This is a genomic window from Nocardia sp. BSTN01 (assembly GCF_015354405.1).
Taxonomy (GTDB): domain Bacteria; phylum Actinomycetota; class Actinomycetes; order Mycobacteriales; family Mycobacteriaceae; genus Nocardia.
In genome coordinates this window covers 1-57,671 of the sequence record NZ_JADKYP010000032.1, presented here as the reverse complement: position 1 = coordinate 57,671, position 57,671 = coordinate 1, and the positions used below count along the sequence as shown (strand labels likewise).

Sequence of the window (57,671 nt, the reverse complement as noted above, 5' to 3'; positions counted from 1 at the left end):
CCGCCGCTGGATCAGTCCGACACATACACCGAGTTCGGCCGAATCCTCGTCCAGCTCAGCGAAATTCGCGTGCGGCTCCTTGAGCCAGTGCAGGATCTGCAGCCTGGTCCGGTTGGCCAGGGCCTTGCATTCCTCGAGCATCTCGCATTCGGCCTCGTTCAGCTCGGCGAGGTCTTCCACGCGAACCGATCCGCTGTCGCGCACATCCACCATCCTTCGGCATTTCGCTAATTAACGAATTTAGGCGCCGAACAGCGGCACGGCACTGTGGCGCTGGTCACTCGGATCGCCGGTCAGCCCTGCCGCATCGGCTCCGGCGCCGGATGCGGCGATTCCACCGCGGCGTCCACGTCGACATATCCGCCTCGGAACAGCAGCAACGGCGTGGCCAGCAACAGCGCACCCGCGACGCCGAGTGCGGTGCGCGGGCCGGTGAGCTGCGCCAGCACGCCCCAGAGCGCGGTCAGTATCGCGGTGGTGGCCTTTCCGGTGATCGACCAGGCGGTCAGCATGCGTGCCACCACTCCCGGATCCGTGCGCTGCAGGCGGTAGGTCGCCATCACCGGATTGAAGATCCCGATGCTCGCGATGAGACCGGCCTCGACGACGATCACCAGCACCAGACCACCGAGCCCCGCGGTGATCCCCACCAATCCGATCGGCCAGCAGGCCCGCAGCGTGCCGGCGACCAGGACGATCCGACGTTCCCCGTACCGGCGGACCAGTCGCGGCGACAGCCGGGAGCCGAGCAGGCCCGCCAGGCAGGGGATTCCGAATGCCAGCCCGTACTGCCAGGTCGGAAAGCCGAGGCGGCCGAGCATCAGCACGGTCAGCACCGGCGCGGTCGCCATGATGAGCCCGTTCACGGCGACGGAGTTGAGAAACAGCGGCCGCAGACCGGGATGGGCCAGCAGATAGCGCCAGCCCGCGAACAGATCGGCGGCGCGGGTGCGCCCGACCTTCCCGCGATCCGGACGTGGTTCGTCGGCGCGGATCGAGCCGAGCGCCGCGGCGGACAGCAGATAGCTGCACGCGTCCGCGAGGACGGTCGTGACCGGACCGAACAACCCGATCGCTGTACCGCCCAGCGGCGGTCCCAGTGCGGTCGCGGTCCAGGTGGTGGATTCGAATCTGCCGTTGGCGGCGAGTAGATCCTCCTGCGAGACAACGCTTTTCAGGTAGGCGCCGCTCGCCGCGCGGAAGGCGATATCGGCCGCGGCCACCACGACGGAGACGATGAGCAGTTGCGCGTAACCGAGCACGCCGAAGGCGAAGGCGACCGGAATACTCAGCATGGCGGCGAAGCGCAGCAGATCGGTCCCGACCATCACCGGACGTTTCCGCCGGTACTCGACCCAGGGGCCGAGCGGCAGGGCGAGCACCACGCCGACCGCCAGTCCGGCGGCGGCCAGTGCCGAAACCGCGCCCGGTCCGACGTGCAGCACGCGTATCCCGATCAGGGGTAGCGCATCCAGAGCCAGGCAGGTGCCGAAGGTGCTCACCGCGTAGGCGGACCAGAGCCGGGTGAACGGGGTGCCCAGCGAACGATTCATCATCGAGGAGATCGAAGCAATCGGCCCGGGCGGCCCGCAAACAACCGACACGCGGGCGGCCACAACCGCCGGTTGTGTCGCGGTGGCACGGATCGGCGGCTGTGGCCACCGGGTTCCTGCCCATCGGGATCTTCGGTGACGCAGGGGCGCCGAACGCTTACCGTGAGCACAGACGAGTGCTGGGAGTGTGCGGTGACGGACTGGAACGAAGAAGTCGATGTACTGGTCGCGGGTTCGGGTGGCGGCTTGGCCGGCGCCTATACCGCGGCGCGGGAAGGACTTTCGGTGGCCGTGGTGGAGGCGACCGAGAAGTTCGGCGGCACCACCTCGTATTCCGGCGGCGGCGGAGTGTGGTTTCCGTGCAATCCGGTGCTGCAACGGGCCGGGGTGGACGACACCCTCGAGGACGCGCTCACCTATTTCCGCGCGGTCGTGGGCGATCGGACGCCCGCCGACCTGCAGGAGACCTATATCCACAACGGCGCCCGGGTGATCGAATACCTGGAGAGCGACGACAGTTTCGAATTCCAGATGTTCCCGTGGCCGGATTATTTCGGCGCGGCGCCCAAGGCTCGCACCGACGGTAAGCGGCATATCGTTCCCGCACCGCTGCCCGCCGCGACTCTCGGGGACCTCGCCACCGCCGTGCGCGGCCCGCTGGGCACCGACCGGCTGGGCGAGCCGCAGCCGAAGTATCTGATCGGCGGCCGCGCCCTGGTGGGGCGGTTCCTGCTCGCGCTGTCGAAGTTTCCCGACGTCTCGTTGCGGCTGAACACCCCGCTCGTCGACCTGGTCACCGAGGACGGCGCGGTGGTCGGCGCGATCGTGGAACGTGAGGGCACGCGGATCGCGATCCGGGCCCGCAAGGGAGTTCTGCTGGCGGCCGGCGGTTTCGAAGGCAACGACGACCTGCGCCGGCGCTTCGGCGTCCCCGGCGAGGCTCGCGACACCATGGGGCCCTGGGGAAATCAGGGCAAGGCGCACGAGGCCGGGATGGCGGTCGGCGCCGATACCGATCTGATGGATCAGGCGTGGTGGTCGCCGGGAATGATCCATCCCGACGGCCGTGCGGCCTTCGCGCTGTGGTTCACCGGAGGCATCTTCGTCGACGGGGCGGGGCAGCGTTTCGTCAACGAATCCGCACCCTACGACCGGCTGGGCCGCGACATCATCACGCGCCTGGACGAGGGTGCGATGACGCTGCCGTTCTGGATGATCTACGACGACAGCGCCGGCCCGGTGCCACCGGTGCAGGCCAGCAACGTCCCGATGGTCGATCACGAGGAGTACGTGCGCGCGGGGCTGCGGCACAGTGCGGCGACCCTGGACGAACTCGCCGAGCAGATCGGCATTCCGGCGCAGGCGCTGGCCGACACCGTGGACCGGTTCAACGGCTTCGCCGACCGCGGCGTCGACGAGGATTTCGGCCGCGGTGACGAGGCCTACGACCGCGCCTTCTCGGAGGGCAGGTCACCGCTGGTGCCGATTCGGAAGGGACCTTTCCACGCCGCGGCCTTCGGCATCTCCGATCTGGGTACCAAGGGCGGTTTGCGCACCGATACGGCCGCGCGGGTGCTGAACGAATCCGGCACACCGATTCCCGGGTTGTACGCCGCGGGCAACACCATGGCCGCGGTGAGCGGCACCGTCTACCCCGGCGGCGGCAATCCGATCGGAGCGTCGGTGCTGTTCAGCCATCTGGCCGCGCTGGATATGGCCGGACGCTGACCGCTAGTCCCCGCCGGTTCCGGGGCGGGCCCGCACATGGGCGCGCTCGCCCTGTTTGCCGAACAGGCTGAGGAATTCGACGGACCGTTCGTCGGCCGGGCCGAACCAGTGCGGGACGCGGGTATCGAATTCGGCCGCCTCGCCGGGAACCAGCACGAGGTCGTGTTCGCCGAGGATCAGGCGGAGTCGGCCGTTGAGGACGTACAGCCACTCGTAACCCTCGTGGGTCTGCGGATCGGGTTCACCGCGGCGGTTCTCGGGGTGGATCACCATCTTGTAGGCCTGAATGCCACCCGCGCGCCGGGTCAGCGGCAGCATAGTCATACCGTGCCGGGTGATCGGCCGCAGATGGATGCGCGGATCGCCGGTGGGCGGGGCGTCGACGAGTTCGTCGAGGGTGACGCCGTGGGCCCGGGCCAGTGGCAGCAGCAGTTCGAGGGTCGGCTTGCGGGCGCCCGATTCCAGCCGGGACAGGGTGCTCACCGAGATGCCGGTCGTCGCGGACAGGTCGGCGAGCGTGGTCTGGCGTTGGTGTCGCAGCGCGCGCAGCCGGGGGCCCACGGCGTCGAGCGCGCGGTCCAGGTGGTCGTCCATGACCCCAGTTTGCCATTTCAGCAAAGATGTTTGCCAGTTTTCCGGTCTGTGGGGCACGGTGGACACCAGGAGGTGGTCATGGTGACCGATGAGCTGAACAGCAACTACGACGTGGTGATCGTCGGCGGCGGGGCGGCCGGGTTGAACGGCGCGTTGATGCTGGCACGGGCCCGCCGATCGGTGGCGGTGGTCGACGCCGGCGCACCCCGCAACGCCCCGGCCGACGGGGTGCACGGACTGCTCGGCCGGGAGGGGATGCCGCCGGCGGAACTGCTCGCCCGCGGCCGCACCGAGGTGCGCGGCTACGGCGGGCACATCGTGCCGGGTGAGATCACCGGCGCGATCCGCGAGGACGATGAATTCCTGCTCGAACTCGCCGACGGGCGGACCGTGCGAGCGCGCCGGCTGCTGGTGACCACCGGATTGGCCGACGAGATCCCGGATATCGCGGGCCTGCGGGAACGCTGGGGTCGCGATGTCGTGCACTGCCCGTACTGCCACGGCTGGGAGGTGCGCGACCGCAGGATCGGCGTGATCGCCGGCGGTCCGATGTCCGTTCACGGTGCGCTGCTGTTCCGGCAGTGGACCGACGATGTCGTCCTGTTCACCCACACCATGGACGCACCCGGCGCCGACGCGGCGGAAAGGCTTGCCGCGCGCGGCATTCCGGTGATAACCGGGAAAGTGGCGGCGTTGGAGGTCGCCGGGGACAACATCAGCGGCGTGCGGCTCGCCGACGGGACGGTGGTAGCGCGCGAGGTGATCACCGTCGGCCCGCGCATGGTCGCGCGGAGCGACATCCTTCGCAAACTCGGCCTCGAACCTCTCGAACATCCTTCGGGCGCAGGCGAATACATTCCGACGGACGCGATGGGCCGCACCGACGTTCCGGGCGTATGGGCGGCGGGCAATGTCACCGACCTGAGCGCGCAGGTGGGTGCGGCGGCCGCCGCGGGCGCGTTCGCGGCCGCGCAGATCAATGCCGACCTGGTGGAGGAGGAGACACGCCGGGCCGTGGAGCGCCATCGGCACGGATTCTCCGCCGGCGATGAGGCCGCCGTGACCGAGCGCGTCCTCGGCGATCGGCGGCACGGCCTGTGAACTCGCACCCCGAAGGAGTCGATATGAACGGCAGTGATACCGGCGGGCACGCACATCACGAGCACAGCTGCGGCGGACGTGAATTCGACCGGCACTACTGGGAACAGCGCTACCACGGCGCCGGTTCCGCCTCCGCGAGCGAACCCAATCCCCACCTCACCGGCGAACTCGCCGACCTGCCGCCCGGCACGGCCCTGGACGCCGGCTGCGGCGACGGGGCGGAGGCGATCTGGCTGGCCGGACGCGGCTGGCGCGTCACCGCCGTCGACATCGCGGCGGCGGCCGTCGCACGCGGGCGGGAGAAGGCCGACCGGGCCGGTCACGACATCGCCGAGCGGATCGATTGGCACGCAGCGGATCTGACGGAGTGGAACGCGGGCGTGAACCGCTTCGACCTGGTCTGCGCATGCTACGTGCATCCGGTCGATTCGAACGACGCCCTGTTCGAGCGCCTGGCCGCCGCGGTGGCACCGGGCGGAACGCTGTTCATCGTCGGCCACGCTCCCGGTGACCACGAGTCGGCCGCGCACACCTCCGCTGCCCATGTGCACGTCACCGCGACGGAGATCGCCGCCGGACTGGCGCCGGATCGCTGGGATATCCAGTTGGTCGAGGGCCGGACGCGGTCCGTCGTTCGTTCGAGCGGCGAGTCGATCACCCTGCGGGACAGTGTGTTCCGCGCCCGAAAGCGTTGAGTGACGCCGCGTCAGCGGCGCTCGTGGAGCAGGAGCAGGCCGTAGGCGGCGATGGTCTGCGAGTCGGTGATTTCGCCGGTGCGGATCATCCGTTCGACGATGCCGCGGTCGAACCACCGCGAGCGCATGTCCTGTTCCTCGGGTTCACGTTCGGGTTCGCCCGCGGTGAGGCCGGTCGCCAGATAGGCGTGGCCGCGCTGAGCGAGCGTGGCCGGGGCGGCGTCGAGGATGCCGAGGTGGGTCAGGTCGGCGGCACGCAGGCCGGTCTCCTCGCGCAGTTCCCGGCGGGCGATCTCCACCGGGTCGCCGGACTCGCCGCCCGGTAGCGCACCCGCCGGGAACTCCCAGCACCGTTGTCCCAGCGGATATCTGAACTGTTCCACCAAATGCAGCCGATCGCCCTCCAGCGGTACCACCACGGCGAATTCGGCGCGGTGCACCACGCCGTAGATGCCGGTGGAGCCGTCGGCGCGGCGAATACTGTCCTCGCGGACCACGATCCAGGGATTGCGATACACGATGCGGGAGGTGAGCGTCCTCATCCGTCCGCCTCCCGGTGCTGCGTCGAGGTGGCCATGCCGCGACCCTACGCGCCGAAACCACGCGGCGGCCGGGGATGGGCGTCGGTAGGCTGCCGGAGTGAGTGCGAATTCCGATGCGGTGGCGGCGGCGTACGACGAGGTGGCGGAGCTCTATACCGGCCTGTTCCGGGATGCGATGGTGAACGCGCCGGTCGATCGGGCGATGCTGGGATTGTTCGCGGAGTTGGTGCGGGCCGAGGACCGCGGGCCGGTGGCGGATCTGGGATGCGGGCCGGGCCGGATCACCGGACATCTGGATGCGTTGGGACTGAACGCCTTCGGCCTCGACGCATCGGCGGAGATGATCCGGATGGCCCGCGAGGTTCATCCGCACCTGCGCTTCGAGCACAGGTCGATGGAGAAGCTGGACGTCGCCGACGGCGGTCTCGGCGCAATCGTGGCCTGGTACAGCATCATTCACATGCCGCCGGAGCAATTGCCGGAGCTGTTCGCGGAATTCGCGCGGGCGCTGGCAGCGGACGGCTATCTGATGCTGGCGTTTCAGGCCGCCGACGACGGCGCCGACCGGCAACCCTACGACCACAAGGTGGCGCCGGTGGTGCGGTGGTCGCCCGAGGCGCTGGCGGAGATGTTACGGCCGCACGGGTTCGTCCCGCTGACCCGGACGGTGCGGGCGCCGGAACCCGACGAGCGATGTCCGCACGGTTATCTGCTGGTTCGTAAGTCCGCGACACCCGGCGGATCGGACGCGGGTCGCGCGAATTCGTGATATCCAGGGCTGATGCGCGACTCCTATGACGTCGTCATCGTCGGCGGCGGGCACAACGGGCTGGTGGCCGCGGCGTATCTGGCGCGCGCCAGATTGTCGGTGCTGGTTCTCGAGCGGCAGGACCACACCGGTGGCGCGGCGGTATCGGAACGGGTGTTCGCCGGGATCGACGCGCGCCTGTCGCGCTATTCGTATCTGGTGAGCCTGCTTCCCGATCGGATCGTCCGGGATCTGGAACTGCGATTCCGGACCCGCGAGCGGCGGATCTCGTCGTACACGCCGGTCGGCGACACCGGACTGCTCGTCGATACCGCCGATGCCGGGCGAACTCGCGAGAGCTTCCGCCGCGTCACCGGATCCGATGCGGATTACGAAGCGTGGCAACAGTTCTACGCGACGACCACGCGGGCCGCGCAGCGGATCTTCCCCACAATGCTGCGGCCGCTGCCCACCCGCGGCGAACTGCAGCGAGCGCTCGACGATCCGGATAGCTGGGAGATGCTGTTCGAGCGGCCGCTCGGCGAAACCGTCGAGGCGCGATTCCGCGACGACGCCGTGCGCGGGGTGGTCCTCACCGATGCGCTGATCGGCACATTCACCCACGCGCACGATCCGCAGCTGCGGCAGAATCGCTGTTTCCTCTACCACGTGATCGGCAACGGGACCGGCGAGTGGAACGTCCCGGTCGGCGGCATGGGCGCGCTCACCGATGCCCTCGCCGATGCGGCCCGGCGGGCAGGCGCGCACCTGCGCACCTCGTGCACGGTGACCGGTATCGATACCGACGGCGATACAGCACAGGTGCGGTTCGACACACCGGACGAATCCGGTCTGGCGGACGCCCGCCACGTCCTGGTCAACGCCGCGCCGGCCACCCTCGCCCGGCTGATGGGCGAGCCGGTCGACGCGATGCCCGAGGGCAGCCAGTTCAAAGTGAACATGCTGCTGCGCCGGCTGCCCCGCCTGCGCACCGATATCGACCCGCGCGAGGCGTTCGCGGGCACGTTCCATATCGCGGAGGGATACGGCCGGCTGGAACGGGCATATCGCGAGGCGGCCGCCGGGCGATTCCCGAGCGCCCCGCCGTCGGAAATCTACTGCCATACGTTGACGGACCCGTCGATTCTGGGTTCCGAGGCCGCCGAACGGGGCATGCATACACTGACCCTGTTCGGATTGCACACGCCTGCGGCGCTTTTCGAGCACGGCTCACGCGACGAGCTGCTGGCGTCGACACTGCGTGAGCTGGATTCCTTACTGGCCGAGCCGATTTCCGGCTGTCTCGCCGCGGACGCGAACGGCGATCCGTGTATCGAAGCCCGAACGCCGCTGGAACTGGAAGCCGAACTCGGCCTGCCGCGCGGCCATATCTTCCACGGCGACTTGGATTTTCCGTATCGCACCGACGACGATGCCTCACCCGCCGCGCGCTGGGGTGTCCGCACGGGCCATCACAACATTTTCCGGTGCGGCGCCGGCGCGGTCCGCGGCGGTGGAGTGAGCGGAATCGGCGGCCACAATGCGGCCATGGCGGTCCTGGAGATCACGGGCCGCACCACCTCGACAGCGAATTAGTATCACCGCCCGGCGGACAGGAGGACCGCATGCGCACCCATCGCATCATCACCAACCTTCGAGTGGCCGATATCGAGGCCGCCCGCGGCTTCTACACCGATTTCCTCGGTCTGAGCACCGAGGAATTCAATATGGGCTGGGTCGCCCGATACACCTCGCCGGACAGCGGCGCCAACATCCAGCTCGTCACCCGGGACGCGGCCGCGCCCGCCGACTCCGTCGCCTCGGCGCTGGTGGACGATGTCGACGCCGCCTATGCGCAGGCGCGGCGGCTCGGCTACGAGATCGTCCATCCGCTGACCACCGAACCGTGGGGAGTTCGCCGGTTCCTGGTTCGCGCCCCGGACGGCAACGTGCTGAATATCGTCCGCCACCGCGAGTGACCCGCGGACCGGTCAGCCGAAACTCGGTCGCACCACCGAATTGGCGGTGACCCGGTAGGTGGTCAGGACGACCCCGTTGTCGAGCACCTCGGAGTCGGCGAGGGCGAGGGTGGCTTCGGGCTCCACGGCCTCGAACAGCCGCAGCCCGCTGCCCAGCAGGACGGGGTAGACGACCAGGCGGTACTCGTCGACCAGTTCGTGTTCGCGCAGGTACTTCACCAGCGAGGCGCTGCCGAAGACGAGCAGGTTCTGCTCGGTCCGCAGTTTCGCGATGCCGGCGGCGAGATCGCCCTCGATGCGCTGAGCGTTCCAGTCCAGATCGCGCAGCGAATCGGTCGCCACATACTTGGGCATGCTGTTCATCTTGTCCTTGTACGCACCCTCCTCCGGGTGGTCCGGCCAGGACGCGGCGAACATCTGGTAGGTGGTGCGACCCAGCAGCAAGGCGTCGACCGCCTCCAGCTCACCGGATTTGTAGTTCGCGATGCCGTCGCACCAGAACGGTGCGGTCCACAGCGGATCCTGGATGAATCCGTCCAGCGAAACGAATTCGGCGACAACGATCTTCCCCATGATTGACCTGCTCCTCTGCAACCTGTCACCGGCCCGGTCGGCCGATGCGTTCGAACCGAAGACGGGACGGACAACGCTGATTAATCGGTGCGGGCAAAAACCGCGAATCAGCTCACCGTCGGCAAGCGGGTGCGGGGTTCGGTCAGCCATTGCAGCCAGTGCGGGCCGATCATCGCGGCCAGTTGCTCGTAGCCCGGTGCGCCGGGATGGTAGCCGTCACCGTCGCGCAATTCGCGCATCCAGATGTCGTTGTGGCGCAGCGGTTGGTGAACGCGAAGGTACTGAACCTGTTCGCGAGCGCACATGTCGGTGAATCGATCATCCAATTCGATTGTGCGCGTGTTCTGTTCGTCGTCGATACAGGGCGGCGGCGCGACCACCAGGACGGTCCAGCCGAGTTCGGCGCAGCGGCGCAGCATGCGGCGGAGATTGGCCGCGGACTCCTCGGCCGGCACCCGGATCGCCTCGTTCTCCCAGAGCGTGTCGTTGACGCCGAAGGAGAAGACGACTCGCGCGTCGACCTCGCCGGATAATCGCTGCCCGCATTCGGCCTCCCAGCGGGCGGCGATATCGGAGGAGGTCTGGCGTCGCACCCCGAGGTTGTAATAGGTCAGCGGTATTCCGGCCGCTGTCGCACGGCCGGCGAGGCGGCCGGCCCAGCCGAGGCACTGCGGATCTCCCAGCCCCGCAACCAGAGAATCCCCCACGAAACAGACCCGAACGTCGCGCACCACCGGGTGATGGTTGCACAAACCGGGACGAACTCGGCGCGGTACCGGGAAGGCAATAAGATCGGCGGGGTAGTCCGGGAGGGAGTTTGTATGTTGTCCGAGGCGCCGTTGCCGCGCTGGTTCATCGATCTGCTGGCCCATCGGCGATGGATTCGCCGCACCCGCCCCTTCCCCCACGTCTACGTTCGTGACGTCTTCGTCGCCGAGTTCTATCAGCGGCTCGCGGCCGAATTCGATCGGGTGCGCACCGAGCGCCCGGATCTGTTCGGTCCGGTCGCCACGGGATACGGCGCCTCGGGGGCGAGCCTGACCCGGATGCGCAACGGCCCGCTCGAGGTCTTCCTGTCGCGGGCCTGGCACGACCTGATCGAACGGGTCGCGGGCGTCTCGGCCAGCGGCGATGTGGAAGGCTCCCTGCACCATCATCCGCCGGGGAGTCCGCGCGGCTGGCCGCATCACGACCTCACCCCGGCCTGGTTCCCGGGTGCGGAACCGGGCCCGGAGGCGGTCGGTCTGCCGGCGGACGAGATCGATCTGAAGTCCGGCGCGCGGCCCGCCGGGGTGCCGGCCCGCGAGATGGTGCGCGCCGTCGCGGTCCTGTTCTATCTCGGCAACGGCGAATGGCAGCCGGGCGACGGCGGCGAGACGGGACTGTTCGCCGATATCGGCACCGCGGACCCGACGCCGACGGTGGTCGTTCCGCCGCTGGACAATTCGATGGTCGTCTTCGAATGCACGCCGCGGTCCTGGCACACCTTCCTCGGCGCCAACACCGCGGCCCGCAACAGTGTGGTGATGTGGTTGCATCGGCCGAAGGAGCAGGCGGCGAGCCGCTGGGGAGGGGATCGCATTGTCAACTGGTGACGCCCGCCGAGTGTGCCTGCTCACCGGAGCGGGTGGGCGATTGGGTGATGCGTTCTGCCGCGCGTATTACCGCAACTACGACATCGTGGCGGTCTGCCGCAGTCGGGTTCCGGCCGCGCCCTCGCAGGAGGAATGGTTCATCGATCCGCTGGAGCCGTGGCAGCCGGTTCCGGAGAACGAATCCCGCATCTTCGTCGTGCGCGCCGATCTGCGCCGGGAGGGCGAGGCCGAGCGCGTGGTGGATCTGGCACTGGCGAAATTCGGCGCGGTCGATCTGCTGGTCAACAATGCGGCGCAGCTGGATCTACAGCCGAACGGACTGGTCGACGGCGACACCGCCCTGGACGCGCTCGCGCCGCAGTTCGCGATGAACGTCGAGGTGCCGCTGCGATTGGCGACGCGGCTCGCGCAGCGCTGCTGGTTGCATCGTGGTGACGAGAATCGGGCGCGCAATCGCAATATCGTCAACGTCTCGAGCTTGTCCGGATCGCGGGTCTATTCCGGCGGGCAGGCCGTCTACTCCGCGACCAAGGCCGCACTCGACCATCTGACCAGGCATATCGCCGCGGAATTCGCCGAATTCGGGGTCCGCGCGAATGCCGTCGCCCCCAATTCCTTTCCCGCGCTGGTGCCGACCGAGCTGGTCGCGGCCGCGATCGCCGAACTCGACACCGGCACCATGACCGGTGGCATCTTCAGCGTCGGCGACACCGACGCACCCGAACCCGTCACGGTCAGTCCGGGACCGCCCGGGTGACGCTGCGCCCGGCCGGTCCGCGAAGACCCGGGCGCTCGCGCGGTGGCCTCGGCACGAGCGAGCGGAGATCCGGACGCGGAGCATCCGCCCGAGTCCGAGCGGCTCGTGTGGAGTACGCGCACGCCCACCTGCGCGAACCCGGGGAACGGCGTGTTGCCGACGGGCGCTCGGAGCGCCTCCTGCATACTCACACCCGAGCCGACCCTGGGACAGACGCAGCTCCCTCGATCCGAAAGTTTCGATACGACATGCGAGTAGACGGGCGGGAGATCCCCGTCTCCGGCAGTCTGCTGCAGCCGCGGATCAGGCGGACCAGCGACATCATTCGCGTGGTGCTGTCCGCCCTGCTGGTGGCGGTGGTGGTCGCCGGATCGCTCATCACCCGCCCGCGCTGGGAGGCCCTGGAACGGTCGGTCTCCGATATCGTCGGCTTCCTCACGCCCGAACAGTCCAACCTGGTCTATCTGCTCTACGGCATCGCGATTCTGGCGTTGCCCTTCGCGATCCTGGTCCGCCTGATCTTCCGGATGCAGTTCAAACTGCTCAGCGGTTACGTCGCCGCGGGTCTGATCGCGGTGCTGTTGCTGTCGATCACCGAATCCGGGATCTCGGCGCCGCAGTGGCATCTGGCGGTGCCACGTCAGCTCGACACCTTCCTGTCGCAATTTCTCGACGATCCGCGCTGGATCGCGATGCTGGCCGCCGGTTTGACCGTGGCCAGCCCGTGGCTTCCGGCATCCTGGCGGCGGTTGTGGTGGGCGTTGCTGATCGCGTTCGTGCCGCTGCATCTGTTCGTCAGTCTGGTGGTGCCGTCGCGGGCGATGTTCGGGCTGGCCGTGGGCTGGTTCGTCGGCGCGGTGATCGTGCTGGTCGTCGGCACTCCCGCGTTGGAGGTGCCGCTCGAGGCCGCCGTGCGGGTACTGGCCGGACGCGGATACACCGTCACCGGTTTCACCGTGCTGCGTCCGGCCGGTCCGGGACCACTGCTGCTGAGCGCCGACACCGGACCGCATCGCCAGTTGGTCGTGGAGATGTACGGACAGAATCAGCGCAGCTGGGGAATGTTGCGGCAGGTGCGGCGCTGGCTGACCTTCCGCAGCAGCGAACGCACCCCCGCCTTCGCCTCGATGCGCCGCGCGGTCGAACACCGCGCACTGATGGGTATCGCGCTCGGCGACCTGGGCCTGGCCAGCAATAAACCGCTGACGGTGGCCGCCCTGAGCCGCGGCTGGACCCTGTACGCGCACACCGCGCCTCGGGGCCGGCAGCTGGCCGCCACCGACAGCGAGGTGGTGCTGACCAACGTCTGGCGGTCGCTGCAGAACATGCACCGGGCCCAGATCACCCATGGCGATCTGCGGGTCGAGGAAATCCGCATCGCCGAGGGGCGGGTGCTGTTCGGCGGCTTCATGGCCGCGGAATTCGGCGCCTTCGACTCCCGCTTCTCCGCGGATATCGCGCAGTTGCTGCTCACCACGAGCTCGCTGTTCGGGGCGGACACGGTGGTGGCGACCGCCATTCACGTGCTGGGGGAACAGGCGGTGCTCGACGCGTCCCGACGGCTCACCAAGAACGGAATCGGCGCCCAGGTCCGCAAATCGGTGCCCAACAGCGGTGAACTGATGAAAACCGTCCGCGCTCAGGTACTTCAGCAGACCGGTAAGGATCGGATCGAGGCCGCGCGGATCACCCGGTACTCGCGCAACCAGATCGTGCAGCTGGTGCTGCTCATCGCGCTGGTGTACGTGGCCTACCCGTTCATCAGCCAGGTGCCGACCTTCTTCACCGAATTGCGCACCGCGAACTGGTGGTGGGCGCTGCTGGGGCTGACGATTTCGGGCGCCACCTACGTGGGCGCGGCGATGGCGCTGTGGGGGTGCGCGGGAACGTCGGTGGATTTCCGCAAGCTGCTGGGCATGCAGGTCGCCAACACCTTCGCCGCGACCACCACACCCGCCGGGGTCGGCGGGCTGGCGCTGAGTGTGCGGTTTTTGCAGAAGAGCGGCCTGGGCACGGTGAAGGCGACCGCGGCGGTGGCGTTGAACCAGGCGGTGCAGGTGATCACCCACGTGGTGCTGCTGATCATCTTCAGTGTGGCCGCCGGTGTCTCGGCGAACCTGGAACATTTCGTGCCGAGTGCGACCGTGCTGTACCTGCTGGCCGGTGGTCTGCTGGGTGCGGTCGGGGCGGCCATGTTCGTCCCGACGGTGCGGCGCTGGCTGCGCAACGAGGTGCGGCCGCAGCTGGCGGAAGTGGTCGCCGAACTGCGGACGCTGGCACGTGAACCGAAACGCCTGCTGATGATCGTCGGCGGCTGCGCGACCACCACGCTCGGCGCGGCGGGCGCGCTGTGGGCCGCCATCGAAGCCTTCGGCGGCGCGACGACATTCGTGACCGTGACGGTCGTGACGATGATCGGCGGCACACTGGCATCGGCGGCACCCACGCCCGGCGGTGTGGGCGCGGTGGAGGCGGCGCTGATCGGTGGTCTGGCCGCCTTCGGTGTGCCTGCCGCGATCGGCGTGCCGGCGGTGCTGCTGTACCGCGTGCTGACCTGCTGGTTGCCGGTCTTCTGCGGCTGGCCGCTGATGAACTGGCTCACCAGGCACGACATGATCTGAGCCGCAGGCCGTTCCGGCGCGTCGCGCGCCGATACGGCAACGAGCCGCCGAGTGCTCGACTCGGCGGCTCGTTCACGACCGGGTATGCGGGCGGCGCATGCCCATCCTCGGCCGGTGCCGAAGGTCAGCCCGCGTAGTCCTTACGCAGTTGCACCTTCACGACCTTGCCGCTGGCGTTGCGCGGCAGCTCCGGCACGATCACCAGATCCTTCGGATGCTTGTATCGGGCGAGGTTGTCGTTGAGGAACGGGGTCAGCTCCTCGAGGGTCAGCGTTTCGCCGTCGAGCAGCGCCACCACGGCCACCGGCACCTCGCCCCACTTCTCGTGGGCCCGGCCGACCACCGCGGCCTCGTGGATCTTCGGATGCGCGAACAGCACATTCTCGACTTCGGCACAGTAGATGTTCTCGCCGCCGGAGATGATCATGTCCTTCTTGCGGTCGACCACCCAGACGAAGCCCTCCTCGTCCTGGCGAACCAGGTCGCCGGAGTGGAACCAGCCGCCGGCGAAGGCTTCCGCGGTCGCCTCGGGCTTGTTCCAGTAGCCCTGCATCATGGTCGGCCCGCGGTAGACGATCTCACCGATCTCGCCCGGCGCGACGTCGTTCATCTCGTCGTCGACGACGCGGCTCTGGATGGTCGGGATCGGCTTGCCGACCGAGCCGAGTTTGCGCAGCGCGTCCTTGCCCTCGAGCACGCAGGTGATCGGCGACATCTCGGTCTGACCGAAGACGGCGACGTTCTGCGCGTTCGGGAAGCATTCGGCCATCGCCCGCAGCACGGTCTCCGAGGCCGGCGCCGCCCCCCAGCTCAACGTCTCCAACGCGAGCTTGCGCTCCTTGACCGTCGGATCCTCACAGATCAGCTGCCACTGGGCGGGGACACAGAACGCGGTGGTGGCCTGTTCGGCCTCGATGGCGTCGAGGAATTCGGTCGCGTCGAACGCGCCGAGCGGATGCAGCACGGTCGTGGAACCGAGCATGAACGCCGGCGCGAGAGCTCCCAGTCCGGCGATGTGGAACAGCGGCGAGGTGCAGAAGCCGATGCTGTCGGGGGTCGAGTTCATCGCCCGGATGCAGGTCAGGGCCTGGGCATTCAGGTTGGCGTAGGACAGGATCGCGCCCTTGGGGCTGCCGGTGGTGCCCGAGGTGTACATGATCAACGCCGGAGTGTCCTCCGGAATGTCTTGCGGCACATGGGGTTCGCCGGTTTCGGCGAGGAAGTCGTCGTAGCCGATGACGCCCTCGCCGGTGGTGCCGCCGATGACGACGCAGGTGCGCAGCGCCTCGCTCTGCGCCATCACACCGGTGGCCAGCGGCTGCAGCAGCGAGTCGGTGACGATCGCCGCGGCCCCGGAATCGGCCACGATGTAGGCGACCTCGGGCGGGGTGAGCCGGAAGTTCACCGGTACCGCGATCGCGCCCAGCGCGTTGATACCGAACACGGCCTCCAGGTACTCGGTGTAGTTGAGCGCCAGGATCAGCACCCGGTCGCCGAAGCCGACACCGCGCCGAGCCAGGGCATCGGCGAATTTCAGTGACCGCTCGTGCAGCTGTTTCCAGGTGGTGTCCTGCCCGCGGAACCGGATCGCCACCGCGTCCGGGCGCATCAGCGCATGCGTGGCGATCTGGTTGTTCCAGTGGTTGCGACGCGACCGGATCGGTTCGTCGGTCTGGACACCGGTGGTCATGCAGGAACTCCTCTCGGCCCGTCAGAGTTCGCCACCGAATGGCCCGGCGGCGTCGACGGCTGAACCAACAGCGAGAATAGCAACTAACTTTTTGCCGTGACAAGGGTTACATACGAGAATCACGGTTCACAGAAGGTTCGCCATACCGCGCCGCCTCATAGCGATAACCTGGGATTTTGCCTGAGTGCACCGTGCCGTCAGTTCCACGCCCCTCGAGGCTGATGGAGCAAACTGCCGCTCACATCCTGTTGTCTCCGACGCGGTCGCCATGCCAATATCGACCCATCCGGGCAGGCCCGGCTCGCACGCGGCCAGGCACCCGAGGGGCGGCAGTGTGTGCACACACCGGCATCGAAACGTGCCGGAGATGCCGGGCGCGCCGCCCCGAGTCGTACCGCGGCCAGGAGGACAACCAGATGTTGCGCACCAGATTCACCGAGATGTTCGGTATCGAACACCCGATCGTGCAGGGCGGCATGATGCACGTCGGCCGCGCCGAACTCGTGGCGGCGGTCGCCAACGCGGGGGCCCTCGGCTTCATCACCGCGCTCACCCAGCCGACTCCCGACGATCTGCGGCGCGAAATCGAGCGCACCCGCGAGCTCACCGACAAGCCGTTCGGCGTCAACGTCACGATCCTGCCCTCGATCAACCCGCCGCCGTACGAGGAGTACGTCAAGGCGATCATCGAATCGGGCGTGAAGATCGTGGAGACCGCCGGCAGCAACCCGGAACCGTTCCTGCCGTATTACAAGGAAGCCGGAATCAAGGTGCTGCACAAGTGCACCAGCGTGCGGCACGCGCTCAAGGCGCAGAAGATCGGTGTCGACGGCGTGAGCATCGACGGTTTCGAATGCGCCGGCCACCCGGGTGAGGACGACGTGCCCGGCCTGATCCTGATCCCGGCCGCCACCAAGACGCTCGACATCCCGGTCATCGCGTCGGGTGGTTTCGCCGATGCGCGCGGCCTGGTCGCCGCGCTGGCGCTGGGCGCCGACGGCATCAACATGGGCACCCGCTTCCTGTGCACCGAGGAGTCCCCGGTGCATCGAAAGGTCAAGGAGCAGATCGTCGCCCACACCGAGCGCGACACGCAGCTCATCTTCCGCACCATGAACAACACCGCCCGGGTGGCCGACAACGAGATCAGCCGCAAGGTGGTCGAAATCGAGGCCGCCGGAGGCAAATTCGAGGATGTGCGCGATCTGGTCGCCGGCGCGCGCGGCCGCCGCGTCTTCGACGAGGGCGACCTGGACGCCGGCATCTGGTCGGCCGGACAGGTGCAGGGCCTGATCGACGACATCCCGACCTGCGCCGAACTGATCTCGCGCATCGTGGACGAGGCCGAGACGCTGATCAACTCCCGGCTGGGTTCGCTGGTCGTCTGATTCCGGCATGCGGCGCGAGCCGCGACCGCCACGGTCGCGGCTCGTTTCCGTCACTCTCGTCCCTGTGGCCTCAGCTGTCTCGACCTCTTCACCGGGCCCCGACTTGTCGGCATAATCGATCGGGCACGTGGCCTCGAGACCGTCGTGCGACGGCGCCGGATATGGGGAGGAAGTGGCGGTGGGGCAGCGGGAGCGGATCGACACCATGGCGGACGCGGCGATCGCGGCGATCGCGCACATGCTGGGCGCCGAACCCGAATCCGTCTCGACCACACTGCCTTTCACCGATCTGGGTTTGACCTCCGCGCAGCTCGCCCGCCTCACCGGTGTGCTGGAAGACGCGCTGGGCGTGGAGATCTCGCTCACCGATCTCTACGACAACCCGGATATCGAGCGGCTCGTCGACCATCTCGAGGGCCGATGACACCCGCCACGCCACCGATATCGATCATCGGTATCGGCTGCCGAGTGCCGGGGGCGTCCAGCGCGAACGACCTGTGGCGCTTGCTGATCGAGAGCCGCAGCGGGGTCGGCGATCCGCCGCCGGATCGCGACGGCGCGGGCCGCGGCGGCTATCTGGATTCGATCGCGGAATTCGACAACGAGCGCTTCGCGATCTCCGAACGTGAAGCCGCACTGATGGATCCGCAACAGCGACTGGCGCTGGAGGTCGCGGTCGAGGCGATCGACGATGCCGGGATCGGCTATCGGCTGGGCGGATCGAATACCGCGGTGCTGTTCGGCGCGTGCGGTTTCGACCACGGAGCGGTCGTCCTCGGCGACGGCGGGCAGGACGCGCCCTACGCGGTGACGGGATCCGCGCTCAGCATCATCGCCAATCGGATCTCCTATGCGCTGGATCTGCACGGACCGAGTGTGGTGCTCGACAGCGCGTGTTCGTCCTCGCTCGCCGCCGTGGACCTCGCGCTGCGGCTGCTGACCGACGACGCGGTGCCGTACGCCATCGTCGGCGGCGTGAATCTCGCACTGCTGCCACATACTTCGCGGTATCTGGAACAGGGCGGCTTCCTGGCGCCGGACGGGCGGTGCAAACCGTTCGACGCGGCCGCCGACGGATACGTGCGCGGTGACGGCGCCATGGTGCTGGTGTTGCAGCGCACGGCCGACGCCCAGCGTGAGGGTAATCGTCGCTATGCCGAGATCGCCGGTGCCGCAGTGGGTTCGGACGGACGCTCGAACGGTCTGTACGCGCCGAACGGACGCGCGCAACAACAGGTGATCCGGACGGCGTGGGCACGCGCCGGCCTGGACGTGCGCTCGGCCGGGTATTTCGAATGTCACGGTACCGGAACACCGGTCGGCGATGCGGTGGAAATCGAGGCGCTGGCCGCCGTCCTCGACGCGCCGCGCGGTGCGGCGAAACCGTATGTCGGATCGATCAAATCGAATATCGGCCATCTCGAGGCGGCTGCCGGGGTGACCGGGCTGGCCAAGGTGGCGCTGTGCCTGCACCACGGAACCATCGTGCCCACCATCAACTTCCAGCGCGAGAATCCGCTGTTGCGGTTGGCCGAACGCGGGCTCCGGGTGCCGGGCGAAGTGGTCGGCTGGGCCGCGGACTCCGGCGATCGGCGTTGCGCGGGAGTCAGCTCGTTCGGATTCGGCGGGACCAATGCGCATGTGGTCGTGCGGGAGGCGGAGCCGGAACCGGTACGTGAGGTGCGGGCTCCGGTGCTCATCGGACTCACCGGCCGCGACGAGGACGAACTGCGCGAGACCGCGGCCCGGCTGGCGGGTGCCGGAGAGCTGTCACTGTCGGGCTTGGCCGCGGCCGGACGCGCACTGCCCCAGTCGATTCGGGCCGCGATCGTCGCGGACGAGGCCGACGATGCCGCCGACGCACTGCGCGCCCTGGCGAGCGGCTCTCACTCGCCGGCCCTGCTCGGAGCCGGTGGCCGCCGGCGCGGGCGCGTGCTGTTCCTGTTCTCCGGACAGGGCGGTCAGCATCCGCGAATGGGGCGCGAACTGGCGGCCCGGTATCCCGAATTCGCCCACGCCGTGGCCGAAGCGGCCGACGCCGTGGCGGATGCGGGCGGGCCCCGAGTGTGGACGTCCCGCCACGGCTTCGCCGACAGCGTCGGCTCCACCGAGACGGTGCAACCGGCGCTGTTCGTCTACCAGGTGGCGCTGGCCCGATTGCTCGCGACATGGGGAATCGAGCCGGATGCGGTGGCGGGGCACAGCCTGGGGGAAATCGCGGCCGCCGTGGTCGCGGGGGCGTTGTCCCTCGAGGATGCCGCACATCTGGTCACCGTGCGCTCCCGGGCGCTGGGCCGGCTGGCCGGACAGGGCATGATGGCGATGCTCGAGGCGACACCGGACCAGGCGCGGCGGCTGGTCGAACCGCTGCGCGCGGAGGTCGCCGTCGCGGCGGTGAACGGCCCCCGGACGGTGGTGGTGTCCGGCACCACGCGGTACATGGAGACGCTGCTGCGGCGAGCGCGGCGGCGCCGGTACTACGTACGGCCGGTGCCGGTGGACTTCGCGGCGCACAGCCCGCAGGTTCGCGGGCTGGCCGGCGAACTCAGCACCGCGCTCCGGGCGCCGGTGCCGCGCGCCCCCCGGGTGCCGGTGTTCTCCACGGCACGGTCGGGCCGGGTCATCGATTCCGCCGCGATGGATACCGGGTACTGGATCGACAACCTCTGTGGCACTGTCGATCTGGACGCTGCTATCGAATCGGCCGTGGGCCGGGGATACACCTCGATCGTGGAGATCTCGCCGCATCCGGTGCTGGCGCCGGCCGTCCGGGATCATCCCGAACTGGCCGACTCCGTCTTCGCGGCCGCGCAGCGCGACGGCGAGGTCGCCGCACTGCTGCGGACCGTCGGGGCGATGTTTGTGCGGGGGCGTCACGTCGACTGGTCGATCCAGGGCCCGGCTGCCGGTCCGGTGATCGAACGGCGGTGGCGGCGAAGGACTTTCCCACTGCTCACCCGCAGCGCGACCGATCCCGGGCGCGAGCGGCTGGACGATCACGTGGTGGACGGCGTGCCGACCGTGCCCGCCGCGTATTGGATTCGGCGCCTGCTGGATTCGGCGCCCGGCCCGATTCGGCTGGCCGACTTCACGGTGCACGAGCGCACGGATATCGCGGATCTCGCGACGGTCGGCTATCGCAGCGGTTCGGATCTGCGCGTACTGCTGGGGCCGGTGTTGCTCGCCTCGGCACGTGCCGAAAGCGCCGCCGCGCCAGTCGACATTCTCGGCTGGATGCGCACGGTGGACGACCATAGAACTTCCGTTGCGGCAGCGGACGAACTCGATATCGACGAGTTCTACGCGTCCCTTCGCCACCGCGGACTCCGGTACGGTCCGCGCTTTCGCCCGCTGGCGGCCGTTCATGCCGGAAGCCGTACCGCGGTCGGCGTCTTCGATTCGATTCCGCTGTCCACCGCCGCGCTCGACGGCTGTCTGCAGCTGATCGCCGCCGCCGGCCGGGAGGTGCTGCCCGCGACCGGACTCGCGGTGCCCGTGGCCATCGCGTCGGTGTGGCTTTCCGACGCGCACCGCGTGCTGCTGACCGAGGCGCATGCGTTCGTGCGCGAGCACGGGCCGGATGGCCTACTGTGCGATGTCATCGCGCTGGACCAGGACGACGCCCCGGCAGTTGCGTTGATCGGTGTGCGGATCGCATTCTCGGGCACGGGCTTCGCCTCGGAGCCAGCGCCGGGCTTCCCGTCCGGACACACCGTTGCCTACCGCCCTTCCGGAGACGCCGAGTTCGGCGGCGACCGTTCCGGCGCTGCCGATGACGACAGCCCCGACACACAGCCGGAGAGAACTCGCACGCCGGTCCTGGATCCGCCGCGCGAATCACGCGGTGCCGGTGCCGATGTCGGCATCGCGAGTGCGGGGATGCACGTGCTACGCGGGCGCACCGCCGTGCGCGGACGAGCCGAGTACGACGCGACGGTCGCCACTGCACCCGAGTGGGCGAACTCCGTACTGCGCGAGGAACAGTGGATCGTCTCGCCGTTGTCCGCCGGAGGTGCGGAGGCGGTGAATTCGGCCATCGAGCGGGTTGCGGTCGTCGGAGAATCCCGCCTCGCGAAGGCGATCACCCGCGCCGTGGACCGGCATATCCCCGCCGAGCGGATCGCCCGGGATCCCTGTGAGTCGACGGCCTTGTCGGCGGCGGCTGGACGATCGGCCCCCACGGCTGTCGTCCTGGTCTGGCCGGAAGGAGCCGACACGAGTCCGCTCGTCCCCGGCCTCGGCCAAGCCTTGCGCGTCCTGCAGCGGGTGATCGCCGCGGAAACGACGGCGAGCCTCACCGTGGTGCTGCGTCATCCGGCGTCCGTCGCACACAACGCCGTCGCCGCACTGGTACGGACCCTGCAGTTGGAATCCGGCCGACCGGTGCGCCTGATCTGGTCCGACGAATCGGGCGCCGATGCCGTACGCGACCTCGTGCTCCGTTCGGGTGGGCCCGCGGAAGTGCGTGTCGAAGGTGCGCGAACGCTGGTGCGGCGGTTCCGACGGCTCGGCGGAACCGGCTCCGCGGTTCCGCTCTGCGCCGACGGGACCTACGTGGTCACCGGCGGGCTCGGCGCGCTGGGGGCCGCCGCGGTTCGGTGGCTGCTCGAACAGGGAGCGCGCGATGTCGTCGTCCTGACCAGACGTCCCAGGCCGCTGCCGCCGCTACTCGACGGCGCCGAGGACCGGGTGGTGGTCGTGCGCTGTGATGCCGCCGATCGCGCGGACCTGGCCAACGCGCTCGACGACATCCGGGCATGCGGATCGACGATTCGCGGCCTGGTGCACGCCGCGGGCATGTTGCGCGACGCCGAATTCGACCGGGTGACAGGCGAATCGCTGGCCTTGCACTTCGAGCCCAAAGTGACCGCCGCCATCTCACTGATCGAACTGACGGCGAACGATCCAGTCGACTTCACGGTCCTGTTCTCCTCCGCCACCGGGCTTTTCGGCGCCCCCGGACAGGCCGCGTACGCCGCGGCCAATGCGGCTCTGGACGCGCTGGCGCTCGGCGCCACCGGCCGATCGGTGACCAGCATCGCCTGGGGCAGCTGGGACACCGGACTCGCCCGCTCGGCCGGGGGCGCCGCGCATCTGCGAACGGCCGGCATCACGCCCTTCGATGTCGCCCGCGGCATGTCCGTGCTCTCCGCGGTCCTCGGCCGCCCGCAAGCGGTGGTGCTCGCGCTGGATTACACGCCCACCGACGACTCCGGTCCGGTCGCAGCCCGGCTCCGCGACGCGCTGATTCCTGCCGCGCCGCACCATGTTTCTCCGCCGCCGCCGGACCGGCAGGTTCTCGCCGTGCCTGGACGACCACCGCAGAGGACCGGATCACTGCCAGTCGGTCCGGCACGCGAAGCGGCACCGGCCGATACCGTCACGAACGCGGAGGAGGTTCGACGCATCGTTCGCGCCGCAGTCGCCGGCGCGCTGTCGCGCCCGGTCGAATCCATCGATTCCGACGCCGACTTCGCGACGCTGAACCTCTCCTCACTTCTGGCGATCGATCTGCGACGCCGTTTGGAGGCCGGGCTGGGAATTCGTATCGCAACGGCCGAGCTGTTCGACAACCCCTCCGTCACAGCCTTGTCGGCGGCATTGGCGGCGCGGTTGCCGCGGCAGGAGTGAGCACGATATGACCGACCGATTGGCGGCGGCCGTTGCGGCGCGGGCAGCGGAAGCACCGGACGATCCGGCCTTCACCGCCCTGTCTCATCCCGGTGGCCGACAGGTGGCGGACACCGTGACGACCTCGGAATTGCACCGCGCGGCGGGCGCACTGGCAGCCGCCATCCGCGAACGGACGGCGCCCGGTGATCGCGTCGCGATTCAGTGCGAACACGGCCTGGACTATGTCGTCGCCTTCCTCGGCTGTCTCTACAGCGCACGCACCGCCGTGCCGCTGTTCCCGGACACGGTGCGCCCCAATGCCGGCCGGTTGCGAACGATCCTCGGCGATGCCGAGCCGAGGCTGCGTCTCGTCTCGCCTGGTTCAGCGCAGCCGGTGCCCGGCGCCCGAGGTCCGGATGCCGATCGCCGGCCGCACGGTGAACTCCTCACCGTCGACGCGCACGCTCGCACGGACGATGTCCGAGTGGATACGGTCAGGGCGCATCCCGCCTACCTCCAGTACACCTCGGGGTCCACCACTTCGCCTGCGGGAGTGTGTGTTTCCCATGCGAACCTCGCGGCGGCACTGGATCAGCTGCATGGCGCCCTGGCACCGGCCGACGATGGCCCGATGGTGAACTGGTTGCCGTTCTTCCACGATATGGGCCTGGTGTTCGCCCTGGCGCTGCCGCTGTATCTCGGCGTTCATGCGATCACGCTGCCACCGGCCGACTTCGCCAAACGCCCGATCCGATGGTTGCGCGCGTGTAGCGACTTTCGCGCAGTCGCGACCGCGAGCCCGAATTTCGGTCTGACGCTGGCGGTTTCGGGCACCGACGTGCGGGAACGTGACGGTCTCGACCTGTCGCCACTGGATCTGCTGCTCAACGGGGCCGAACCGATCCGCGCCACCGCGCTGGGCGCCTTCACTCGTACCTTCGCGCCGCACGGATTTCGCCACCGTGCCCACACCGCGGGTTACGGCTTGGCGGAGGCGACCCTTCCGGTCACCATCTCGCGCCCGGATGCGGAACCGGTATGCGTCGAATTCGACCGCGCCGCCCTCAGCTCGGGCCGGGCGACTGTCGCGTCCGCGCGCCGTGCGCTCGGCGGCCGGGCGGATGGTCTCGCCCTGGTCGACTGTGGCCGTCCCGCCGGGCAAACCGTGCGCATCGTCGACCCGATCACTCTCATCCCCCGCGACGACGGTGCCGTCGGCGAGATCTGGGTGCAGGGACCGAATGTCGGCGCCGGATATGCGGGACTGCTCGACCGCACCGCGGCCACCTTCGGCGCGGTGCTGCCCGGTGAGCCCGGAACGTGGTTGCGCACCGGTGATCTCGGCTTCGTCCACGACGGGGGTCTCTACATAGCGGGCCGCTTGCGCGACACCATCGTCATCGACGGCCGCAACCATTTTCCCGCCGATATCGAAGCCACCGCCGCCGACTCCGCACCCGAACTGCGCCCCGGACATATCGTCGCGTTCGGGCTCGACACCGGTGAACGCGAGGACCTGGTTGTAGTTGCGGAAGCGAGGAAACCCCCGGCGGACGCGAGCGATATCGCCCGGCGGGTCCGGGTCGCGGTAACGATGGTGCACGGCATTTCGCCGACCGAGGTTCTGCTGGTGCCACGCGGCGCGATTCCGAAGACCTCGAGCGGAAAGGTCCGCCGCGGCGAATGCCGCACTCTCTATCGGGCAGGAGAGTTCGGCAGGGGTTTCGGCACCGAAGCGGCCACCCTCCGCGCGACTTCAGGACGAATCGCGGCCGAGTAGCCGATCGGTGTCGCGGCGTTCGCGTTTGGTGGGCCGTCCGGCACCGCGGTCGCGCTTGGGCAGCGCGGCGACGATTTCGGGTGCGGGCGGCGGAGGGCTCTTGTCGATATAGCACTGCGTGGCGATCGAAGCGCCGACGCGTTTGACGACAAGCCGGACCACGACGACGATGCGTTCGACTCCGGCATTGCGGACCCGCACCTCATCACCGGACTTGATCTGATGAGCGGGTTTGACGGCCGTCCCGTTGACACGCACGTGACCGCCGCGGCACGCGGTGGCCGCAGCGGATCGTGTTTTGAACAGCCGGACAGCCCAGATCCAGGAGTCGACCCGTGCTGTAGCTGGTTGTGCCCGTTCCAGTTTCGCTCCTCACAGTAGGCCCGGCGGATCACCGCCGGGCCGTGCTGTCGAGCGGAACGACTAGGCGACGCGGCGTGCGGTGACGATCGAGTCGGGGTCCAGATGCGCGTAGCTGACGGTCTCACCCGACTGCGGCGCCTGAAGGATCTTGCCATCCCCGGCGTACATGGACACGTGGCCGCCACCGTTCTGAATCACCAGGTCGCCCGGCTTCAGGTCCTGGAAGGCGACCGGCTTGCCGACATGCGACTGTTCGAAGCTGGTACGCGGCAGTTGAATTCCGGCTTGCTTGTACGCCCACTGCACCAGACCGGAGCAGTCGAAGTTCGAAGGACCGGAGGCGCCCCACACGTAGTCGGCGCCGATCTTGCTGCGCGCAGCGTCGAGGGCGACGTCGCCGACGCCGTGCTGCTGCTGCGGCTGGCCGAACATGCTACCCATCGGGTTCTGCGCGGCGTTGGGGATGCTGGGCGCGATCGCCTGCGAGCTCAGCGCCTGCTGAACTCCCTTGATCTGATCCGCGTGATCGGCGAGCACCTGGTTCGCCTGGCTGACCTGCTGGTCGAATTCCGAACCCAGCGGAACGTCGAAGTTGCCGACGCCGGGAACGTTGATCGTGGCCGCCATGGCCGGAATCGCCGGAATCGCACCGGTTGTGGCCGCTACTGCGCCGCAGACCAGCGCACCCTTGACGGAATTCGGCAGCCGAGATTCCCGTTGCAGACTGTGTTTACCCACCGAGCTGAGTCTCCTGTTTCTTCCTTGCCCACGCGCCGACCGGGTTAGCTGACGGGTTCGGACCGGGAAGATTCGGCCCTACCCCATCGACCTTGCGACCGAAGAGGATTCACCCCAGTAACCTGGGTCCCCGGTTCAGCGATCGAGCTGCCCACTCGACTGCTGATTAGGCGGTGACTAGGCGGGCCGCCCCTCTAATGAAGCGACATACTCCGCGAAGTCACGAAGAGATTACGACGGCTCGGTGTTGTTGTCCACCCCACACGACGGCGTGTCTGCCCGCGTGTCGCCAAATCGCCAGGACCACCCCCGATTACAGCCCGGCGAATCGATCTGCTATGGAGATCACGACACGGTATCCACGGCCCTGTGCTCGTTATCGAATCGAGTTGCCCGCGCGTTACACCGGCGACCGAGTCACTCGACCTCTCCGCGCGGACGGACCGCGCGCTCCAGTTCCGCGATGCGATCTCGCGCGTCCGCCAGTTCGGTTTCCAGCCGGCCCAGAGCGATCACGAGCGGACCGACCGCGAGATCGGCCACCAGTTGCGGATCGTCGTACCCCTGCGCGATCGCGTGCAGGATGTTGTCGCGAATCTGGCGCGCCACGCCCGCCCCGGCGGGCACGTCCCAGGATCCGACCACCTCGGCCACCGTAGGGTTCGGCCGATCGCCGGACTGCTGATCTTCCGAATCGGTGGACATGACCCCTCCTGCGGACATTTCGGACCTCGATCAGCCCCCAGCGTAGAGAGCGCACCGCGCCCGGTCACCCCGCGCGGCGGCCGCCATTCGGTTGGATAGCGCAATCTAGGACATCCCGTATATATCCCGAGATTTCGGTACGAACGCGCTACGGTGTCGGGGCATGGACCCCGTGCGGAATCCGTATGCCCCGGGCGCCGGCCAGCGCCCGCCCGAACTCGCCGGGCGCGACAAACAGCTCGACGCGTTCGACATCGTGCTCGAACGCATCTCGCGCGGCCGTCCCGAACGCAGTGTGATGCTCACCGGCCTGCGCGGCGTGGGAAAGACCGTGCTGCTCAATCAACTTCGGTCCACGGCCCGCTCGCGCGGATGGGGGACCGGCAAACTGGAGGCCCGCCCGGATCAGGAATTGCGGCGGCCGCTGGCCTCGGCGCTGCATATGGCGGTGCGCCAGATCGCGGTCGCCCACCGCAATCCCGAGATGGTCGACGATTTCCTGGGCATCCTCAAGGCCTTCGCCCTGCGCGCGACCGCCGACAAGGGGATGCGCGAACGCTGGCAACCCGGTATCGACGTCCCGGCCGTCACCGGGCGCGCGGATTCCGGTGACATCGAGATCGATCTGGTGGAGTTGCTCCTCGAAGCGGCTCACCTGGCCCGCGATATCGGTGTCGGCATCGCCGTGTTCATCGACGAGATGCAGGATCTGGGACCGGCCGACATCTCCGCCATCTGCGGCGCCTGCCACGAACTCAGCCAGGAGACAGCGCCGTTGATCGTGGTGGGCGCGGGTCTGCCACATCTGCCGGCCGTGCTCTCGGCCTCCAAGAGTTACTCGGAGCGACTTTTCGGCTACCACCGCATAGACCGGCTCGATCGCGATTCCGCGGATCGCGCGCTGATCGCGCCCGCTGAGCGCGAGGCGGTGGAGTTCACCGAGGAGGCGCTGAAAGCCTTGTACGACAAGGCTGATGGATATCCCTATTTCGTTCAGGCCTACGGCAAGGCCACCTGGGATGTGGCCGCCCGCAGCCCGATCGGCGCCGAGGATGTGGAACTGGCGGCCCCGGCGGCGGAGGAAGAACTGGCGGTCGGCTTCTTCGGCTCCCGCTATGAACGGGCAACGCCCGCCGAGCGCGAGTACATGCGGGCGATGGCCGATCTGGCCGGCGACGACGGGCCGGTACCGACCGCGGCGGTCGCCAAGGAACTGGGCCGCAAACCCGCATCCCTGTCTCCGGCCCGGGACGGACTCATCAAGAAGGGGCTGATCTATTCCGCCGAGCGAGGCACCATCGGCTTCACGGTGCCGCATTTCGGACGGTATCTGCGCGGCGTGCAGTAATTCTTCGACCCCGATTTCGCCGGAGGCCTACCGGCGAGTAACCAACCCTCCTACACTCGAATGTGATCCTGATCACGTTTCGAGGGAGGATCCCATGGCGACAGCCGCGAAAGTTCACGCCACCGAAGAACAGGCCCGCGCACTGGTCGAGGAATCGCGCGAAAGCACCTGGGCCAAACCATCGTTCGCCAAGCAGATGTTCCTCGGCCGGTTCCGGCTCGACCTGATCCATCCGTATCCACAGCCCGCTCCCGACGACGCGGCGCGGACCGAGGCCTTCCTGGAACGGCTGCGGGCCTTCTGCGAGACCTTGGACGGATCGGTCATCGAGGCCGAATCGAAGATCCCCGACGACTACGTCCGCGGCCTGGCCGAACTCGGCTGCTTCGGGCTCAAGATCCCGCCGGAATACGGCGGGCAGGGCCTGTCGCAGGTCGGCTACAACCGGGCGCTGATGATGGTCGGCTCGGTGCACGCGAGTTTGGGCGTGCTGCTGTCGGCGCATCAGTCGATCGGCGTGCCGGAACCGCTGAAGCTGGCCGGCACCGAGGAGCAGAAGCGCGAATTCCTGCCCCGGTGCGCGCGGGGCGCGGTCAGCGCCTTCCTGCTGACCGAACCGGATGTCGGATCGGATCCCGCCCGGATGGCGAGTACCGCGACCCCGACCGCCGACGGCGAGGCCTACGAACTCGACGGCGTGAAGTTGTGGACGACCAACGGCGTGGTCGCGGAACTGCTGGTGGTGATGGCGCGAGTGCCGAAGGGACCCGGCCATCGCGGCGGGATATCCGCCTTCGTGGTGGAGGCCGATACCCCCGGCATCACCGTCGAGCGCCGCAACGCCTTCATGGGTTTGCGCGGGATCGAGAACGGCGTCACCCGCATGCACAAGGTCCGGGTGCCGGCGCGCAATCTGATCGGACGCGAGGGCGACGGCCTGAAGATCGCGCTCACCACGCTCAACGCGGGACGGCTGGCCATCCCCGCACTGTGCACCGCGGCGGCGAAGTGGTCGCTGAGGATCAGCCGCGGCTGGTCGGCGGCGCGCGTGCAGTGGGGCCGCCCGGTCGGTGAACACGCGGCGGTCGCGTCGAAGATATCCTTCGTCGCCGCAACGGCTTTCGCGCTGGAGGCGGTGCTCGAACTGTCCGGGACCATGTGTGACGAGGCGCGCAACGACATCCGCATCGAAGCCGCGCTGGCCAAACTGTGGGCCTCCGAGATGAGCTGTCGCATCGCCGACGAACTGGTGCAGATCCGCGGCGGCCGCGGCTACGAGACCGCCGCCTCCCTGCGCGATCGGGGTGAGCGCGCGGTACCGGCCGAACAGCTGGTGCGCGATCTGCGGATCAATCGGATCTTCGAAGGCTCCAGCGAGATCATGCGGCTGCTGATCGCCCGGGAGATGGCCGATGCGCATATGGCCGCCGCGGGCGCGCTCGTGGACCGTCATGCGGCGCTGAAGGACAAGGCCACCGCGGCGGTCGGGGCGAGCGGCTTCTACGCGAAATGGTTCCCGCAGTTGGCGGTCGGCCGGGGCACGCTCCCCGCCGGCTATACCGAATTCGGGCCGCTGGCAACGCATCTGCGCTTCGTCGAGCGGATGTCACGCAAGCAGGCGCGCGAACTGATGTACGCGATGGCGCGCTGGCAGGCGAAACTCGAATACCGGCAGGGGTTCCTGGGCCGCCTCGTCGATATCGGCGCGGAACTGTTCGCCATGTCGGCGGCGTGCGTGCGGGCCCAGGCCATGCGCGCCGAGGACCACCGGGACGCGGCCGCGGCGACGGAACTGGCCGACACCTTCTGCCGCCAGTCCCGGTTGCGGGTCGAGGCCGCCTTCGCCGCGCTGTGGGACAACACCGACGACGCCGACACCGCGCTGACCCGGCAGGTGCTCGAGGGCCGCTACGAATGGCTGGAGTCGGGCGTGCTCGACCAGAGCGAGGGCACCGGCCCGTGGATCGCGGAGTGGGAATTCGGGCCGTCCACCGAGCAGAATCTGCTCACCCCGTTCCTGCCGTCCACGCGCACGGCGGCCGACGTGTAGCGATCCATCGGGAAATCTAGCGCTATCTAGGATTTCCGGTAGGGAGTCTCAGATTTCCCGATGGCGCGTCACTCAGCCGAGATCGCCGAAGAATCTGCGCAGGTCGGCCGCATATGCCTGGGGCTGATCCATCGCGATGAAATGGTGTCCCGCCGGGTTGTCCTCCGGCCAGTGCACGATCTTCGCGGTGCGCTCGGCGAGCCGGCGGATGCCTGGTGCACCGCTGTACACCCCGGTCGGGACCTGCGCCGAACCGGTCGGCCAGGCGAAGCCGGTGCTGTCGTAGTACGACCACGCCGAGGTCCCGAAGCTCTGGGTGAACCAGTAGATGCCGACGGTGGTCAGCAGCGCGTCGCGGTCGATCGCCGCATCGAGCGCGCCGGCGGCGCTGAAGTCGGTGTACTTCTGCACCATCCAGGCCAGCGCGGCGGCGGGTGAATCGTTCCATCCGATCGAGAAGGTCTGCGGCGCCGCACGCAGCAGACCGTGATGATCCACGCCGTTGACCCAGTCCGCCGACATCATCGCCTCGTAGCCGGCTCGTTCGGCATCGGTCAGGATCGGCACATCGGCCTCGGTGGGGAAGCCGAGACCGGCGGTGATGTAGAGCCCGGCCACCCGGTCGGGCGCCGCCTCGGCCATCGCGGTGCCGACGTAGGTGCCCAGGTCGCCGCCCTGTACGCCGTACCGCTCGTAGCCGAGCCGGGCCATCAGTTCCACCCACATCCGGCCGACACGGTCTGTGCTCCAGCCGGTTTCGGCAGGCGCGGCCGAGAAGCCATACCCCGGCACCGACGGTATGACCACGTGGAAGGCCCGCGCGGGATCGCCACCGTGCGCCCGGGGATCGACGAGAAGGTCGACGAGGCCGGCGAATTCGGCGAAGGTATTGGGCCAGCCGTGATTGAGAACCAAGGGCAGCGCCTCCGGCTCGGGCGAGCGCACGTGCAGGAAGTGCACATCGAGACCGTCGATCTCGGTGCGGTACTGCGGGAAGCGATTGAGCCGGGCTTCCTGTGTCCGCCAGTCGTAGTCGGTGCGCCAGTAGTCGGCCAGTTCGCGGAGCCGAGTCAGCGGGACACCCCGGCTGCCCTCCGCGCCGGGCAGGTGCGGCGCCCACCGCGTCCGCTCGAGCCGATCGTGCAGATCATCGATATCGGACTGGGGAATGTCGATGCGGAAGCTGCGGATCTCTGCGCTCATGAACACCACGCTAAGGGCAATATAGGCCAGTTTCGGTCCTAGTACCGAGAGCCGGTTTCGAGTTCTTTCTAGGGCTTTCTAGGAAGTGCTGTAGATACGGAGATATTCTGACGATTCCCCTCGCGCCGGATCGCCGGCGAACGAGCGGCAGCAGTTGTACAACTTCTGCATAACACCAGGTTAGGGCCGTTAACGCGACGGCAATCAATTCCGACATCCGGGCAGGTACGGACTCTGCAGGAGGACGTCATGTCCACGACGATCGCCACCCGCGTCACCGTCTGCGCCGACGACGGCACCCCCCTGGCGGCCTGGACCTTCGGCCCGCCCACAGCCTCGGTGACGGTGGTCTTCGTCCACGGTCACTGCCTGCGGACCGAATCCTGGTGGTTCCTGCGAGATCAGCTGCTGCGACACTGGGGCTCCGGCGCCCGGATGGTGTTCTACGACCACCGCGGTCATGGCGATTCCGCCGGCGCCGATCCGATGACCTACACCATCGACCAGCTGGGCCACGACCTCGACGCGGTCCTGCGAGCGGTAGCGCCGACGGGACCGGTGGTGCTGGTCGGCCATTCCATGGGCGCGATGGTGGTGCTGGCCTACGCCCGCCTGTTCCCGGCCACGATCGGCACCCGGGTGGTCGGCGTCGGGCTGATCGCCGGGGCGGCCGCCGGCATCACGGCGGTGGGACTGGGGCGACTGCTGAACCGGCACACCGCGACCTCGCTGCGGGTCGCCGTCCAGCGGGCGCCGCGGGCGCTGCAGGTGTCGAAACGGTTGGGCCGCCGCGTTTTCGAGCCGATGGTGCGAGAGGCGAGTTTCGGCTCGCGACGGGTGAATCCGCGCATGGCCGCACTCGCCACCGCCATGCTCAATGACACCCCGCTGCCGACCATGGCCTACTTCCTGGATTCACTCATCCGCTTCGACGAGACGCCCACACTGCGCCTGCTGTCCGATCTCCCGGCCCTGGTTCTCGGTGGATCGGCCGACATCATGATTCCGTTCGCGCATTCGGTGGTACTCGCCGCGCAACTCGGCCGCGCCGAACTGGTCCGGCTCGACGGCGCCGGCCACAGCGTGATCCTGGAGCGGGCCGAGGAGGTGGCGGTGGCCGTCGCGGCACTCGTGGACCGCGCGACCGGAACGCCGGCCGTCACCCCCGAAGGTCGTGGAGCCGACACCGCCGCGCTTCCGGTTCCCGCGACACTCGTCGGGATGGAGTCCCCGGCGGCCGCGGCGACCCTGCCGGCCGCCGGATGAGGTTCACATACCGCGCCGGGCGCGCAGGTGGCGAGATGTTTTTCCAGCGGCGACGAGCCAGAACGCGAATGATCACGTAATGTGTTGTAGATCACGATGTGCGGTCCGTCACAGGTTTGATCTTGCCCCACGGGCGGGATCCGATCCGGTGATCGGCCCGGAAGCACCAGGAGGTTTCGATGACACGCAGTGAGATCGCCGAACTGCGCTTCGCGGTCGGACAGCTCCGGCAATGCGTCGGCGCGTTGCGCACCCATTACGGAGATGCCAACCCGGTCCGCCGGCTGGAGAACGATCTCGAACGACTCACCATCGACGCCGAGGAGTTCGAGCACACCCCGCCGCCCGAGGTGGACAGCCGTCGGCAGCAGGAGGTCATCTACGTGCCGGACAGCAAGTCCGACGAGGCGGCATGGATGGGCGCACAGGACGAGGGTCTCGGCTTCCATTCGAGGCCGCGCACCAAATAACCCGACATTCACCAGCAGCACGGGCCGTCGCGGCGGCCGTCCATTCCGCCGCGACGGCGCTGCGGCCCGTCGGTTCCCACCCCCCGTATTCGCGAAGAAGGTCCGAAGTAGCTCGTCATTCACTCGTTGTACCGCCGCCGTCGAGCGCACAGAAAATGTGGCGCAAATCATAGGACGGGGCGGCGATAGATCTTGCCTGGACCGGCCTCGAGTCATAGCCCGGTTGTCGTATGGTGCTCAGCATCACATTCGACGCCGGAGGTAACGATGACGTTCCACGGGGTAGACCAGCGAGGCAGCTTGCAGTGAGCGCAGCACCGACACGCGCCCCCGAGGCGGGCACGGGAGTTTTCAGCAAAGGCCGCGCGGCCATTTCCACGCGCACTCTGCGTACCGACCGATGGTGGGTCCCCTCACTGCTCACGGTGCTCGGACTGGCCGCATTCATCATCTACGCAACCGTGAGAGCCTTTGTGCGAACCGCATATTGGGTCTCCGACTACCACTATCTGACGCCGTTCTACTCACCGTGCGTGAGTACGTCGTGCGTCGAGGGTTCGAGCCACTTCGGGCACTGGGTCGGCAACCTGCCGATGTGGATTCCGCTCGGTTTCCTGGTGCTGCCGTTCCTCCTGCTGTTCCGGTTGACCTGTTACTACTACCGCAAGGCCTACTACCGCGCGGTGTGGTTCTCGCCGCCGGCCTGCGCGGTCGCCGAACCGCACGGCAAATACACCGGTGAGACGCGGCTTCCGCTGATCATCCAGAACGTGCACCGCTACTTCTTCTATATCGCGGTCGTCGTGTCGGTGGTCAACACCTACGACGCGGTCATGGCGTTCCACGGCAAGGACGGCGGCTTCGGCTTCGGCCTGGGCAACATCGTCCTGGTGGTGAATGTCGTTCTGCTGTGGGCATATACGATCTCGTGCCACTCCTGCCGGCATATCACCGGCGGCCGTCTCAAACACTTCTCCGCCCATCCGGTGCGCTACTGGATGTGGACGCAGGTGTCGAAGTTGAACACGCGGCACATGCAACTGGCATGGACCACGCTGGCCACCCTGGCGATCACCGACTTCTACATCATGCTGGTCGCCAGCGGGACCATCTCCGATCCGCGGTTCATCGGTTGATTCCGGCGACAGACAACGCCATAGAGCCCCATTCCTCAGTGTCCCAGGAGTATTCGTTTCATGCCTGAAGTCGAACGGCACAAGTACGACGTCGTCGTGATCGGTGCCGGTGGCGCCGGCCTGCGTGCGGTGATCGAAGCGCGCGAACACGGCCTCTCGGTGGCGGTGGTGTGTAAATCGTTGTTCGGCAAGGCCCATACGGTCATGGCCGAAGGCGGATGCGCCGCCTCGATGGGCAATGCCAACGAGAAGGACAACTGGCAGACGCATTTCCGCGACACCATGCGCGGCGGAAAATTCCTCAACAACTGGCGCATGGCCGAACTACACGCCCAGGAAGCACCCGACCGGGTGTGGGAGCTGGAGACCTACGGGGCGCTGTTCGACCGGACGCCCGACGGACGGATCAGCCAGCGCAACTTCGGCGGGCACACCTACCCCCGCCTCGCCCATGTCGGCGACCGCACCGGCCTCGAGATCATCCGCACCATGCAGCAGAAGATCGTCTCGCTGCAGCAGGAGGATTACGCCGAGACCGGCGATTACGAGGCCCGGATCAAGGTGTTCGCCGAATGCACGATCACCGATCTGCTGAAGGAGGGCGATGCCATCGCGGGTGCGTTCGGATACTGGCGGGAGTCCGGACGGTTCATCCTGTTCGAGACCCCTGCGGTCGTGCTGGCCACGGGCGGGGTGGGCAAATCCTACAAGGTCACCTCGAATTCATGGGAGTACACCGGCGACGGTCACGCGCTCGCGCTGCGCGCCGGCGCCTCGCTGATCAACATGGAATTCCTGCAGTTCCATCCGACCGGTATGGTCTGGCCGCCCAGTGTGAAGGGCATTCTGGTCACCGAGGGTGTGCGCGGTGACGGCGGCGTGCTCAAGAACACCGAGGGCAAGCGCTTCATGTTCGAGTACATCCCGGCGGTGTTCAAGGGCCAGTACGCCGAGACCGAGGACGAAGCCGATCAGTGGTTGCGCGACAACGATTCCGCGCGTCGCACCCCGGATCTGCTGCCGCGCGACGAGGTGGCCCGCGCGATCAACGAAGAGGTCAAGAACGGGCGCGGCACCGAGCACGGCGGGGTCTACCTCGACATCGCCTCCCGGCTGCCGACCGCCGAGATCATGCGGCGGCTGCCGTCGATGCATCACCAGTTCAAGGAGCTGGCCGATGTCGACATCACCAAGGAGCCGATGGAGGTCGGGCCGACCTGTCACTACGTGATGGGCGGCATCGAGGTCGATCCCGACACCGGCGCGGCCACCGTGCCCGGATTGTTCGCCGCCGGTGAATGTTCCGGCGGTATGCACGGTTCCAACCGGCTCGGCGGCAACTCGCTGTCGGACCTGCTGGTCTTCGGGCGACGCGCCGGCTTGGGCGCGGCCACCTACGTGGAACAGCTGGCACAACGCCCGGCCGTCGCCGATGCCGATATCGACGCGGCCGCGAAATCCGCACTGGCGCCCTTCGATCCGCCGGCCACGGGGGCCGGGGAGAACCCGTACACCCTGCACACGGATCTGCAGCAGACGATGAACGACCTGGTCGGCATCATCCGCAAGGAGCACGAGCTCGAACAGGCCATCGGGCGCCTGGGTGAGTTGCGTGAGCGCTACGACAGTGTGACCGTCGAGGGCCACCGGCAATTCAACCCCGGCTGGCATCTCGCACTCGACCTGCGAAACATGTTGCTGGTCAGCGAATGTGTCGCACAGGCGGCGCTGCTGCGCACCGAGAGCCGCGGCGGTCACACCCGCGACGACCATCCGCAGATGGATGCGCAGTGGCGCAATCGGCTGCTGGTGTGCCGGACCGACTCGGACGGTGCCGGCCAGACCGTGCCGCCGGTGACGGTCACCTCGGAGGCTCAGACGCCGATGCGGCCGGATCTGCTCGCCCTGTTCGAGTTGAGCGAGCTGGAGAAGTATTACACCCCGGCGGAGACCGCCGCTCATCCCGCGGCCGCCGAATCATCCGCGAAAGGGGATGAGTAGCAATGGGTTACGATGCCCACTTCCGCGTGTGGCGCGGTGACGACGACAAGGGTGAACTGCAGGACTACACCGTGGAGGTGAACGAGGGCGAGGTCGTCCTCGACATCATTCACCGGTTGCAGGCCACCCAGGCTCCGGATCTGGCGGTGCGCTGGAATTGCAAGGCCGGTAAATGCGGTTCGTGTTCGGCGGAGGTGAACGGCCGCCCGCGCCTCATGTGTATGACCCGAATGTCGACCTTCGCCGCCGACGAGGTGGTGACGGTGACGCCGATGCGTACCTTCCCGGTGATCCGCGACCTCGTCACGGACGTCTCCTTCAACTATCAGAAGGCCAGGGAGATACCATCTTTCACGCCGCCGGCCGATCTGAAGCCCGGCGAGTACCGGATGCAGCAGCGCGATGTGGAACGCTCGCAGGAGTTCCGCAAGTGCATCGAATGTTTCCTGTGCCAGAACACCTGTCACGTCGTGCGCGACCACGAGGACAACAAGAACGCCTTCGCGGGGCCACGGTATCTGATGCGGGTGGCCGAGTTGGAGATGCATCCCCTGGATGTGGCCGACCGGCGCGAGATGGCGCAGGAGGAGTTCGGGCTCGGCTACTGCAACATCACCAAGTGCTGCACCGAAGTGTGTCCGGAACACATCAAGATCACCGACAATGCCCTCATTCCGATGAAGGAAAGGGTTGTGGATCGTAAATACGATCCGATCGTCTGGTTGGGTAACAAATTGTTCCGGCGATAATTCGACGGCGGAATCGGTGACGATATCAGTCGCCGATTCCGCCGTTGTTTTCGCCCGTTTCGAATAAGAAAAATCAGGTAGCCGGTCGGTTCGCCGACCGGCTACAGCATTGTCACGACGCCGATCGCGACCACCGCGACCAGTGCTCCTACCAGCAGTGACGAGAGCATGGCCCCGGTCAGTACGTAAACCCCGACGGCCGATACCACGAACAACATTCCGACGATCAGATGTTCGACCCAATCGCCCGGAAGCAGTTTGCGGTACCGAGGTGAGGTATTTCTCAGCCCGCGATCCATGTAGTTCTGATTACCCGATCACCGCCGGGGTAAACATACATTCGTTGCGAAACGGGTGTGGTTTCGTGATCTGCGGGCAAATGGGCGGGGCGCGAACTCCGAGGCGCTATGCGGCGGCATGCCCGACGTGTTCGCAGGTAGCGAGGCTCGAGCGGATACGAAAAGTCCTTTTCTCCCAAGCTGTTTCGATGCCGGCGATTCGCTGGGAATCGGACGGGATCGGCGATTCCGCCCCGCGCAGCGCCGATCTGATGGATGCTGGGAGTGTGCTCGCAGCGGGGCCCCGGAGTCGGCTCGCCGGGCACAGTCGGGTATCGCATGCAGGAACGAGGAGTCATGGCTGTTCATGTCATCGGGTCGTCGTTGATGACCAGCGAACTTTCGTCCGCTTCGACCGGCCGCGCCGCGACCGGACCACAGGATCCACCAGCTCCACCGCGCCGCCGGTACGCGGCGGGGGTGACCGAATGCAACTGACGAATCTGCACATGCCGGTCGCCGGGCTGCTGCGCTGCGGCGCCGATCCGGGCATCATGACCGTCGAACAAGCCCATGCCGCAATGCAACTGCACCTCGACTGCACCGTCGATACGTGCGTGGTCAGGCGGCGGGCGCGGGCCGTGCTGGTCGAACAGGGCCGCTGCGTCCTCGACGATCGGGCCATCCCGTGAGCGCGTTCGCCGGGGGAGGCGCCCGGCATGCGGCCCATCGAGGTGCGCGGCACCGAGTCGAATCGGTACACCGTGCGGCCGCCTATCTACCCGACACCCGGCCACTACCCGTCGGCGGCGCCCACCGCCCACGCCATGCGCGCCGCAGCGGACCGGATCTGTACGACCGCATCGTTCTCGCGATTGCCGGTTGGCTGCTGGCGATCCGGATCGCCTTCGTCGGAGAGCATGTGATCGACGAGGTCTAGTGGCGCGCGCCGGACGCTCGGGGATGACGTCCGGCGCCTCCGGGCGCGCTGCCGCCCGGCCCTGAACAGACGGGGGTTGCGGGTCGCGCCGATCCACCTATTCTTCTCGGTAACGGGCGGGGTCCGCGTGTCCAGGTTCCTGCACGACCGAGAGGAACCACATGGCCCGCAACCAGTACGCGGACGAACGCTGGCCCGAGGTCCCCGAGGAGGAGTACTGGGCCGACGAGCCGGTCCCCGCGGACGAACGCTGGGATCCGCCACCGCCGCGACGGGCCGCCAATCCCCGAGTCGCCGAACCTTCCGACGACCGGTGGGAAACCACACCGAACCGGCGCCGGCCGGCGGCCGAAGCCGAGGACGATCGCTGGGACAGCGCACCCAATCGCCGCCGCACCGGACGGCTACGGGTCGAGGTGCCGCCGATCGTCAATCCGTACGCGATCGTGGCGCTGGTGGCCGCACTGCTCGGATTGTTCCCGGTGGCAATAGTATTCGGGCTGATCGCCTTCAGCCATCCGCGCGGGCGGGTGATGGCGATGTCGGCCCTGTTGCTCGGCCTGGCCGAGGTGTTGGTTCTGGCTGCGGCGCTGGTGCTTTCGGGCGTCACCCTCCCGCACACCACGCTGGGCACGGTTCCCGCCGCACTCAGCACCGACACCGTCACCTCGAATACGGCAGCCTCCCGGACCGTCGCACCGACGACGGTGGTGACACCGCCGCCCACCCCACCGGCAACCACCACGGCCGCTCCCACCGGGCCCGTCTCGGCGGCCAAAGGTGAAGTGTGCACGCAGGCCCAGGCCGGATTGATCGGGTCCGCGAGCGACGGCACCACCCTGCTGTGCCTGCACGGCAGCAGCGGCTATCGCTGGACCGGGCCGTATTCGGTATCGACGGCGGTGTACGAGGGCGGCGCGAAATGCGATCCCGGTCTGGACAAGACGGCCCGCACACCGGACGGGCACGCCCTGGTCTGCGAAGGACAGGGACGCAGCAGTATCTGGTCGCTGTGGGTGGAATAGCGGCGCGTACCGTTCTCTCACAGCGAATGTTCCGAGAGGTACAGGAGGACCGTCAATGGCTGAACGCGTTGCCGTCGTCACCGGCGCGGCACGAGGCATCGGAGCCGCGATCGCGACCCGGCTGGCTCAGGATGGACTGCAGGTGGGCGTACTCGACCTGGACGCGGCGCACTGCGCCGATACGGTCCAGGCGATCACCGACGCCGGCGGCCGGGCCGTCGCGCTGGGAGCCGATGTCTCGAACGAGGATTCGGTCGCCGCCGCGGTGACGAAGCTGGCCGACGAGCTCGGACCGCCGACCGTCCTGGTCAACAACGCCGGCATCCTGCGCGACAACCTGCTGTTCAAGATGAGCGTCGACGACTGGGACGCGGTGATGAACGTGCACCTGCGCGGGGCGTTCCTCATGAGCCGCGCGGTGCAGAAGTACATGGTCGACGCCAAGTGGGGTCGCATCGTGAACATGTCGAGCAGTTCGGCGCAGGGCAACCGCGGCCAGGTCAACTACTCCGCGGCCAAGGCCGGCCTGCAGGGCTTCACCAAGACCCTCGCGCTGGAACTGGGCAAATTCGGCGTCACCGCCAATGCCATCGCGCCCGGCTTCATCGTCACCGATATGACCGCCGCGACCGCCGAGCGGGTGGGCGTGCCGTTCGAGGACTACCAGAAGGCGGCCGCCGCCCGGATCCCGGTACAGCGGGTGGGCCGGCCCGAGGATATCGCGCACACCGCGTCGTTCCTGGTCAGCGAGGGCGCCGGCTTCGTCTCCGGACAGGTCGTCTACGTCGCCGGCGGTCCGCTGGACTGAGCGAAGCCCGTCGCCGCGGCACCGCCGGTACCGGGTGCCCGGTAGCGTCACGTGCTGTGAACCGACGAGCGGTTCGTCGCGCCGTGACGAGTTGGGTGCTGCTGGCGCCGAGCCTGTTCGGGATCGGGGTCTTCCTGATCCTGCCGATCGTGCTGGTCGGCTGGCTCAGCCTGCACAGCTGGAATCTGCTCGGGCCCATGGAATTCGTGGGCCTGCGCAACTGGCGCTCGGTGCTGTCCGATGGCGCATTCGGCCATTCGCTCCTCGTGACGGGTGCGCTCACCCTGCTCGTGGTGCCGCTGCAGACCGTCCTCGGATTCGCGGTGGCCGCGCTGTTGGTGCGCCGGCGTGCCGGTGGTGCGTTCCGGGTGCTGTTCGCACTGCCCTGGATGTGCGCGCCGGTGGCGGTCGGCGTGATCTGGCGCTGGCTGTTCGCGCCCACCGACGGTGCGCTCAACGCCCTGCTGGGCCGGCGGATCGAATGGCTGGCCGATCCGGCGCTGGCCCTGCCTTCGGTTGCGGCGGTGAGCATCTGGTCGAACGTCGGCTATGTGGCCCTGTTCTTCGTCGCGGGCCTGCGGGCGATACCGCCGGAGATCCACGAGGCGGGGGAGCTGGACGGGGCCACCGGCTGGCGGCGGATTCGCTGGCTGACACTGCCGCTGCTGCGCCCCACCCTGTTCTTCGTCCTGGTCACCGGGACCATCACCGCGTTCCAGACCTTCGACACCGTCTACGCGCTGACCAAGGGCGGTCCGGGCGATCGCACGAATGTGGTGGCGATGCAGATCTTCTCGGAAGCGTTCGACGCGGCGCGGCCCGGGCGGGCGGCGGTCATGGCGATCGTGGTGTGCGTGATCATGCTGACGATCACCGTGCTCCAGCACCGCTACTTCCGTACCAGGACCAGCTATGAATTCTGATGTCCGGCACCGACGTCCGGCAGCGGCGCGATCTGCCGCCGCCTACCTGCTGCTGCTCGCGGGAGCGGTGTGCACGGTGGCGCCGCTGGTGCTGGGCGCGTTCACGGCCGTGAAGACGCCGGGGCAATTCGCCACGGAATCTCCACTCGCACTGCCGGATCCGACGACCTGGGACAACTTCCGCGCCGCGTTCGACCAGGGGTTCGGCCGCGCGGTGCTGGTGACGGCGTTGATGACCGCGTTCATCACCGCCGGACAGCTGATCACCTCGATCGCCGCCGCATACGCCTTCGGCTGCACCGAGTTTCGCGGCCGCGATCTGCTGTTCTGGATCTATCTGGCGACCATGATGGTGCCGCCGATCGTCACGCTGATTCCGCTGTATCTGATGTTCGCGCGCCTGGGGTGGCTGAACACCTTCTGGGCGCTGGTGCTGCCGTTCGTCTTCGGCTCGCCGTACGCGATCTTCCTGCTGCGCCAATACTTCCGGGGCATACCGCGCGAATTGATCGGCGCGGCGCGGTTGGACGGCGCGAACACCCTCGATGTGATCGTGCACGTCGTGGTGCCGATGAGCCGTCCCATTCTGGCGACCCTCACGGTGATCACCGTGGTGACGCAGTGGAACAGCTTCCTGTGGCCGCTGGTCGCCGGCTCGGGCCGCTGGCAGGTGCTCACGGTGGCGACCGCGGATCTGCAGACCCGCTACAACGAGCAGTGGACGCTGGTGATGGCGGCGACGACGCTGGCGATCGTGCCGCTGCTGGTGCTGTTCGTGGTGTTCCAGCGGCAGGTGCTGCGTTCCATCGCCTGGACGGGCCTGAAATGAGAGCCGTGAAGACTTCGACGCTGAGCGTGCTCGCCGTCGCGCTCGGCGTGGTCCTGCTGGTGACCGCGGCGCTGTGGCTGGGTCACGACGAGGGCGGCGCGGGTCGCACGGTGGTCCGGCTGCGGATCTGGGATGCGAGTTTCGTACCGGCCTATCGCGCCGCACTCGACGAATTCCAGCGCGCCGAACCGGATGTCGAGGTCCGGATCACGGTGGTGCCGTGGGCGTCCTATCAGCAGAAATTGCGGCTCGACGTGGCGGGCGCGACGGTGGACGACCTGTTCTGGACGAATCTGTACACCGATTACGCCGATGCCGGGCGGCTGTCCGATATCGGCGCGATGCTGGGCCCCGAGGCGGTGCGGCAGTGGGATCCGGGCGCGGTGGAGCAGTACACGCGTCACGGAAAGCTCTGGGCGGTACCGCAATTCGTGGACGGAGGTACGGCGGTCTACTACAACCGCGACGTGCTGACCGCGGCCGGGATCGACCCCGCGGAGCTCGCACGCGCGACCTGGAATCCGCACGGGCCGGATTCCTTCGAGCCCCTGTTGCGCCGGATCGCCGGGGCCGCGCCGTGGGCTTACAACGCCGCCAACGACTTCCAGTCGCTGTCGCTGCCGTATCTGGGATCGGCGGGCGGGCGATTTCAGGACGGGGATCGGTACGTCTTCGACAGCCCACAGGGTGTGGATGCCTTCGGATATCTCGTGGGTCTGGTTCGGGCAGGGCTCGCCCCGCCGGCGGCCGATACCGGCAGCGGCAGTGATTTCGCGAAGAACGCCTTCCTGCAGGGCAAACTGGGGTTGTTCCAATCCGGGAGTTTCACTCTGGCGCAGATCGCGCGGGAGGCGCGCTTCGGCTGGGGGATCGCGATGATCCCGGCCGGGCCCGCGGGGCGGGTGAGCACCGATAATGCGGTCGGCATCGCCGCCAACCCGCACACCGCCCATCCCGACGCGGTGCGGCGCGTGCTGACCTGGCTCGGCAGCGCCGCCGGCAACCGCTATCTGGCCGCCGGTGGGCAGACCATTCCGGCGGTGACGGCCGATCAGCATCTGTACCGGGACTATTGGGCGCGGCGAGGAATCGACGTGTCACCGTTCTTCGATGTGCTGAACGGGCCGCGGATCGCGTCGGGCGGCGGGCCGGGATTCGCGGCCGCACTGCAGGCGATCGACCCGATCTTCGACGAGATGTTCCTCGGGCGCATCCCGGTGCCCGAGGCACTACACCGCGCCCAGACCGCCGCGCAGGCCACGGCGCAGCGCTGATCCGTTCAGATCCGGCTGTGGTCGACCAGCGGGGTGCGTGGGCCGAACGCCGGTTTGCGCGCCTGACCGGATATCTCGAGCAGCCGGATCGCCCGATAGCGGTGCGGGCGTAGCGGTTCGAGACAGTCGACCATGCCCTCGTCGTCGAGCGGGCGGCCCAGCAGTGTCCAGCCGACGATCGCGGCCAGATGAAAATCACCGACCGACAGCGCGTCGGCGTCACCGAAAGCCCGCTGCGCGATCTCCGCGGCCGTCCACACCCCGATCCCCGGCACCGCGCGCAGCCGCTCGGCGGCCTGCTCCGGAGCCATCGTCGCGGCGGCTTCCACCTTCTCCGCCATCCGCGCGGCGGTGACGATGGTGCGCGAACGCTGCGGATCGACATTGGCGCGGTGGTAGACCCAGGACGGGATATAGCGCCAGGTCTGCGCCGTCGGCGGCACCCGCATCGGCGCGGGCGTCGGCCCGGGCGCCGGTTCGCCGTACTGCCACACCAGCTTTCGATACGACCCGCGAGCGGTGATGGTGTGCACCCGCTGTTCGAGCACGGCCGGCACCAGGGCTTCGAAGACCAATCCGGTGCGGAGCATGTGCAGGCCGGGATGACGCCGATGCGCCTCGGCGATGCGGGGATGTTCGGGCGCGAAGTCGTCGAGTTCCTCGTCGACACACAGCATGCGGGGCAGCTGTTCGAGGAATTCCGCCGCACCCGGGCCCCAGGCCCGCGCGGCGACCACATCGGTATCGGCCTGGACGAGGCGGTAGGTCACCGGTCCGCTCGCCATGCGCGACGCTCGCCAGTGGGCGCCGTCGGGCGTGACGCGATGGCACGGGTCGCCCTGCCCCCGGCGCAGCGGGGCGAGGGTGTCCGCGAGGGCTATCGGCCGCGACGTGGTGAGGGTGCGGGAGTGGCCGCGTTCGGTGGCGCCGTGACTCGCCGGGGAGGGGTTCGCGTGCGGGGCGCGGTACCGGGGCGCGGTCACCCCGGATCGGGGGTCGTTGATCATCGGCCTGCCGCGTCCTCGCACCGACCCATTGTGCGCCGTGCGCGGGCACCGCCGGGCGGGGACCCGCCGGAAAAAGCCGCGCGGCGCCGCTCGGAACGATATCTCGAGGAAACTCTCAGGTGAGAATATGGCGGACGTCACGGATTCGCGCAATCATGTAACGATACGATCACGCACGCCGATTTCGCTGAGGAATGATGTCGACAGCAATCATTCGGCAATGTCACAACGGAGGTGTCCATGCTTACCAACATCCTGAATTGGCTGCTCAGCGCGTGGGGCGGGGTATCCGCCGGTAGCTCCGGCTACCAGATTCCTCCGGGCACCCTGCCGTTCGGCAGCTGATCCCGTCGCCGCCCTCGCCCGCCGCGTGTCGATGCGGCGGGCGTGCGCGGTCCGTCATCGCCGCGACCTCCGAACATCTGAATCATTGATCGTTCAGATATTGCGCGAGATGACGACCCCGCCGACCGGCCAACTGTTCGGCTTGAGTTCGACAGGAAAATCCGTCGGCCAGCAGCGGCGTCGCCGCATCGGCCGCCCGTAGTGCCGGAAGTAATCCGCCCTCCGCGACCGCGACCGAAATCTCGTAATGCCCCGATTGCATTCCGAAGTTTCCAGCAAGTCCGCAGCATCCGCTGATTTCGGTGATCTTCGCACCCGTTCGGTGCAATAACCGCCGGTCGGCGTCGAAACCCGTGACGGCATGCTGATGACAGTGCGGTTGCACCAGCACGGTCTCGCCCGAGCGGTCCGGCGGCTGCCAATCCGGTTGCTCCGTCAGGAATTCCGCCAGCGTGCGCACCGCGCGGGCGGTAGGAGTCGAGCGCGGATCATCCGGGAGCAACTGCGGCAGATCCGATCGCAGCGCGGCCGTGCACGACGGCTCCAGGCCGATCACGGGGCCGCCCGCCCGCACGTGCTCCGCCAGTGCGTCGAGACCGGCCCGCAACCGCTTGCGCGCCCCGTCGAGCTGACCCGTGCTGATCCAGGTGAGGCCACAGCACACCCGGCGATCCGGAATGCGGACGCGGTATCCGGCCGATTCCACGAGTTCGACGGCCGCCCAGCCGATGTCCGGGGCGAAGGCATCGGTGAAGCTGTCGATCCACAGCATCGCCACCGGACCGTCCGGATGCCTGTCCCGTCCGCGGTGCGCCCACTGAGCGCGGAACGAGCGCGGCGCCAGTCGCGGCGCCGGACGTCGCGGATCCATACCGGCCAGGCGCATGCCCGTTCGCCGTAGCCATCGAATGCCGGTGAACGCGTTCACCGTTCGCGGTATTTTCGTGCCCACCGCCAGCCATTGTGGCAGGCGGCCGAGGACATAGTGGTCGATCGGTCGCGGCCGTCCCTGGTACGCGCGGTACAGCGTCTCGGATTTGTAGGTCGCCATATCGACACCGGCCGGGCAATCGGACGAACAGGCCCGGCAGGACAGGCACAGATCCAGCGACTGCGCCACCGCCTCGTCACGCCAGTCCAGGGCACCGCGCACGACCTCCTGCAGGACCCGCGCGCGCCCCCGGGTGCTGTCCTTCTCATCGGCGGTGGCGAGGTAGGACGGGCACATGAAACCGCCGGTCGAGCGGGTGTCGGCGCGACATTTTCCGACGCCGACGCAGCGATGCACGGCCGCGCCGATATCGCCGTCGGCGGGGAACGGGAAACCGCCCGCCGCCGGAACCGGCCGAAGCCCGGGCAGACGCAGGTGGGTGTCGACCGGTTCGGGCCGGACCAGAACCGCCGGGTTCAGTATCGCGTCCGGGTCGAAAAGCCCCTTGAACTCGGCGAATACGCGCAGGGCGTCCGGTGAGTACATGCGCGACAGCAGTTCCGAGCGGGCGCGGCCGTCTCCGTGCTCCCCGGAGGCCGAACCGCCGTAACGGACCACGAGATCGGTGGCGTCGAACAGGAAGTCGCGGAACCGTTGCGGCGCACGGGCGATCGGAAGGTCGAGCCGGACGTGGATGCAACCGTCGCCGATATGGCCGTACAGCAGGCCGTCGACGCGGTGATCACGCATCAGCCGTTCGAAGTCACGGAGGTAGTCACCGAGACGTTCGGGCGGGACGGCGGCGTCCTCCCAGCCCGGCCAGGCCGGTTCGCCCTCGGGTGTGCGTCCGGCGAGGCCGGCGCCGTCGGCGCGAATCCGCCACAACCGGGCGGCCGTCCCGGCGTCGGTGACGATCCGGGTGTCGAGAGCGGCACAGGCGGCGGTCACCGCGGCCGCGCTGTCGTACGCCGATTCCTCGGTGTCCCCGGCGAATTCGACGAACAACCAAGCTCCGCCCACAGGTAGTTCCGGTACCGCCCGTCCGTGTGCGCGCACGACATCCACCAGCCGCGCGTCCAGGCCCTCGACCGCGATCGGACGGCCCGCCATCACCGCCTTCACATCGTCGGCGGCAGCGGGCATATCGGGATAACCGAGCACCGCGACCGCGGTCGCGTTCGGCAGCGGAACCAGATCCACGGTCGCGTCGAGAACGAGGCCGCACGTGCCCTCGGACCCGACGAACGCCTTGGCGATCGACGCACCGCGTTCCGGGGTGAGGTACTGCAGGCCGTATCCCGAGGCCTGCCGATCGAAGCGGCCCACCTCGGTGCGCAGGGTCGCCAGATTGCGGCGGGTGAACTCCGCCAGACCGGGCACGACCGAGAGATCGGCGGCCAGTGCGCGCTCGGCGCCGGTACCGTCGAGGATGCGCAGCTCACGCACGGTATCGGAGGTGCGGCCCCAGGACACCGCGCGCGGGCCGCAGGCATTGTTGCCGATCATGCCGCCGAGGGTGCAGCGGTTCTGCGTCGACGGGTCCGGCCCCAGTCGCAGGCCGTGGCGTCCGGCGGCCTGCTGCAGGCCCGAGAGCACCACACCCGGTTGCACTCGGGCACAACGGCTTTCGGCATCGACGGACAGCACGGTGTTCATGTACCGGCTGAAGTCGAGCACCAGTCCGGGCCCGATCGCATTGCCCGCCACGGATGTTCCGCCACCGCGTGCGGTGATCGGCGTCCCTTCCTCGCGGGCGAATCGCACGGCCGCGGCCACATCCTCGTCGCCGCGTGGGTAGACCACCGCCGCCGGGAGGACGCGATAGTTCGAGGCGTCCGAGGAGTACTCCGCGCGGCGGCGGACGTCGTCGTCGACCTCGCCGTCGATCCGGTCGCGCAGGGCCCGCACCCAGGAGTCGGTCATATCGCCAGCGTAGAACGCGGGGACCCGTCCGCTCACCGCTCGGGATCGCCACGCACGGCGAGACCCGGTCGGCCGCCGCGTGCCGCCGAGCCGGTTAGGGGAGCAGGACTATCTTGCCGAGTCCGTGACCGGTTTCGCTGTCGCGCTGGGCGGCGGCGGCCTCGGACAGCGGGTAGGTACGCGCGACCCCGGGGAGACGAAATTCCCCCACGGCGACCGATTGCGCGAGGCGTGCCACGATGTCGAGGGCGGGGCCGCCGGTTCGAGCGAAGAACGTGACGCCCTTGTCGACGGCGGCGCCGTCGGCGATGGTGATGATCCGATCGGTACCGCCGCGCAATGCGATCGCGGCGTCGAGGAATCCGTGACCGGCGCAGTCGTAGACCGCGTCGACGCCGTGCGGCGCCAGCTCGCGCACGCGCTCGGCGACGCCGGGACCGTAGGTGGTCGGGACCGCACCCAGCGTGCGCACGATCTCCTGGTTGGCGGCCGAGGCGGTGCCGACGACCGTCGCGCCGCGAGCCCGGGCCAGCTGCACCACGAACGCGCCGACCGCGCCGGAGGCGCCGTTCACCAGCAACGTCTCGCCGGACTTCACGGCCAGTTCGTCCAGGCCGGTACCGGCCGTGTTGGCGGCGACCGGGATGGCGGCGGCCTCCGCGAACGACAGCTCGGCCGGTTTGGCGACGAGTTGGGTGGCCAGCGCGTATTCGGCGTAGCCGCCGCCCTGAGCCCAGCCCAGCACCTCGTCACCCGGCTGGAACCGAGCCTCGGGTCCGGCGGCGTCGACCACACCGGCGATCTCGAATCCGGCCCGGCGGGGGAATCCGGGCGGACCGGGCATCAGTCCGGCGCGCATCTTCCAATCGGCCGGATTGACCCCGGCCGCCCGGATCGCCACCCGCACCCGATCTCCGGTGGGATCCGGAATCGGCACCTCCACCTGCGTCAATACCTCGGGCCCGCCCACTCGCTCGTACTGCATCGCTCGCATGTTGGGGTTCGACGACATGACGTCGACCTTAGGAGGCCGACGACCGGCAGCCGGGCGCAGCGCCGGGGCGCACGTCACCCGGCGCTTGCGCTCGTGGCGAACCGGGACTACTTGCTCTCAACCTTTGTTGAGGTCTTAATGTCGGTGGCCCGGGGTTGAATGAGCCCGGCAGCGGAAGGAGATGCGGATGAGCATCGAATCGGTCGCGTGGAGTCAGCTGTACCGGCAGGCGCACGCACCCCAGCAGCGGCGCGGTCTGCGCCGGGAGACGGCCGCGCGCATTCTGCGATTCGCGCGCCCGCATCGGGCTCAGCTCATCGGCTTCCTGGTCTTCAGCATCGCGTCCGCGCTGCTCACGGTGGCCAATCCGGTGCTGGCGGGGCGAGTGGTCAACGACATCGTCGGCCATGCGGCACCGCGCTCGGTCCTCACCCTCGCGGCGGTCATCGCGCTGGTGGCGGTGCTCGACGCGGGCCTGGGCATCGTGATCCGGTGGTTGTCGGCGCGGATCGGGGAGGGACTGATTCTCGACCTGCGCACCGCGGTGTTCGATCACGTGCAGAAGATGCCCGTCGCCTTCTTCACCCGCACCCGCACGGGAGCGCTGGTCAGCCGGCTCAACAACGACGTGATCGGTGCGCAGCGCGCGTTCAGCACGACCTTGTCCGGCGTGGTCACCAATATCGTGACGCTGCTGTTGACCGTGGCGGTGATGGTGCGGCTGTCCTGGCAGATCACACTGCTGGCCCTGATCCTGCTGCCACTGTTCATGTTTCCCGCCCGCAAGATGGGCACCCGGATCGCGAGCATCCAGCGGGAGGCCGCCCAGCTCAACGCCTCGATGAGCACGCAGATGACCGAGCGGTTCTCGGCACCCGGCGCCACCCTGGTGAAACTGTTCGGACGCCCGGATCAGGAATCCACGGAATTCGCGGTGCGCGCCGGGCGGGTGCGCGATATCGGCGTGCGGACCGCGATGCTGCAGACGGTGTTCGTCACCGCGTTGACGCTGGTGTCCGCGCTGGCCGTGGCATTGGTCTACGGCCTCGGCGGCTGGTACGCCCTGCGCGGCCAGCTCGACGCCGGCGCCGTGGTCGCGCTGTCGCTGCTGCTGACCCGGCTCTACACCCCGCTGACGGCCCTGGCCAGTGCGCGGGTGGACATCATGTCGGCGCTGGTGAGCTTCGAGCGGGTCTTCGAAATCCTCGATCTGAAGCCGCTGATCGAGGATGCGCCGGATGCGGTGGCGGTTCCGGCGGGCCCGGTCTCGGTGGAATTCGACCGGGTGCGTTTCGGTTACCCGTCGGCCGACAAGGTCTCCCTCGCTTCGCTGGAGGATGTGTCGACACTCGACCATCGCGGCGGCAGCGAGGTGCTGCACGAAATTTCGCTGCGCGCCGAGCCGGGGCGGATGATCGCCCTGGTCGGATCCTCCGGTGCGGGTAAATCGACCATCGCCCAACTGGTTTCGCGGCTCTACGATGTGGACGGCGGCGCGGTCCGGCTCGGCGGCGTCGACGTGCGGGATCTGAGCACCCGGTCGATCCAGGACACGGTCGGACTCGTCACCCAGGACGGCCACCTGTTCCACGACAGCATCCGCGCCAATCTGCTGCTGGCCCGGCCCGAGGCGAGTGAGACGGAACTGTGGGACGCGCTGGAGCGTGCGCGGTTGCGCACGGTGATCGACGGGCTGCCCGACGGTCTGGACACCGTGGTCGGCGAACGCGGATATCGGCTGTCCGGCGGTGAACGGCAGCGATTGACCATCGCCCGGCTGCTGCTCAAACAACCGCGGGTCGTCATCCTGGACGAGGCCACCGCGTCGCTGGACTCCACCTCCGAGGCCGCGGTGCAGGAGGCCCTCACCGAGGCACTGGAGGGACGGACCGCCCTGGTCATCGCGCACCGGCTGTCGACCGTCCGGAACGCGGACGAGATCCTGGTGATCGAGGACGGCAGCATCGTCGAACGGGGCAGTCATGCGCAACTGCTCGCCGAACAGGGCCGGTACGCGGAGCTCTACCGCACCCAATTCGCCGACGATACGGAAGTCGCTGCGGCATAAGGTGTTCGGCGCGGAGGTGCGGTTCGCACCTCCGCGCCGGCATCCGTTCCTACAACTGCGCCGGGACGCCGGCCGCACTGTCGTTGGCAGCCCCGGATCTCCGGGATGTACCGGCAGTCGGCGGTCCCGCGATTTCCGCCATATCGGAGCGTTCCGCCGTACCCGAACGCGTCCCACCCGCGGTCCGGCTCAGCCCGACCAGGCCCAACGCCAGCACTCCCAGGCCCGCGCCGATCCAGCCCACCACCGAGTAGTCCGCGCCGGCGCCGAGGGCGAGTCCGCCCAGCCAGGGGCCGAGGGTGATGCCGATGTTGAACGACATCACGTTGCCCGCCGCGCCGAGCGTTCCGGCGGCCGGGGCGAGGGCGAAGACCCGGCTGTTCAGTACCGGATTGGTCCCGAAACCGAAGGCGCCCAGCAGGAACGACACCACGACGACCGCCGCCCACGAGTGCGCGGTCAGCGCGAGTATCGCCGAGGCGAGCACCAGACCCGAGATTCCGACGGTGAGGCTGCGCAGCGGATGTGCGTCCGCGGTGCGTCCGCCGATGACGATGCCGGCGAAAGAGCCGAGACCGTAGACGCCCAGCACCACCGGCACCCAATTGTCGCCGATCCCGGTCGTCTCGGTGAGCAGGGCGCCGAGGTAGCCGAAGGTGACCAGCAGCGCGGCGGTGGCCGTCACGGTGGTGCCGTACAGCAGTGCCACCGGGCGGGTGGCCAAGGCGCGCAATTCCTTTCGCACCGGCGGCGCCTGCTCGGCGCGCTGTTCGGGCACCGCGATAGCCACCGCCACCATCACCAGCGCGCATCCGGCCGCCACCGTCCAGAACGCCGCACGCCAGCCCAGATGCTGACCGATGAAGGTGCCGGCGGGGAGTCCGAGAATGGTCGCGATGGTCAGGCCGCCCGCGACGACGCTCATCGCCCGTCCGCGCGCTGTCGGCGGCACCAGTCCGACCGCGGTCGCCGAGGCCGCCGACCAGAATCCCGCGTAGACGAAGGCGCCGATGACGCGTGTGCCGACGAGAACGCCGTAGTCGGAGCTCAGCGCAGCCACGACGTGGGTGGCGACGAAGACGGCGAGGAAGGCCAGCAGCGCGGTTCGCCGCGACCAGCGCGCCGTGACGACGGCCAGCATCGGCGCGCCCACCAGCATGCCGACGGCGAAGGCCGAGATCAGCAGTCCGGCTTGTGGAACGGTGACGCCGAGATCGGAGGCCATTCCCGTGAGCAGGCCGGACAACATCATCTCCGAGGTGCCCTGCGCGAATATCGCCAGGCCCAATATGTATACCGCCGAAGGCATTTCGTTTCCCTTCTCATTTTGGATCATTCAGTTCAAAACTAAGACATGCGTAGTTACGACTCACCGCCCGATCATGTGACGGATCGTCCGGGCCGATCGATCAGAGGCAGCGCAGGGCGACCTCCGCGATACCGGCCAACGTGTCCCGGGAGGCGCCGCCGCGTGCCGCGACCCGCATACCGCCGATGGTGGCGACGACGAATTGGGCCAGAGCGGACGGATCAGCTCGCTCGTCGACCTCACCCGAGGCCTGCCCGGCGCGAATCACGCCGACCAGCGCGGACATCCGACGATCCAGATCGGCACGCAGCATCGCGGCGACCTCGGGGTCACGGGGGCCCATCTCGACCGTCGTGTTCACGACCAGACATCCCAGCGGATCGTCCTCGGGCGCCTCCACCACACGCCGCAGCAGCGCCTCGATCTTGTCGCGCACCGAACCCGGACCGTCGAGCAGTTCGAACGTATCCGCGTTCTTGAACTCCATGTACCGCCGCAGCGCCCGCGCGAACAGGTCGTGCTTGCTGGTGAAGGTGTTGTAGATACTGGAGCGGCCCAGACCGGTGGCCGCACAGAGGTCCTGGGTGGACGTGCCCTCGTAACCGGCGCTCCAGAAAGCGCGCATGGCCGCGTCCACCGCCTCCGGTTCGTCGAACTGCTTCGGTCGTGCCACGCGGTCAGGCTAACACGTTTTGGATAGATCAGTTCAAAACCGGGCCGGCGAATGGCGGGCGTTCGATTCCGACGTCCGCCGCTCGATCAGAATTCGCCGGCCACCGCCAGAACGGTACGCCCGGAGTGGTGCCCGCCGCGGATGGCGTGCAGCACCGCCTCGGCCTCGGTGATCGGCGCGATATTCTCCAGCGTCGACAGGTGCCGGGGCTTCAGATCCTTGCCGAGCCGGCCCCACAGCGCGCGCCGTTGGTCGATCGGGAAGTTCACCGAATCGATGCCGAGCAGTCCGACTCCGCGCAGGATGAACGGCATGACGGTGGTGGGCAGTTCGGTCCCGCCGGTCAGGCCGCTCACGGCCACCGACCCGCCGTAGCGAACGGTGCTGAGGATGTGGGCGAGTGATTTACCACCGACGCTGTCGACCGCGCCGGCCCACTGCGCCTTACCCAGCGGCCGAGGCTTCGCGTCCGGATCCTCGGGCAGGCGGCCGATCACCGCGGCCGCACCGAGGGTGGACAGCAGCTCACCCGCATCGGTCTTTCCGGTGGAGGCGGTGACCTCGTAGCCGAGGCCGGACAGGATGTCCACCGCGACACTGCCGACGCCGCCGGTCGCACCGGTCACCAGCACCGGCCCGTCCCCCGGGGCCAGCCCGCGGTCGAGCAGCGCCTGCACGCTCATGGCCGCGGTGAATCCGGCGGTGCCGAGGGCCGCCGCCTCGCGCGGGCTCAGGCCCTCCAGCTTGACCACCCATTCGGCGGGCACGCGCGCGTATTCGGCGAAGCCGCCGTTGTGCGCGACGCCGATCTCGTAACCGTGCGCGATCACGAGATCACCCACCGTGAAGGCGGCATCCTCGGAGGCCACCACCTCGCCGGACAGGTCGATTCCGGGGATGATCGGGTAATTGCGCACCACACCGCCGCGCGGGGTGATGGCCAGCCCGTCCTTGAAGTTCGCACTCGAATAGTGCACCTTGATCGTCACCGTGCCCGGCCCGAGGAAGTCCTCGCCCACCTCCTCGCGGGCCAGTACCACGCCGTCGTCGGTCTCGTGCGCAACCATCGCCTGGAACTGCATGCGTCCGAGCATAGGGTGGGCGGACGCCTCGCGGCTACGACCGACTCGCAGCCGCACCCCGTTCGGCACGTCGGCGATCAATGCCCGAATGCGGCGACCCCTACTGGACCGACACCGACGCACACATCCAAACCTGTCGTGCGAGAACCGATTCGCAACACCTCACCGCTGCCGACCACATGGACGAACACCGTGTGGACACCCGCACGCACCGGCGCCACCACCGCCTCGCCGTGTTCCATCGCCACGGTGAGGCGTCCGTCCCGATTCGCGAAATAGTTGATCTGCGCGGTCCACCCGTGCTCGAGCATGGGCCCGTCCAGCCACAGCGCCACCGGGTCGGAGCCGTCGACGCGGTATCCGCAGCCGGGTTCGGGACCGGCGAGGATGCGGCGATTCCACCAGACCGAGGCATCGACGAATTTGCCGTCGTCGGTGATCATCCGCAGGTGCGGTGTGGAAGTGCCGAAGGCACCGTCCGGGGCGATCGGGCCCAGCACCTGGGCGGCGAGATTCTGCGGATAGGTCATCGGCGTCAGCACACCCCACGGCACCTCCTGCTCCAGCAGCGGTGCGCCGTCATGATCCGCGAAGGCCGCACGGGCATTCGTGAGATAGGTGCGCGTGGGGGAGATTTCCCACGAGCGCGCGAACGAGACCGTCGTGTAGACGCTGCTCACTACGAAGGCCGCTGTCAGCACGATCGCGACTGCTCGCGAAGCCGGCACCGGACCAGGTGATTTCGGCCCGGTCGCGTCCGCGTGCCGGCTCGTTGTTCGCGGCCGCGCAGCCAGCAGCAGAGCGGTCGCCGCTGCCAGCACCACCGCCACGTCGGCCAGATAACGCAGCGACTGCATGAGTTCGGCGGCGGTATTGGGGCCGCCGCGGATCAGCACGATCGGAAGGGCAACGGCCAGAACGTATCCCGCGACCAGGATCCACACCGGTAGCACGCGGCGGCGCAGTCGCAGTGTCACCAGGACCACCACGGCGAGAATCAGCCAGGCGGGCACCACGGTCCACCCCGGCGGCGTGGCCCACGGTGTCGACGGCAGCCAGCGCGCCCACACCCACGGCCCGCCGACCAGGGTCGGGACGATCCCGAGGGAGGTGGCGCTGTGCAGAAGTCGCCGCGCCCCGGCCAGGCTGGTGTCGACCGCGATGTGGTCGGCGACGGTGAGATAGGCCGCGCCCCAGCCCGCCAGGATCAACGCCGAACCGGCCCACAGCGCCGCGCCCGTGCGCGCCACGTCGCGAATCGATGCCCACCCGCTCGGGCCGCCACCGTCGCCCGCCCGCTCGGGAGGCGTGGCGGCCTCACCGAGGTCCGATTCGGCCTCGCCCGCAGGCGAAACCGCATCGACGATGCGGGCACCGACGATGTAGCGCTCCAGCACCGCGACAGCGAACGCGACGAACGGCACCACCACCGCTTTCTCGAAGAACAACAGCCCCACGATCAGCACCAGCACACCGGAGACCGCATAGCGGCCCCGGCCGGTGCGCACCAGCAGCACCGCATCCGCGATCACCCATGCCAGCGCGAACTGCAGCGGCAGCGCGTTCAGCGAGGCTGCCCACCAGGCGAATGCCGGAAGGGTCAGCGGGCAGAACAGATAACCGATCAAGGGAATCAGCACGGCCCAGCGGATCGCACCGGCTCGCCGTGGAACGAGTACCAGCAGCATGCGCAGCACCGCGACCGAGGCCGCGAGCTGTAGCAGCAGCATGGTCACCACCGGCCCTGCCCATTGCAGCGGCGCGACCCGGGTCACCACCCATGCGGTGGCGAAGGCCAGGGGCATGAAATGGCCGTCGTGATCGTAGAGCAGCAGATCGGCGGACCAGAGCGGATAGCGGTCGGCGCGACCCACCAGGATGAGATCGTCCCAGTAGAAATAGCCGCGCCCGGCCACCCAACCGCGCAGCCCGATCTGCGCGAGGATCAGCAGCGCGGCGACAAGCAGCACAGGGGACCGGAGGCGGCGGGCCACCGCGCGCGCCCGGGCGGCCACAGATCCGCCGGATTCGCCTCGGCGCATCCCGGACGCGGACTCCGACCGGTCCGCGTCGGGCGAATGCTGCGGCCGCGCGGTGGCCGCGCGACGATGTGAGCCGTCGACCTGTGTGGCGAACGAGGCGGTCCCCACGTCGAGAGCGGAAGGCGCGTCATCGACACGGCCACCGCCCGCGCGAGTCCTGCCGCCTCCGGAACCGCGAGGGCCCGATTTCGACCGTGCCGGGAGCGGCGCCCACCCGCGTGCGAAGCCGGGCGCCGAGAACATGGCACCCCACCCTAGTGGCCCGCGACCGGGCTCGCTCGTGGCGACGGCTCAGTCCCTCACTCGAAGACGGGGGCGCGCTTGCCGAGGAATGCCGCGATGCCCTCGGTGCCGTCGGGCGAATCGGCACAGGCGGAGATGAACGCCGCCTCGCGCGCGGTCTGCTCCTCCAGCGTGTGTGAGGAGCTCACCAGCAGGAGCTTCTTGACGCTGGCATTCGAATGCCGGGGGCCCGCCGCGAATTCCGCGACCAGTTCGTCCACGGCGGCGGCGAGTTCGGCGTCCGGCACCACGCGATGCACGAGATTCCAGTCCAGCGCCTCGGCCGCCGTCAGGGTGCGGTTGGTGAGCATCAGTTCCTGCGTGCGGCGCAGGCCGATCAGGCGCGGCAGATAGTAGGACGCGCCGCCGTCGGGACTCAGCCCGGCGCGGGTATAGGCCATGGTGAACGCCGCCGATTCGCCCGCGAGTACCAGGTCACCGGCCATCGCCAGGCTGAATCCGGCGCCCGCGGCCACACCGTTGACCGCCACGACCAGCAGGGCGTCCATCCGGGCGAACGACGAGAGCGCCTCGTGCAGGTCGTCGGCCAGGCCCTTCACGTAGTGGCCGGCGCCGCCGCCCTGGGCAGCCATGGCCTTGAGGTCGCCGCCGGCGGAGAAGAACCTGCCCGCACCGGTCAGCACGACCACCTTCAGCGCCGGATCGTCCACACACTGCCCCGCGATATCGGCCAGTTCCCGGCCGAGGACGTGGTCGATACCGTTCGCGGCCTTCGGCCGGTTCAGGGTGATCCGGGCGACGGGGCCGGTGCGCTCGAAAGTGATCGTCTCGTACTCGCTCATGGGCTGCCTTTCGGTCGAGTCTGCGGGCCCAGCATGACAAACGGCCGCACCGCATGCGACGCCGCCACCACCGAGACATATCCGGCATCCCGGCACGGAAACGCGGGGCCTCGCGCTATTGCGGGACGAGTTCGAGTCGCACCCCGAGCAGCCGGACCGGCCGATCGAGTTCGAACCGGTCGATGATCTCGAGTGCGACCGCGGTGATCGCCTCGGCGTCGATCGTCGGTTCGGGCAGCTTCTTCTGCTTGGTGCGGGTGTAGAAGGTGTTGGTACGCACCGTGACCCCCACCCGGGTGCCGATCCGGCCGGCCGCGGCCATCTCCACGGCGACCTCGCGGGCCAGCCGCGCGACCTGTGCGCGAATCTCCTCGCGATCGGTCAGATCGTGCGGGAAGGTTTCGGATTTGCTGCGCCCCACCGGAATTCGCGGCTCGGTCACCACATCGGTATCGCCGGCACCGTGTCCGAGAACCCAGAGATAGGGGCCGGTGGCCGGGCCGAATTCGGTGGCCAGGACATTCCGGTCGGCGGCCGCGAGCTGTGCGACGGTGTCGATGCCCAGGGCCGACATTCGCTGCGCGATGCGCGTGCCGATACCCCACAGCGCGCTGGTCGGGCGGTGCGCCATGAGTTCGTTCCAGTTCTCCGCGGTGAGCCGGAAGATTCCGGCACCCGGCTCGGCGGTCCGGGACGCCACCGCCGCCTCGCCTTCCGAATGCTCCTGTCCCGCAGACTCCTTCGCAACCGTGCCATCGCGTTCGGTGTCGGTGCTGTTCGCGCCCTCGGCGTCCGTACCTTTGCCGACACTCTTCGCGAATCCGGTCGCCAGTTTCGCGCGCAGTTTGTTGTCGCCGATACCTATCGAACAGGTGAGATTCAATTCCCCTATCGCACTGCGGATTTCGCGTGCGAGCCGTTCGGGATCGTCGGTGTCGGCGGCGAGGAAGGCCTCGTCCCAGCCCAGCACCTCGACCCGCACCGGGAACCGCCGCAGCACCTCCATGACCTCGTCGGACGCCTCCTCGTAGGTGGTCATGTCCAGGGGCAGGAACACCCCGTCCGGACATTTGCGGACCGCGGTGCGCAGCGGCATTCCGGCCCGCACACCGAAGGCCCGCGCCGGATACGACGCGCAGGTGACCACCT

Annotated in this window: 49 protein-coding genes and 1 riboswitch (1 of these 50 running past the window's edge); of the genes, 28 read left to right on the top strand and 21 right to left on the bottom strand. The window is 68.4% G+C overall.

Features of this window, described 5'->3' with window-relative positions; all coding sequences use genetic code 11:
- Together IRT45_RS23380 and IRT45_RS23375 are read right to left on the bottom strand one after the other, a co-directional pair.
- Positions 1 to 204, bottom strand: partial view of a helix-turn-helix domain-containing protein gene (locus IRT45_RS23380; protein ID WP_309241117.1) — the 5' portion only. It extends 153 nt beyond the left edge of the window; only the first 204 of its 357 coding nucleotides appear in the window; it begins with the start codon at positions 202 to 204; its stop codon lies beyond the left edge, outside the window.
- Between the two features lie 89 nt (positions 205 to 293).
- Complete coding sequence (locus IRT45_RS23375; RefSeq protein WP_194807997.1) at positions 294 to 1,556, bottom strand: MFS transporter; 1,263 nt, start codon at positions 1,554 to 1,556, stop codon at positions 294 to 296.
- A gap of 189 nt (positions 1,557 to 1,745) precedes the next feature.
- On the opposite strand from IRT45_RS23375, the gene IRT45_RS23370 reads away from it, so the two are divergent.
- Complete coding sequence (locus tag IRT45_RS23370) at positions 1,746 to 3,281, top strand: FAD-binding protein (RefSeq protein ID WP_194807994.1); 1,536 nt, start codon at positions 1,746 to 1,748, stop codon at positions 3,279 to 3,281.
- Positions 3,282 to 3,284: 3 nt separating this feature from the next.
- On the opposite strand, the gene IRT45_RS23365 is transcribed toward IRT45_RS23370, so the two are convergent.
- Positions 3,285 to 3,875, bottom strand: coding sequence for a helix-turn-helix domain-containing protein (locus IRT45_RS23365; protein ID WP_194807993.1), 591 nt, complete (start codon positions 3,873 to 3,875; stop codon positions 3,285 to 3,287).
- A 78-nt stretch (positions 3,876 to 3,953) separates the two neighbouring features.
- Here IRT45_RS23365 and IRT45_RS23360 point away from each other — a divergent pair, with 78 nt between their 5' ends.
- Both IRT45_RS23360 and IRT45_RS23355 read left to right on the top strand, forming a co-directional pair.
- Positions 3,954 to 4,976, top strand: a complete 1,023-nt coding sequence (locus IRT45_RS23360) for an NAD(P)/FAD-dependent oxidoreductase (RefSeq protein WP_228534820.1) — start codon at positions 3,954 to 3,956, stop codon at positions 4,974 to 4,976.
- A gap of 23 nt (positions 4,977 to 4,999) precedes the next feature.
- Entirely contained in the window at positions 5,000 to 5,671 is a 672-nt protein-coding gene (locus IRT45_RS23355) for a bifunctional 2-polyprenyl-6-hydroxyphenol methylase/3-demethylubiquinol 3-O-methyltransferase UbiG (RefSeq protein WP_194807991.1), read from the top strand.
- A gap of 11 nt (positions 5,672 to 5,682) precedes the next feature.
- Here the strand turns inward: IRT45_RS23355 and IRT45_RS23350 are convergent, their stop codons facing one another.
- Positions 5,683 to 6,213, bottom strand: a complete 531-nt coding sequence (locus IRT45_RS23350; protein ID WP_194807989.1) for an NUDIX hydrolase — start codon at positions 6,211 to 6,213, stop codon at positions 5,683 to 5,685.
- Between the two features lie 97 nt (positions 6,214 to 6,310).
- Between IRT45_RS23350 and IRT45_RS23345 the strand changes: the two genes are divergently transcribed.
- Genes IRT45_RS23345 through IRT45_RS23335 form a run of 3 tightly spaced genes read left to right on the top strand, consistent with a single transcriptional unit; the run spans position 6,311 to position 8,940 of the window.
- Complete coding sequence (locus tag IRT45_RS23345; protein ID WP_309241116.1) at positions 6,311 to 6,982, top strand: class I SAM-dependent methyltransferase; 672 nt, start codon at positions 6,311 to 6,313, stop codon at positions 6,980 to 6,982.
- 12 nt (positions 6,983 to 6,994) lie between these two features.
- A complete protein-coding gene (locus IRT45_RS23340) occupies positions 6,995 to 8,557 on the top strand; it encodes an NAD(P)/FAD-dependent oxidoreductase (protein WP_194807988.1) in 1,563 nt (520 codons plus the stop codon).
- Positions 8,558 to 8,586: 29 nt separating this feature from the next.
- The gene (locus IRT45_RS23335; RefSeq protein WP_194807986.1) at positions 8,587 to 8,940 is read left to right on the top strand and encodes a VOC family protein; all 354 of its coding nucleotides are present in this window, start codon (positions 8,587 to 8,589) and stop codon (positions 8,938 to 8,940) included.
- Positions 8,941 to 8,952: 12 nt separating this feature from the next.
- Here IRT45_RS23335 and IRT45_RS23330 read toward each other — a convergent pair whose 3' ends face one another.
- Together IRT45_RS23330 and IRT45_RS23325 are read right to left on the bottom strand one after the other, a co-directional pair.
- Complete coding sequence (locus IRT45_RS23330) at positions 8,953 to 9,513, bottom strand: dihydrofolate reductase family protein (protein WP_194807980.1); 561 nt, start codon at positions 9,511 to 9,513, stop codon at positions 8,953 to 8,955.
- A 107-nt stretch (positions 9,514 to 9,620) separates the two neighbouring features.
- The gene (locus IRT45_RS23325; protein ID WP_194807978.1) at positions 9,621 to 10,247 is read right to left on the bottom strand and encodes a GDSL-type esterase/lipase family protein; all 627 of its coding nucleotides are present in this window, start codon (positions 10,245 to 10,247) and stop codon (positions 9,621 to 9,623) included.
- Between the two features lie 87 nt (positions 10,248 to 10,334).
- Here IRT45_RS23325 and IRT45_RS23320 point away from each other — a divergent pair, with 87 nt between their 5' ends.
- From IRT45_RS23320 to IRT45_RS23310, 3 genes are all read left to right on the top strand, one after another.
- Positions 10,335 to 11,108: a 2OG-Fe(II) oxygenase gene (locus IRT45_RS23320; protein WP_194807977.1), complete on the top strand. Its 774-nt coding sequence runs from the start codon at positions 10,335 to 10,337 to the stop codon at positions 11,106 to 11,108.
- Positions 11,095 to 11,865, top strand: a complete 771-nt coding sequence (locus IRT45_RS23315) for an SDR family NAD(P)-dependent oxidoreductase (RefSeq protein WP_228534819.1) — start codon at positions 11,095 to 11,097, stop codon at positions 11,863 to 11,865. Before IRT45_RS23320 ends, IRT45_RS23315 begins: the two co-directional genes overlap by 14 nt.
- Positions 11,866 to 12,113: 248 nt before the next feature.
- On the top strand, positions 12,114 to 14,486 hold the full coding sequence (locus IRT45_RS23310; RefSeq protein WP_194807975.1) for a lysylphosphatidylglycerol synthase transmembrane domain-containing protein: 2,373 nt from the start codon (positions 12,114 to 12,116) through the stop codon (positions 14,484 to 14,486).
- Positions 14,487 to 14,610: 124 nt separating this feature from the next.
- Here IRT45_RS23310 and fadD5 read toward each other — a convergent pair whose 3' ends face one another.
- Positions 14,611 to 16,176, bottom strand: coding sequence for a fatty-acid--CoA ligase FadD5 (fadD5, locus tag IRT45_RS23305; protein WP_194807974.1), 1,566 nt, complete (start codon positions 16,174 to 16,176; stop codon positions 14,611 to 14,613).
- Positions 16,177 to 16,592: 416 nt separating this feature from the next.
- Between fadD5 and IRT45_RS23300 the strand changes: the two genes are divergently transcribed.
- From IRT45_RS23300 to IRT45_RS23285, 4 genes are all read left to right on the top strand, one after another.
- Positions 16,593 to 17,564 carry a nitronate monooxygenase family protein gene (locus IRT45_RS23300; RefSeq protein WP_194807972.1) on the top strand — a complete coding sequence of 324 codons (972 nt, stop codon included), beginning with the start codon at positions 16,593 to 16,595 and terminating at the stop codon, positions 17,562 to 17,564.
- A gap of 178 nt (positions 17,565 to 17,742) precedes the next feature.
- On the top strand, positions 17,743 to 17,988 hold the full coding sequence (locus tag IRT45_RS23295; protein ID WP_309241115.1) for an acyl carrier protein: 246 nt from the start codon (positions 17,743 to 17,745) through the stop codon (positions 17,986 to 17,988).
- Positions 17,985 to 23,195 (top strand): type I polyketide synthase, encoded by a 5,211-nt coding sequence (locus tag IRT45_RS23290; RefSeq protein WP_194807970.1) that lies wholly within the window; start codon positions 17,985 to 17,987, stop codon positions 23,193 to 23,195. The genes IRT45_RS23295 and IRT45_RS23290 overlap by 4 nt, the downstream gene beginning before the upstream one ends.
- 7 nt (positions 23,196 to 23,202) lie before the next feature.
- Positions 23,203 to 24,957 (top strand): fatty acyl-AMP ligase, encoded by a 1,755-nt coding sequence (locus IRT45_RS23285; RefSeq protein WP_194807965.1) that lies wholly within the window; start codon positions 23,203 to 23,205, stop codon positions 24,955 to 24,957.
- Here the strand turns inward: IRT45_RS23285 and IRT45_RS23280 are convergent.
- The 3 genes from IRT45_RS23280 to IRT45_RS23270 form a co-directional block, all read right to left on the bottom strand.
- Positions 24,934 to 25,320, bottom strand: coding sequence for an RNA-binding S4 domain-containing protein (locus IRT45_RS23280; protein WP_194808048.1), 387 nt, complete (start codon positions 25,318 to 25,320; stop codon positions 24,934 to 24,936). The genes IRT45_RS23285 and IRT45_RS23280 overlap by 24 nt on opposite strands.
- A 60-nt stretch (positions 25,321 to 25,380) precedes the next feature.
- Positions 25,381 to 26,058, bottom strand: a complete 678-nt coding sequence (locus tag IRT45_RS23275) for a C40 family peptidase (protein WP_309241114.1) — start codon at positions 26,056 to 26,058, stop codon at positions 25,381 to 25,383.
- Positions 26,059 to 26,076: 18 nt separating this feature from the next.
- Positions 26,077 to 26,241, bottom strand: a riboswitch (cyclic di-AMP (ydaO/yuaA leader).
- Between the two features lie 234 nt (positions 26,242 to 26,475).
- Entirely contained in the window at positions 26,476 to 26,763 is a 288-nt protein-coding gene (locus tag IRT45_RS23270; protein ID WP_194807963.1) for a hypothetical protein, read from the bottom strand.
- 163 nt (positions 26,764 to 26,926) lie between these two features.
- Between IRT45_RS23270 and IRT45_RS23265 the strand changes: the two genes are divergently transcribed.
- Both IRT45_RS23265 and IRT45_RS23260 read left to right on the top strand, forming a co-directional pair.
- A complete protein-coding gene (locus IRT45_RS23265) occupies positions 26,927 to 28,111 on the top strand; it encodes an ATP-binding protein (protein ID WP_194807961.1) in 1,185 nt (394 codons plus the stop codon).
- A gap of 94 nt (positions 28,112 to 28,205) precedes the next feature.
- Entirely contained in the window at positions 28,206 to 30,161 is a 1,956-nt protein-coding gene (locus tag IRT45_RS23260; protein ID WP_194807959.1) for an acyl-CoA dehydrogenase family protein, read from the top strand.
- Positions 30,162 to 30,233: 72 nt separating this feature from the next.
- On the opposite strand, the gene IRT45_RS23255 is transcribed toward IRT45_RS23260, so the two are convergent.
- A complete protein-coding gene (locus IRT45_RS23255; RefSeq protein ID WP_194807952.1) occupies positions 30,234 to 31,364 on the bottom strand; it encodes an epoxide hydrolase family protein in 1,131 nt (376 codons plus the stop codon).
- A gap of 249 nt (positions 31,365 to 31,613) precedes the next feature.
- Here IRT45_RS23255 and IRT45_RS23250 point away from each other — a divergent pair, with 249 nt between their 5' ends.
- The 5 genes from IRT45_RS23250 (at position 31,614) to IRT45_RS23230 (ending at position 36,986) form a co-directional block, all read left to right on the top strand.
- Positions 31,614 to 32,630 (top strand): alpha/beta fold hydrolase, encoded by a 1,017-nt coding sequence (locus IRT45_RS23250; RefSeq protein WP_194807948.1) that lies wholly within the window; start codon positions 31,614 to 31,616, stop codon positions 32,628 to 32,630.
- A gap of 179 nt (positions 32,631 to 32,809) precedes the next feature.
- Entirely contained in the window at positions 32,810 to 33,100 is a 291-nt protein-coding gene (locus IRT45_RS23245) for a hypothetical protein (protein ID WP_194807945.1), read from the top strand.
- Between the two features lie 305 nt (positions 33,101 to 33,405).
- Complete coding sequence (locus IRT45_RS23240) at positions 33,406 to 34,236, top strand: hypothetical protein (RefSeq protein WP_194807943.1); 831 nt, start codon at positions 33,406 to 33,408, stop codon at positions 34,234 to 34,236.
- Between the two features lie 60 nt (positions 34,237 to 34,296).
- On the top strand, positions 34,297 to 36,237 hold the full coding sequence (locus IRT45_RS23235; protein ID WP_194807942.1) for a fumarate reductase/succinate dehydrogenase flavoprotein subunit: 1,941 nt from the start codon (positions 34,297 to 34,299) through the stop codon (positions 36,235 to 36,237).
- A gap of 2 nt (positions 36,238 to 36,239) precedes the next feature.
- Entirely contained in the window at positions 36,240 to 36,986 is a 747-nt protein-coding gene (locus tag IRT45_RS23230; RefSeq protein WP_194807941.1) for a succinate dehydrogenase/fumarate reductase iron-sulfur subunit, read from the top strand.
- A 101-nt stretch (positions 36,987 to 37,087) separates the two neighbouring features.
- Here IRT45_RS23230 and IRT45_RS23225 read toward each other — a convergent pair whose 3' ends face one another.
- Entirely contained in the window at positions 37,088 to 37,285 is a 198-nt protein-coding gene (locus IRT45_RS23225) for a hypothetical protein (protein WP_062966446.1), read from the bottom strand.
- A gap of 467 nt (positions 37,286 to 37,752) precedes the next feature.
- Here IRT45_RS23225 and IRT45_RS23220 point away from each other — a divergent pair, with 467 nt between their 5' ends.
- The 7 genes from IRT45_RS23220 to IRT45_RS23190 all read left to right on the top strand — a co-directional run bounded on the left by IRT45_RS23220 (position 37,753) and on the right by IRT45_RS23190 (position 43,063).
- Positions 37,753 to 37,956: a hypothetical protein gene (locus tag IRT45_RS23220; protein WP_036507264.1), complete on the top strand. Its 204-nt coding sequence runs from the start codon at positions 37,753 to 37,755 to the stop codon at positions 37,954 to 37,956.
- Positions 37,953 to 38,204 carry a hypothetical protein gene (locus IRT45_RS23215; protein ID WP_194807939.1) on the top strand — a complete coding sequence of 84 codons (252 nt, stop codon included), beginning with the start codon at positions 37,953 to 37,955 and terminating at the stop codon, positions 38,202 to 38,204. The genes IRT45_RS23220 and IRT45_RS23215 overlap by 4 nt, the downstream gene beginning before the upstream one ends.
- A gap of 161 nt (positions 38,205 to 38,365) precedes the next feature.
- A complete protein-coding gene (locus tag IRT45_RS23210) occupies positions 38,366 to 39,229 on the top strand; it encodes a DUF4190 domain-containing protein (RefSeq protein WP_194807937.1) in 864 nt (287 codons plus the stop codon).
- A gap of 55 nt (positions 39,230 to 39,284) precedes the next feature.
- Positions 39,285 to 40,037 (top strand): 3-oxoacyl-ACP reductase FabG, encoded by a 753-nt coding sequence (gene fabG, locus IRT45_RS23205; protein ID WP_194807935.1) that lies wholly within the window; start codon positions 39,285 to 39,287, stop codon positions 40,035 to 40,037.
- Positions 40,038 to 40,093: 56 nt separating this feature from the next.
- On the top strand, positions 40,094 to 40,960 hold the full coding sequence (locus IRT45_RS23200; RefSeq protein ID WP_194807933.1) for a carbohydrate ABC transporter permease: 867 nt from the start codon (positions 40,094 to 40,096) through the stop codon (positions 40,958 to 40,960).
- Positions 40,950 to 41,789, top strand: a complete 840-nt coding sequence (locus tag IRT45_RS23195) for a carbohydrate ABC transporter permease (protein WP_194807932.1) — start codon at positions 40,950 to 40,952, stop codon at positions 41,787 to 41,789. The genes IRT45_RS23200 and IRT45_RS23195 overlap by 11 nt, the downstream gene beginning before the upstream one ends.
- A complete protein-coding gene (locus IRT45_RS23190; protein ID WP_194807931.1) occupies positions 41,786 to 43,063 on the top strand; it encodes a sugar ABC transporter substrate-binding protein in 1,278 nt (425 codons plus the stop codon). The genes IRT45_RS23195 and IRT45_RS23190 overlap by 4 nt, the downstream gene beginning before the upstream one ends.
- Positions 43,064 to 43,068: 5 nt before the next feature.
- On the opposite strand, the gene IRT45_RS23185 is transcribed toward IRT45_RS23190, so the two are convergent.
- The 3 genes from IRT45_RS23185 to IRT45_RS23175 form a co-directional block, all read right to left on the bottom strand.
- A complete protein-coding gene (locus tag IRT45_RS23185; RefSeq protein WP_228534818.1) occupies positions 43,069 to 44,070 on the bottom strand; it encodes a DNA-3-methyladenine glycosylase in 1,002 nt (333 codons plus the stop codon).
- 427 nt (positions 44,071 to 44,497) lie between these two features.
- Positions 44,498 to 47,269, bottom strand: a complete 2,772-nt coding sequence (locus IRT45_RS23180) for an FAD-binding and (Fe-S)-binding domain-containing protein (protein ID WP_194807930.1) — start codon at positions 47,267 to 47,269, stop codon at positions 44,498 to 44,500.
- Between the two features lie 94 nt (positions 47,270 to 47,363).
- Positions 47,364 to 48,263 (bottom strand): NADP-dependent oxidoreductase, encoded by a 900-nt coding sequence (locus IRT45_RS23175; protein WP_194808043.1) that lies wholly within the window; start codon positions 48,261 to 48,263, stop codon positions 47,364 to 47,366.
- Positions 48,264 to 48,450: 187 nt separating this feature from the next.
- On the opposite strand from IRT45_RS23175, the gene IRT45_RS23170 reads away from it, so the two are divergent.
- Complete coding sequence (locus IRT45_RS23170; protein ID WP_194807928.1) at positions 48,451 to 50,331, top strand: ABC transporter ATP-binding protein; 1,881 nt, start codon at positions 48,451 to 48,453, stop codon at positions 50,329 to 50,331.
- Between the two features lie 49 nt (positions 50,332 to 50,380).
- Here the strand turns inward: IRT45_RS23170 and IRT45_RS23165 are convergent, their stop codons facing one another.
- The 6 genes from IRT45_RS23165 to IRT45_RS23140 all read right to left on the bottom strand — a co-directional run bounded on the left by IRT45_RS23165 (position 50,381) and on the right by IRT45_RS23140 (position 57,669).
- Complete coding sequence (locus IRT45_RS23165; RefSeq protein ID WP_194807926.1) at positions 50,381 to 51,640, bottom strand: Cmx/CmrA family chloramphenicol efflux MFS transporter; 1,260 nt, start codon at positions 51,638 to 51,640, stop codon at positions 50,381 to 50,383.
- Between the two features lie 100 nt (positions 51,641 to 51,740).
- Positions 51,741 to 52,313: a TetR/AcrR family transcriptional regulator gene (locus tag IRT45_RS23160; RefSeq protein ID WP_194807925.1), complete on the bottom strand. Its 573-nt coding sequence runs from the start codon at positions 52,311 to 52,313 to the stop codon at positions 51,741 to 51,743.
- 86 nt (positions 52,314 to 52,399) lie between these two features.
- Positions 52,400 to 53,395 carry an oxidoreductase gene (locus tag IRT45_RS23155; RefSeq protein ID WP_194807924.1) on the bottom strand — a complete coding sequence of 332 codons (996 nt, stop codon included), beginning with the start codon at positions 53,393 to 53,395 and terminating at the stop codon, positions 52,400 to 52,402.
- Between the two features lie 77 nt (positions 53,396 to 53,472).
- Positions 53,473 to 55,545 (bottom strand): hypothetical protein, encoded by a 2,073-nt coding sequence (locus IRT45_RS23150; RefSeq protein WP_309241112.1) that lies wholly within the window; start codon positions 55,543 to 55,545, stop codon positions 53,473 to 53,475.
- A 191-nt stretch (positions 55,546 to 55,736) separates the two neighbouring features.
- Positions 55,737 to 56,522 (bottom strand): enoyl-CoA hydratase/isomerase family protein, encoded by a 786-nt coding sequence (locus IRT45_RS23145; protein WP_194807923.1) that lies wholly within the window; start codon positions 56,520 to 56,522, stop codon positions 55,737 to 55,739.
- Positions 56,523 to 56,637: 115 nt separating this feature from the next.
- The gene (locus IRT45_RS23140; RefSeq protein ID WP_375540142.1) at positions 56,638 to 57,669 is read right to left on the bottom strand and encodes a DNA polymerase IV; all 1,032 of its coding nucleotides are present in this window, start codon (positions 57,667 to 57,669) and stop codon (positions 56,638 to 56,640) included.
- Positions 57,670 to 57,671 lie beyond the last annotated feature (2 nt).

Coding starts and splice junctions, on each gene's coding strand:
- IRT45_RS23250 (WP_194807948.1), top strand. CDS start 31,614: ATGTCCACGACGATCGCCACCCGCGTCACCGTCTGCGCCGACGACGGC.
- IRT45_RS23145 (WP_194807923.1), bottom strand. CDS start 56,522: ATGAGCGAGTACGAGACGATCACTTTCGAGCGCACCGGCCCCGTCGCC.
- IRT45_RS23365 (WP_194807993.1), bottom strand. CDS start 3,875: ATGGACGACCACCTGGACCGCGCGCTCGACGCCGTGGGCCCCCGGCTG.
- IRT45_RS23340 (WP_194807988.1), top strand. CDS start 6,995: ATGCGCGACTCCTATGACGTCGTCATCGTCGGCGGCGGGCACAACGGG.
- IRT45_RS23170 (WP_194807928.1), top strand. CDS start 48,451: ATGAGCATCGAATCGGTCGCGTGGAGTCAGCTGTACCGGCAGGCGCAC.
- IRT45_RS23230 (WP_194807941.1), top strand. CDS start 36,240: ATGGGTTACGATGCCCACTTCCGCGTGTGGCGCGGTGACGACGACAAG.
- IRT45_RS23235 (WP_194807942.1), top strand. CDS start 34,297: ATGCCTGAAGTCGAACGGCACAAGTACGACGTCGTCGTGATCGGTGCC.
- IRT45_RS23195 (WP_194807932.1), top strand. CDS start 40,950: ATGAATTCTGATGTCCGGCACCGACGTCCGGCAGCGGCGCGATCTGCC.
- IRT45_RS23260 (WP_194807959.1), top strand. CDS start 28,206: ATGGCGACAGCCGCGAAAGTTCACGCCACCGAAGAACAGGCCCGCGCA.
- IRT45_RS23290 (WP_194807970.1), top strand. CDS start 17,985: ATGACACCCGCCACGCCACCGATATCGATCATCGGTATCGGCTGCCGA.
- fabG (WP_194807935.1), top strand. CDS start 39,285: ATGGCTGAACGCGTTGCCGTCGTCACCGGCGCGGCACGAGGCATCGGA.
- IRT45_RS23270 (WP_194807963.1), bottom strand. CDS start 26,763: ATGTCCACCGATTCGGAAGATCAGCAGTCCGGCGATCGGCCGAACCCT.
- IRT45_RS23285 (WP_194807965.1), top strand. CDS start 23,203: ATGACCGACCGATTGGCGGCGGCCGTTGCGGCGCGGGCAGCGGAAGCA.
- IRT45_RS23350 (WP_194807989.1), bottom strand. CDS start 6,213: ATGAGGACGCTCACCTCCCGCATCGTGTATCGCAATCCCTGGATCGTG.
- IRT45_RS23245 (WP_194807945.1), top strand. CDS start 32,810: ATGACACGCAGTGAGATCGCCGAACTGCGCTTCGCGGTCGGACAGCTC.
- IRT45_RS23185 (WP_228534818.1), bottom strand. CDS start 44,070: ATGATCAACGACCCCCGATCCGGGGTGACCGCGCCCCGGTACCGCGCC.
- IRT45_RS23330 (WP_194807980.1), bottom strand. CDS start 9,513: ATGGGGAAGATCGTTGTCGCCGAATTCGTTTCGCTGGACGGATTCATC.
- IRT45_RS23310 (WP_194807975.1), top strand. CDS start 12,114: ATGCGAGTAGACGGGCGGGAGATCCCCGTCTCCGGCAGTCTGCTGCAG.
- IRT45_RS23180 (WP_194807930.1), bottom strand. CDS start 47,269: ATGACCGACTCCTGGGTGCGGGCCCTGCGCGACCGGATCGACGGCGAG.
- IRT45_RS23155 (WP_194807924.1), bottom strand. CDS start 53,395: ATGCAGTTCCAGGCGATGGTTGCGCACGAGACCGACGACGGCGTGGTA.
- IRT45_RS23190 (WP_194807931.1), top strand. CDS start 41,786: ATGAGAGCCGTGAAGACTTCGACGCTGAGCGTGCTCGCCGTCGCGCTC.
- IRT45_RS23320 (WP_194807977.1), top strand. CDS start 10,335: ATGTTGTCCGAGGCGCCGTTGCCGCGCTGGTTCATCGATCTGCTGGCC.
- IRT45_RS23225 (WP_062966446.1), bottom strand. CDS start 37,285: ATGGATCGCGGGCTGAGAAATACCTCACCTCGGTACCGCAAACTGCTT.
- IRT45_RS23265 (WP_194807961.1), top strand. CDS start 26,927: ATGGACCCCGTGCGGAATCCGTATGCCCCGGGCGCCGGCCAGCGCCCG.
- IRT45_RS23335 (WP_194807986.1), top strand. CDS start 8,587: ATGCGCACCCATCGCATCATCACCAACCTTCGAGTGGCCGATATCGAG.
- IRT45_RS23165 (WP_194807926.1), bottom strand. CDS start 51,640: ATGCCTTCGGCGGTATACATATTGGGCCTGGCGATATTCGCGCAGGGC.
- IRT45_RS23360 (WP_228534820.1), top strand. CDS start 3,954: ATGGTGACCGATGAGCTGAACAGCAACTACGACGTGGTGATCGTCGGC.
- IRT45_RS23175 (WP_194808043.1), bottom strand. CDS start 48,263: ATGCGAGCGATGCAGTACGAGCGAGTGGGCGGGCCCGAGGTATTGACG.
- IRT45_RS23375 (WP_194807997.1), bottom strand. CDS start 1,556: ATGATGAATCGTTCGCTGGGCACCCCGTTCACCCGGCTCTGGTCCGCC.
- IRT45_RS23255 (WP_194807952.1), bottom strand. CDS start 31,364: ATGAGCGCAGAGATCCGCAGCTTCCGCATCGACATTCCCCAGTCCGAT.
- fadD5 (WP_194807974.1), bottom strand. CDS start 16,176: ATGACCACCGGTGTCCAGACCGACGAACCGATCCGGTCGCGTCGCAAC.
- IRT45_RS23210 (WP_194807937.1), top strand. CDS start 38,366: ATGGCCCGCAACCAGTACGCGGACGAACGCTGGCCCGAGGTCCCCGAG.
- IRT45_RS23355 (WP_194807991.1), top strand. CDS start 5,000: ATGAACGGCAGTGATACCGGCGGGCACGCACATCACGAGCACAGCTGC.
- IRT45_RS23300 (WP_194807972.1), top strand. CDS start 16,593: ATGTTGCGCACCAGATTCACCGAGATGTTCGGTATCGAACACCCGATC.
- IRT45_RS23220 (WP_036507264.1), top strand. CDS start 37,753: ATGCAACTGACGAATCTGCACATGCCGGTCGCCGGGCTGCTGCGCTGC.